This window comes from Phreatobacter sp. GW821-FHT04C01, assembly GCF_059420385.1.
Window position 1 is genome coordinate 455,835 of sequence record NZ_JBWKTP010000002.1, and the last position, 57,671, is coordinate 513,505.

Annotated in this window: 42 protein-coding genes, 1 tRNA gene and 3 pseudogenes (1 of these 46 only partly in view); 36 read left to right on the top strand and 10 right to left on the bottom strand. The window is 67.5% G+C overall.

Translation table 11 applies throughout. The annotated features are described in order from the left end of the window. Window positions 1-1,366, bottom strand: partial view of an autotransporter family protein gene (locus AC07WJ_RS09095; RefSeq protein ID WP_494934241.1) — the beginning only. 1,448 nt of this gene lie to the left of the window's left edge; the window shows 1,366 of its 2,814 coding nt (coding positions 1-1,366); its start codon is at window positions 1,364-1,366; its stop codon lies beyond the left edge, outside the window. 491 nt (window positions 1,367-1,857) lie between these two features. Here AC07WJ_RS09095 and ybgC point away from each other — a divergent pair, with 491 nt between their 5' ends. From ybgC to tolB, 6 genes are all read left to right on the top strand, one after another. After that, entirely contained in the window at window positions 1,858-2,310 is a 453-nt protein-coding gene (ybgC, locus tag AC07WJ_RS09100) for a tol-pal system-associated acyl-CoA thioesterase (protein WP_494934242.1), read from the top strand. A gap of 55 nt (window positions 2,311-2,365) precedes the next feature. Continuing rightward, the gene (locus AC07WJ_RS09105) at window positions 2,366-3,091 is read left to right on the top strand and encodes a TSUP family transporter (RefSeq protein WP_494934243.1); all 726 of its coding nucleotides are present in this window, start codon (window positions 2,366-2,368) and stop codon (window positions 3,089-3,091) included. Window positions 3,092-3,401: 310 nt separating this feature from the next. Continuing rightward, entirely contained in the window at window positions 3,402-4,142 is a 741-nt protein-coding gene (gene tolQ, locus AC07WJ_RS09110) for a protein TolQ (RefSeq protein ID WP_494934244.1), read from the top strand. Window positions 4,143-4,152: 10 nt separating this feature from the next. Beyond that, entirely contained in the window at window positions 4,153-4,605 is a 453-nt protein-coding gene (tolR, locus tag AC07WJ_RS09115; RefSeq protein ID WP_494934245.1) for a protein TolR, read from the top strand. A gap of 64 nt (window positions 4,606-4,669) precedes the next feature. Beyond that, on the top strand, window positions 4,670-5,842 hold the full coding sequence (gene tolA / locus AC07WJ_RS09120; protein WP_494934246.1) for a cell envelope integrity protein TolA: 1,173 nt from the start codon (window positions 4,670-4,672) through the stop codon (window positions 5,840-5,842). 64 nt (window positions 5,843-5,906) lie between these two features. After that, entirely contained in the window at window positions 5,907-7,229 is a 1,323-nt protein-coding gene (tolB, locus tag AC07WJ_RS09125) for a Tol-Pal system beta propeller repeat protein TolB (protein ID WP_494934247.1), read from the top strand. A 4-nt stretch (window positions 7,230-7,233) separates the two neighbouring features. Here tolB and AC07WJ_RS09130 read toward each other — a convergent pair whose 3' ends face one another. Both AC07WJ_RS09130 and AC07WJ_RS09135 read right to left on the bottom strand, forming a co-directional pair. Continuing rightward, entirely contained in the window at window positions 7,234-8,706 is a 1,473-nt protein-coding gene (locus AC07WJ_RS09130; protein ID WP_494934248.1) for a hypothetical protein, read from the bottom strand. Between the two features lie 98 nt (window positions 8,707-8,804). Then, window positions 8,805-10,250 (bottom strand): hypothetical protein, encoded by a 1,446-nt coding sequence (locus AC07WJ_RS09135; RefSeq protein ID WP_494934249.1) that lies wholly within the window; start codon window positions 10,248-10,250, stop codon window positions 8,805-8,807. 147 nt (window positions 10,251-10,397) lie between these two features. On the opposite strand from AC07WJ_RS09135, the gene AC07WJ_RS09140 reads away from it, so the two are divergent. Both AC07WJ_RS09140 and AC07WJ_RS09145 read left to right on the top strand, forming a co-directional pair. Beyond that, window positions 10,398-10,853, top strand: coding sequence for a MarR family winged helix-turn-helix transcriptional regulator (locus AC07WJ_RS09140; RefSeq protein ID WP_494934250.1), 456 nt, complete (start codon window positions 10,398-10,400; stop codon window positions 10,851-10,853). Between the two features lie 94 nt (window positions 10,854-10,947). Then, window positions 10,948-12,309 carry an MATE family efflux transporter gene (locus AC07WJ_RS09145; protein ID WP_494934251.1) on the top strand — a complete coding sequence of 454 codons (1,362 nt, stop codon included), beginning with the start codon at window positions 10,948-10,950 and terminating at the stop codon, window positions 12,307-12,309. 39 nt (window positions 12,310-12,348) lie between these two features. Here AC07WJ_RS09145 and AC07WJ_RS09150 read toward each other — a convergent pair whose 3' ends face one another. Together AC07WJ_RS09150 and AC07WJ_RS09155 are read right to left on the bottom strand one after the other, a co-directional pair. Beyond that, the gene (locus AC07WJ_RS09150) at window positions 12,349-14,496 is read right to left on the bottom strand and encodes an alpha/beta hydrolase domain-containing protein (RefSeq protein WP_494934252.1); all 2,148 of its coding nucleotides are present in this window, start codon (window positions 14,494-14,496) and stop codon (window positions 12,349-12,351) included. 100 nt (window positions 14,497-14,596) lie between these two features. After that, window positions 14,597-15,400, bottom strand: a complete 804-nt coding sequence (locus tag AC07WJ_RS09155) for an alpha/beta fold hydrolase (RefSeq protein WP_494934253.1) — start codon at window positions 15,398-15,400, stop codon at window positions 14,597-14,599. A gap of 102 nt (window positions 15,401-15,502) precedes the next feature. Between AC07WJ_RS09155 and AC07WJ_RS09160 the strand changes: the two genes are divergently transcribed. From AC07WJ_RS09160 to AC07WJ_RS09240, 17 genes are all read left to right on the top strand, one after another. Continuing rightward, on the top strand, window positions 15,503-15,973 hold the full coding sequence (locus AC07WJ_RS09160) for a MarR family winged helix-turn-helix transcriptional regulator (protein WP_494934254.1): 471 nt from the start codon (window positions 15,503-15,505) through the stop codon (window positions 15,971-15,973). Window positions 15,974-16,414: 441 nt separating this feature from the next. Next, window positions 16,415-16,915, top strand: a complete 501-nt coding sequence (gene pal, locus AC07WJ_RS09165) for a peptidoglycan-associated lipoprotein Pal (RefSeq protein ID WP_494934759.1) — start codon at window positions 16,415-16,417, stop codon at window positions 16,913-16,915. Between the two features lie 218 nt (window positions 16,916-17,133). Beyond that, window positions 17,134-18,156 (top strand): tol-pal system protein YbgF, encoded by a 1,023-nt coding sequence (gene ybgF, locus AC07WJ_RS09170; protein WP_494934255.1) that lies wholly within the window; start codon window positions 17,134-17,136, stop codon window positions 18,154-18,156. Beyond that, entirely contained in the window at window positions 18,143-19,180 is a 1,038-nt protein-coding gene (tilS, locus tag AC07WJ_RS09175; RefSeq protein ID WP_494934256.1) for a tRNA lysidine(34) synthetase TilS, read from the top strand. The genes ybgF and tilS overlap by 14 nt, the downstream gene beginning before the upstream one ends. A gap of 216 nt (window positions 19,181-19,396) precedes the next feature. Beyond that, window positions 19,397-21,316: an ATP-dependent zinc metalloprotease FtsH gene (gene ftsH, locus AC07WJ_RS09180; protein ID WP_494934257.1), complete on the top strand. Its 1,920-nt coding sequence runs from the start codon at window positions 19,397-19,399 to the stop codon at window positions 21,314-21,316. 84 nt (window positions 21,317-21,400) lie between these two features. Further along, on the top strand, window positions 21,401-22,519 hold the full coding sequence (locus AC07WJ_RS09185) for a mandelate racemase/muconate lactonizing enzyme family protein (RefSeq protein ID WP_494934258.1): 1,119 nt from the start codon (window positions 21,401-21,403) through the stop codon (window positions 22,517-22,519). A 275-nt stretch (window positions 22,520-22,794) separates the two neighbouring features. After that, a complete protein-coding gene (locus tag AC07WJ_RS09190; RefSeq protein ID WP_494934760.1) occupies window positions 22,795-25,632 on the top strand; it encodes an EAL domain-containing protein in 2,838 nt (945 codons plus the stop codon). Between the two features lie 356 nt (window positions 25,633-25,988). After that, window positions 25,989-26,999: an aldo/keto reductase gene (locus AC07WJ_RS09195; RefSeq protein ID WP_494934259.1), complete on the top strand. Its 1,011-nt coding sequence runs from the start codon at window positions 25,989-25,991 to the stop codon at window positions 26,997-26,999. Window positions 27,000-27,747: 748 nt separating this feature from the next. Beyond that, complete coding sequence (locus AC07WJ_RS09200) at window positions 27,748-27,990, top strand: DUF3297 family protein (RefSeq protein ID WP_494934260.1); 243 nt, start codon at window positions 27,748-27,750, stop codon at window positions 27,988-27,990. Between the two features lie 72 nt (window positions 27,991-28,062). Next, a complete protein-coding gene (locus AC07WJ_RS09205; RefSeq protein WP_494934261.1) occupies window positions 28,063-28,794 on the top strand; it encodes a phosphatase PAP2 family protein in 732 nt (243 codons plus the stop codon). 162 nt (window positions 28,795-28,956) lie between these two features. Then, window positions 28,957-30,303, top strand: a complete 1,347-nt coding sequence (gene glmM, locus AC07WJ_RS09210) for a phosphoglucosamine mutase (RefSeq protein WP_494934262.1) — start codon at window positions 28,957-28,959, stop codon at window positions 30,301-30,303. A gap of 202 nt (window positions 30,304-30,505) precedes the next feature. Continuing rightward, window positions 30,506-31,357: an outer membrane protein gene (locus AC07WJ_RS09215; protein ID WP_494934263.1), complete on the top strand. Its 852-nt coding sequence runs from the start codon at window positions 30,506-30,508 to the stop codon at window positions 31,355-31,357. Between the two features lie 221 nt (window positions 31,358-31,578). Continuing rightward, window positions 31,579-32,397 (top strand): outer membrane protein, encoded by an 819-nt coding sequence (locus AC07WJ_RS09220; RefSeq protein ID WP_494934264.1) that lies wholly within the window; start codon window positions 31,579-31,581, stop codon window positions 32,395-32,397. Between the two features lie 374 nt (window positions 32,398-32,771). Continuing rightward, on the top strand, window positions 32,772-34,307 hold the full coding sequence (locus AC07WJ_RS09225) for an ABC-F family ATP-binding cassette domain-containing protein (RefSeq protein WP_494934265.1): 1,536 nt from the start codon (window positions 32,772-32,774) through the stop codon (window positions 34,305-34,307). Between the two features lie 501 nt (window positions 34,308-34,808). After that, complete coding sequence (locus AC07WJ_RS09230; RefSeq protein WP_494934266.1) at window positions 34,809-35,984, top strand: phosphoserine transaminase; 1,176 nt, start codon at window positions 34,809-34,811, stop codon at window positions 35,982-35,984. Window positions 35,985-36,065: 81 nt separating this feature from the next. Continuing rightward, entirely contained in the window at window positions 36,066-37,652 is a 1,587-nt protein-coding gene (gene serA / locus AC07WJ_RS09235; protein WP_494934267.1) for a phosphoglycerate dehydrogenase, read from the top strand. Between the two features lie 151 nt (window positions 37,653-37,803). Then, window positions 37,804-38,382 (top strand): hypothetical protein, encoded by a 579-nt coding sequence (locus AC07WJ_RS09240; RefSeq protein WP_494934268.1) that lies wholly within the window; start codon window positions 37,804-37,806, stop codon window positions 38,380-38,382. A gap of 9 nt (window positions 38,383-38,391) precedes the next feature. Here the strand turns inward: AC07WJ_RS09240 and AC07WJ_RS09245 are convergent, their stop codons facing one another. Then, on the bottom strand, window positions 38,392-39,276 hold the full coding sequence (locus AC07WJ_RS09245) for a DMT family transporter (RefSeq protein ID WP_494934269.1): 885 nt from the start codon (window positions 39,274-39,276) through the stop codon (window positions 38,392-38,394). A gap of 292 nt (window positions 39,277-39,568) precedes the next feature. On the opposite strand from AC07WJ_RS09245, the gene AC07WJ_RS09250 reads away from it, so the two are divergent. The 8 genes and pseudogenes from AC07WJ_RS09250 to AC07WJ_RS09285 all read left to right on the top strand — a co-directional run bounded on the left by AC07WJ_RS09250 (window position 39,569) and on the right by AC07WJ_RS09285 (window position 49,600). Then, window positions 39,569-40,600: a substrate-binding domain-containing protein gene (locus tag AC07WJ_RS09250; protein ID WP_494934270.1), complete on the top strand. Its 1,032-nt coding sequence runs from the start codon at window positions 39,569-39,571 to the stop codon at window positions 40,598-40,600. 20 nt (window positions 40,601-40,620) lie between these two features. Next, window positions 40,621-42,000: a phosphate ABC transporter permease subunit PstC gene (gene pstC, locus AC07WJ_RS09255; RefSeq protein WP_494934271.1), complete on the top strand. Its 1,380-nt coding sequence runs from the start codon at window positions 40,621-40,623 to the stop codon at window positions 41,998-42,000. Beyond that, a pseudogene (locus tag AC07WJ_RS09260) lies at window positions 41,993-42,484 on the top strand (DUF3333 domain-containing protein); the annotation flags it as partial. The gene pstC and the pseudogene AC07WJ_RS09260, both read left to right, overlap by 8 nt. Before the next feature lie 636 nt (window positions 42,485-43,120). After that, window positions 43,121-43,831, top strand: a pseudogene (gene pstA, locus AC07WJ_RS09265) (phosphate ABC transporter permease PstA); the annotation flags it as partial. 31 nt (window positions 43,832-43,862) lie between these two features. Next, a complete protein-coding gene (gene pstB / locus AC07WJ_RS09270) occupies window positions 43,863-44,678 on the top strand; it encodes a phosphate ABC transporter ATP-binding protein PstB (RefSeq protein WP_494934272.1) in 816 nt (271 codons plus the stop codon). A 146-nt stretch (window positions 44,679-44,824) separates the two neighbouring features. Continuing rightward, a complete protein-coding gene (locus AC07WJ_RS09275; RefSeq protein ID WP_494934273.1) occupies window positions 44,825-46,477 on the top strand; it encodes a mucoidy inhibitor MuiA family protein in 1,653 nt (550 codons plus the stop codon). Window positions 46,478-46,636: 159 nt separating this feature from the next. Further along, window positions 46,637-47,926, top strand: coding sequence for an adenylosuccinate synthase (locus AC07WJ_RS09280; protein ID WP_494934274.1), 1,290 nt, complete (start codon window positions 46,637-46,639; stop codon window positions 47,924-47,926). Between the two features lie 48 nt (window positions 47,927-47,974). Then, window positions 47,975-49,600 carry a hypothetical protein gene (locus tag AC07WJ_RS09285; RefSeq protein ID WP_494934275.1) on the top strand — a complete coding sequence of 542 codons (1,626 nt, stop codon included), beginning with the start codon at window positions 47,975-47,977 and terminating at the stop codon, window positions 49,598-49,600. A gap of 81 nt (window positions 49,601-49,681) precedes the next feature. On the opposite strand, the gene rpoH is transcribed toward AC07WJ_RS09285, so the two are convergent. Further along, complete coding sequence (rpoH, locus tag AC07WJ_RS09290) at window positions 49,682-50,581, bottom strand: RNA polymerase sigma factor RpoH (RefSeq protein WP_494934761.1); 900 nt, start codon at window positions 50,579-50,581, stop codon at window positions 49,682-49,684. 318 nt (window positions 50,582-50,899) lie between these two features. Then, on the bottom strand, window positions 50,900-51,871 hold the full coding sequence (locus AC07WJ_RS09295) for an RluA family pseudouridine synthase (protein ID WP_494934762.1): 972 nt from the start codon (window positions 51,869-51,871) through the stop codon (window positions 50,900-50,902). A gap of 37 nt (window positions 51,872-51,908) precedes the next feature. On the opposite strand from AC07WJ_RS09295, the gene AC07WJ_RS09300 reads away from it, so the two are divergent. Beyond that, on the top strand, window positions 51,909-52,259 hold the full coding sequence (locus AC07WJ_RS09300) for a hypothetical protein (protein ID WP_494934276.1): 351 nt from the start codon (window positions 51,909-51,911) through the stop codon (window positions 52,257-52,259). Between the two features lie 130 nt (window positions 52,260-52,389). Continuing rightward, window positions 52,390-52,465, top strand: a tRNA-Glu gene (locus tag AC07WJ_RS09305). A 227-nt stretch (window positions 52,466-52,692) separates the two neighbouring features. Here the strand turns inward: AC07WJ_RS09305 and AC07WJ_RS09310 are convergent. After that, window positions 52,693-52,821 (bottom strand): annotated as a pseudogene (locus tag AC07WJ_RS09310) (MucR family transcriptional regulator); the annotation flags it as partial. Between the two features lie 310 nt (window positions 52,822-53,131). Here AC07WJ_RS09310 and AC07WJ_RS09315 point away from each other — a divergent pair. Next, window positions 53,132-53,545, top strand: coding sequence for a hypothetical protein (locus AC07WJ_RS09315; RefSeq protein WP_494934277.1), 414 nt, complete (start codon window positions 53,132-53,134; stop codon window positions 53,543-53,545). Window positions 53,546-53,655: 110 nt separating this feature from the next. Here the strand turns inward: AC07WJ_RS09315 and AC07WJ_RS09320 are convergent, their stop codons facing one another. After that, on the bottom strand, window positions 53,656-57,621 hold the full coding sequence (locus AC07WJ_RS09320; RefSeq protein ID WP_494934278.1) for an ATP-binding protein: 3,966 nt from the start codon (window positions 57,619-57,621) through the stop codon (window positions 53,656-53,658). Window positions 57,622-57,671 lie beyond the last annotated feature (50 nt).

Here is a 57,671-nt window from a genome sequence, read left to right on the forward strand (position 1 = left end):
TCACAGCCAGCGTGCCGGCCGACACCGTCGATGCGCCGGTAAAGCCGGAACTGTCTCCGGTCAGCGTCAGTTGGCCGAGGCCGAGCTTGTTGAACTGCGATGAACCGGAAAAACCCGTGCCGATGCCGATGTCGTACGCGTTGGTGTCGAACCAGGCGCCGCCGGTGGCCACAGGCAGGGTCGTGAAGCCGTTCAGGAAATTGGCTTCGTTTTGGTTCGCGCGCAAAATGCCGCCATTGAGGTCGAGGATGGCGGTGGTGCCGGCTCCCCTGGTCACCGAGCCGGTCTCGACGACGCCGCGCCCGCTGGCGTCACCGTTGAGATGAAGCGTTCCGCTGCTCATGCTGTCGATGGCGATGTAAACACCGTTCCCGGCGCTTGCGAAGCCGCCCTTGTCGACCGTCATCGTGCCGGCGCCGCCTCTGCCGATCTCGATGCGGTCGGTTGCAGTCAGGCTCGAGACGCTGCCAGTGCCGCTCGAGACATTGACCGTGCCGGTGCTCCCGCTCATGAAGCCAATATAGACTGTTGCGGCGCCGCCCCCGGTCGCACTGGTGGCCACCGCGGCGCCGTCCGCGATCGTGAGCGTGCCGTTGCCGGAAAAGCCTACATAGATATTGTTGGCCGCGTTCCAGGTCGAGGCATTGCCGTTGACGTGGCGGCCCGAGACAGTGACATCGCCCTGGCCGCCGGTCTCGAAGGCAATAACGGCCTGTCCACTGTTCACCACCCCGCCATCCAGGATGTTGAGCGTGCCTGTGCCGGCGCCGCCGACATAGATCTGGTTGGTATTGTTCCAGGTCGAGGCGTGGCCGTTGATGTCGCGGCCCGAGACGGTGATCGAACCCACTCCGCCGATACTGCTGCCGATGCTGGCCAAGGCGCTATTCGATACGCCGCCATCCTCGATGCGGAGCGAGCCTGTGCCGCTGTCGCCAATGATGATCTGACCGGTACTGGTCCAGGTCGAGGCATGGCCACCGCCGTCGTGGCCGGAGACCGTGACATTGCCCTGGCTGCCGGCCCCGCTGCCGACATAGCCGTCGGCATTGCTCACCCGGCCGCCATTTCCGATATTCAGCGTGCCGTTGCCGTCCTGGCCGACCACGAGATCGCCGCCATTGGTCCAGGTCGAGGCATTACCGCTGCCGTCGGTGCCCGTGACCGTGACCGTCCCATGGGCATTCAGGCCGATGAAGCCGGTGTTGTTGATGACCGTGCCGCCATTCCGGATGTCCAGCGTGCCGGTGCCGATATGACCGACAAGGAGATCGGCGCCGACCATCCAACTCGGGGTTTGAATGGTGCTTGCGTCCGGCGATAAATCGCCGCTGCCCGACACCGACTGCGCGGAGGCCGGCCGCATGCCGGCAATCGCCGTGACAAGCGTGACGATGGCCGTCGACAGAAGCAGAGATCGGCGATAGCTGCCGTCATGGGCGCCACGCTTGTCCGGCCTCACCATTCTGTGTTTCCCCCACCAATTCACGCCGATTGGCGAGGGCAGTCACGCGCCTGACTCTGCCATACGGAAGCGATGCACATCCGGCAAAAGCGCGAGCCAAAGGAGGAACCGACTTGCACTCATTGCAATGAACCGGACTATTAATGATCGGGGTTAATGGTTGGTTTCCCCAAGGAAGCACGAGAAGATGCGCGCGGCGTTGACCAGTCCTGCCTTCAGGCCTCTGGGCCTTGCCGAACCGGCGCGCCACGCGGCCCGGTTCCAACGGTTCGAGGGCGACAGAGACGAGCGCTGACCGGCCAAGGGGGGCGGCCGATATCAGGCCTCGCTTTCGCCAGATCATCTCTCTATGCGGCAGGCTCACGTTCCCAGACCAAATCCTGAGGTTCCGCATGATCAAGTCCCCGGCGCTCGCCGGCCATATCGAGGACGAAACCCACCATCTCTCCGTCCGCGTCTATTACGAAGACACGGATTTTTCCGGCGTCGTCTATCACGCGAGCTATCTGCGCTTCATGGAGCGCGGCCGGACCGACTTCCTGCGGCTGCTGGGCGTCGCGCAGGGCGATCTGTTCGACAAGGCGAAGGAGGAGGCTGGCGCCGGTTTCGCCTTCGTGGTGCGTTCGATGGGCATCGAGTTCCTGCGCCCGGCCAAGATCGACGATGTGCTGACCATCGAAACCCGCACGGTCGAGGTGAAGGGCGCGACGCTCAACCTCGCCCAGCGTGTGCTGCGCGGCGAGGAGGTGCTGGTCGAAGCGACCGTGCGTGTCGCCTTCGTCGCCGGCGGCCGGCCAATGCGCATCCCTGACGCGCTGAGAAGGGTCATGACGCCCAAGGCCTGATATGCGAGTGAGGGCGTCCCTGTTTTGGCCTCCTCACAGCAGATTCGTTCTCTTCATGTCGCTTCTGGGCTTCGGACCGGCCGAACTCGCCGCCATTTCCGCCATCATGGCGGTGGCGACCGTCATTCAGATGGCGGTCGGCGTCGGGCTGTCGCTGGTGATGATCCCGCTGCTCGCCATCGTTTCGCCGAGCTTGGTGCCGGGCCCGGCGATCGCCTCGGCTTTCGTGGTGATGGTGGCGATGGTGCGCGGCAACAGCCACCTGATCGACCGGGCCGAGATCGGCTGGGGCGCGGGCGGCCTGCTGGTCGGCACGGCGATCGGCGTGCTGGCGCTGCTGGCGATCGATCCGACCCACCTGCCGCGCCTGTTCGGCGGCCTGATCCTGCTGGCGGTCGGGCTGTCGCTGAGCGGCCTGCACATCGCGCTCAACGCCCGCAATATCGCGATCACCAGCGTGATTTCCGGCTTCATGGGCGGCATGTCGGGCATTCACGGGCCACTGATCGGCGTCGTTTATGCCGGCCAGAACCCGGCCAAGGTGCGCGCCACGCTCGGGCTCTACTGGATCGTCGCCTATGCCATGCTGATCGCCATGCATGTCGCCGCCGGCCGCTTTGGCCTGGCCGATCTCGGCCGCGCCGCGCTGCTGGTTCCCGGCATCCTCGTCGGCACCTGGCTTGCGCCCTACGCCGTCGCGCTGATGGATCGCGAGCGGATGCGCATCGGCCTTCTGGTCATTGCGGTGATCGGCGCGCTGGTGTTGCTGATCCGAGGTTAACGGCCCAGTGTTCGCCGCACTGACCCTGCATGGCAGTCGTGCGACCACCTTTTTGTGACAATGGCCCACTGCAATAACCTGTTGCAGTGCGGCAATAACCCAGTCTTAACCTTATCGAGGGCTTGGTAGTTTACCACGCGGATGTACAGACCGCGTCACGGTCAAGACACATTCGAGGGTCATTTCGCCCTCTTGGGACGGGAAAAAGCGCAAAATTCGTCGAGGCGCTCGCCGTTCCCGGTGCATTAACCGTGGCGTGGACTGTTCTGCGACCTCGAAGCCGGACCTGTCGCGAAAAGGATCGCCGCCTATGAATCCCGCCGATGTCGCCCAGACAGCTGCCGCCGCATCCCACGACGTCTCGCTCTGGGCCCTGTTCATCTCCGCCCACTGGGTGGTGAAACTGGTGATGCTCGGGCTGGTCTCGGCGTCGATCTGGGTCTGGGCGATCATTGTCGAGAAGATCATCCTGTTCCGCCGCACGCGCAACCAGATGGACCGCTTCGAGCAGGTGTTCTGGTCCGGCCAGTCGCTGGAAGAGCTCTACCGGACGCTGGCGCAGCGCCCGACCACGGCCATGGCGGCGCTGTTCGTGGCCGCCATGCGCGAGTGGAAACGCTCGCACGAAACCGCCTCGCGCTCCTTCGCCGGCCTGCAGCAGCGCATCGACCGGGTGATGAACGTCACCATTCAGCGCGAGGTCGAGCGTCTCGAAGCCCGCCTGATGGTATTGGCGACGGTGGCGTCCGCCGGCCCGTTCATCGGACTGTTCGGCACGGTCTGGGGCATCATGACCTCGTTCCAGGCGATCGCCGTGTCGAAGAACACCTCGCTCGCCGTCGTGGCGCCGGGCATCGCGGAAGCGCTGTTCGCCACCGCCATCGGCCTCGTCGCCGCCATTCCCGCCACCATCGCCTATAACAAGCTCGCCGGCGAGGTGAACAAGATCGCCAACCGGCTCGAGGGTTTCGCCGACGAATTCGCCGCCATCCTGTCGCGTCAGATCGACCAGCAGGGTGGACCGACCACTTACGACCAGCGCGCGGCCTGAGGAGACATCGATGGGTGCTCAAGTCGCAAGCGGCGGGGGTGGCCGCGGCAATAATGGCCGCCGGCGCCGGCGCGCCTTCGTGATGAACGAGATCAACATCACGCCGATGGTCGACGTGATGCTGGTGCTGATGATCATCTTCATGGTCGCCGCCCCGCTGATGACGGTCTCCGTGCCGCTGGACCTGCCGCAGGCCTCCGCCCGCGCGATCCAGCAGGACAAGCCGCCGATCACCGTGTCGGTGCGCCAGAACGGCGAGATCTATCTCGGCGACAACAAGGTCGAGCAGGCCCAGCTGATCGATCAGCTCAAGGCCCTGGCGCAGAACGGCCCCGAGGAACGTATCTTCGTGCGCGGCGATGCGGCGGTGAATTACCAGGCCATCATGGACGTGCTGTCGCAGATCAAGGGCGGCGGCTTCACCAAGGTCGCGCTGGTCGCGACCGAACGCGCGACGCGTTGACAGGACAGGCCGGGGTTTGAAGAGCGTGGCGCTGCACCCGCAAAAAGTCGGATACGGGATCTCGGTGGGCGGGCATGCGCTCCTGCTCGTCGCGGCCCTTGTCGGCTTTCTGAGCGCGCCGCAGAAGCCGGACGAAGGCGAAAGCGTGCCGGTCGAGATCGTTTCCGACACGCCGGCCCAGTCGACCCGCGGCCAGCGTGACGGCACGCCCCAGCCGACGCCGCAGCGCGTCGTCGACCGCCAGGCCCCCGAGGAGCGCCCGACCCCCGATCCGGCGGCCCTGCCGGTCGCCCGCGAGCGCGTCCAGAACGTGCAGCTGCCGCCGCCGCCGACCCCGCGTCCGCCGATGCCGCAGCCGCCGCAACCCGAACAGGCCGAGGCGCCGCCGCCGCCGGCAGCCCGTCCGCAGCAGCTCGCCGCGGTGCAGCCGGTGCCGCAGCCGACCCCGCGCCCGCCGCCGCCGGCGGTGGCCCCCGAGCAGCGCGAGGACCTCGACGCCAAGATGGCCGAGATCCAGGCGCAGCAGCGGCGCGAAGAGGAACAGCGCCGCCAGGAGCAGCGCCAGGCCGAACAGCGCCGGCGCGAGGAAGAACAGCGCCAGGCGGCGGCCCAGCGTGAGCGCGAGCAGCGCGAGGCGCGCGAGCGGACCGAACGCGAGGCCCGTGAAAAGGCCCAGCGCGAAGCCCGTGAACGGGCCCAGCGCGAGGCCCGCGAACGGGCTCAGCGCGAGGCGCGTGAGCGGGCCGAACGCGAGCGTCAGGAGCGGGCCAATGCCCGCCAGTTCGATCCGAATTCGATCGCGGCCCGGTTGAACACCAGCCCGACGCAGGAAAATGACCGCCGCCAGGCCGCCCGCACCGAGGCGACCGGCGCCAGCGCGCCGATGCGCACAGCCTCGCTCGGCACGGCCACCGGCGCCGCCGCGCGCATTTCGGGCCGCGAGATCGATGCCATCAGGGCCTGGGCCGAACGCTGCTGGGAGATTCCGATCTCGGCGCGCGAGGGCAACAGCCAGGCGGTGCGTGTCCGTGTGTCGTTCAATCCCGACGGCACCGTGACCGGCCGTCCGGAGGTGCAGAACCCGCGCGGCGATTCCAACTTCCAGGTGCTGGCCAATTCGGCGGTGCGCGCGGTGATGCGCTGCTCGGCCGAAGGCGGTGTCCGCTTGCCCCGTGAGCGCTACGACTCGTGGCGCGAAGTCGTGTTGAATTTCGATCCGAAGGAAATGATGCGCTGAGCATCCACCGTCACTGTCCTGTTCCAGGGCGACGCCATGCTCAGCGACTGACCGAGACCCCATGATGACCCTGCTTCTGAACCGCCGTAATGTCCTGTCCGCCGGTGCCGCTTTCGGTGCTTCCGGCCTCCTGCCGCCGCTTGCCCAGGCGCAGCAGAGCCAGCCGCCGGTGATCGATATCCGGCGCGGCCAGGTGCAGCCCTTTCCCATCGCCGTGCCGAATTTCGGCGGCGAGGGCGATATGGGCCGCAATATTTCCGGCGTGATCGAGAACAACCTGCGCCGCTCGGGTTTCTTCCGGATCATCGACCGCCAGAGCTATGCCAATGTGCAGGTCGATCCGGACCAGCCGCCGAATTTCCAGCGCTTCCAGGCGACGGGTGCCGCAGGCCTCGTCACCGGTCGCGCCGGGCGGGGCGCCGACGGGCGCTCGCGTGTCGAGTTCCGGCTCTGGGACGTCACCCAGGGCAGCCAGTTGCACGGCCAGCAATTCGCCACCCAGGAGGCCAACTGGCGGCGCATCGCCCATATCATCTCGGACCAGATCTTCGAGCGGGTGACCGGGGAAAAGGGCCATTTCGACACCCGCGTGGTGTTCGTCGACGAGACCGGGCCGAAGGACCGCCGCCAGAAGCGGCTCGCCATCATGGACCAGGACGGGGCCAATGTGCGCTACCTCACCCGTGGCGGCGACCTGGTGCTGACGCCGCGCTTCTCGCCGTCGAGCCAGGACATCACCTATATGGCTTATAATTCCGGCGAGCCGCGCGTCTTCCTGCTCAATATCGAGAGCGGCCAGCGCGAGCAGGTCGGCAATTTCCCGGGCATGAGCTTCTCGCCGCGCTTCTCGCCCGACGGCCAGCGCATCGTGCTGTCGCTGCAGCAGGGCGCGGGCTCGTCGATCTATTCGATGGACCTCCGCTCGAAGAACGCCGTGCGGCTGACCGACGGTTCGGCCATCGATACCGGCCCGTCGTTTTCGCCCGACGGACGGCAGATCGTCTTCGAAAGCGACCGCGGCGGCACCCAGCAGCTCTATGTCATGAGCTCGGGCGGCGGCGGCGCCAACCGCATCTCGTTCGGCGAAGGCCGCTATTCGACCCCGGTCTGGTCGCCGCGCGGCGACCTCATCGCCTTCACCCGCCAGGGCGGCGGCCAGTTCTCCATCGGCGTGATGAAGCCCGATGGCTCGGGCGAGCGCCTGCTCACCACCGGCTTCCACAACGAGGGCCCGACTTTCGCGCCCAACGGCCTGTTCGTCATGTTCTTCCGCGACCAGGGCGCCGGGCCGCAACTGTTCCAATCCGACATTTTCGCCCGCGCCGAAAACCGCGTGCCGACGCCGAGCTTCGGTTCCGACCCGGCCTGGGGCCCGACGCTGAGCTGAGGCGTCAGCGCGGCTCGAAGCGGTAGAGGGGCTGTTGGCCCAGCTGGCGCGATAGCAGGCCGGCGCATCGCCCGTCGAGCGATGCCAGCATGCGATAGGCGCGGTCTCGCCGGTACTCGGCAGAGGGCATCTGGCGCAGGGATCTCAGGGCGTCGCGGTAACGTCCGAGCGCGTCGAGCAGTTCGACTTCGGCCCGCTGGCCGGGTTGGGGCGCAGATTCTCCGGCGCGGACTATTTCAGCCACGGCAACCCAACCAACCCAGTCGAATTCCTGCGTCAACAAGTCCGGGCGAGTGGGCGGAATGTCGTCGTTGCCACGCAAGTAGGGAATGAGCGCGCGTCTCGCGATCGCGCTTTCCAAGACATCGAGCATTCGTTCCCCGCCAGGCCTCGGTGGTTGTAAATCGGCGGTCAGGGTTGAAGGCATTCCGGCGAGGATGGGCAAGGCATTGGCCCGGTCGACGACACGATCGAGGCTGCGGAAAACAAGGATGAGGATAGCGTCGTGGTCGTTGACCATGTCCCACTGGCGAGCGTCGAGCTCGGCAATGATGGGGTCAGCAAAATCGAACACACGACGGTCGGTTGCGTGATGCGTAAGGCCAAAGAGGAAGGGAAGCGTCAATGGCACGCGCCGGCTGAGATCAAGCAGACGAGTGCCCTCTCTCGAACCGGGGGCAGAATCATCGATAGCGTCGGCGGCGACACGAAGCGCAGGCGGAAGATCACGCCATATGGTTCGCCGAGGGTGGTCGAAATGGAACGGGTAGCTGCCGGTCCAGATTGCGCGAAACCGCTCTGTCAAAGCTTGCTGGTTCGCTGGTGCGCCGGGTGCGCGTCGGACCAACGCAAGCCAATCATCCGCAGTTGTCTTGCTGGCCAGCAAATATTCCGCCAGATCCCAAAGAGCTTCGGCTTCGGCCGCTCCTGCGATTTCGGTTTTTTTGCTGTCGCTCAAGTCCAGGAGTGCGTTCGCGACATATCGTTGAGCATCGCGCGCCTCGCGACGATTCCCTGATTGAACCGCTCGCCGTTTCATTTCACGGAAGAGCCACCGGCCGTTGTCGTCCAGGACCACAGCGCGCAGGACGGAAAGGCTGGTCGGGGCAGCGACGTCTAACGGATGCGCGCCACGAAGCAAGGTGGCGCGATCGGCCGGCCGGGCGAATGTGAGATGGAGAGCGTCGATGCCGTCCGGGGGGACCTGCCATTGGCGGATCCGATCAATCAATTGCCTGCCCCCCGCGTAGCTCAAGGCGCCATAGCGGATTTTCAGGAATGCGGCCTCGGTGGCGATCCTTCTCCGGTCGGGTTCGGGACTTGGTGCGGGCTCGACGAGCAAGTCGTCGGCGACCGCGACAATGTCGGCCGCCTGCGCGCAGCTCGCCGCATTGTCCGCACGGGCAACGGCTGCTTGCAGCAATGCCGCGCCCGTTGCCAGCACGATGAGCGGCAGTCGAAAGAGTTGAGACAGCATCGCGACTCGGGGCGAGTGATTGTCAGGTCGACGCTAGGTGCGGCTTGAATTTCGCGCAAGTTGCGTATCGAAGCTCCGTGCCGCCTCCGGGTTGAGTTTCAGCGCGGCTCGAAGCGGTAGACCGGTTCCTGCAGCGGCATCGGCGGCGACATCAGCTTGGCGCAGCGCTGGTCGAGCGCCAGCATCAGGGCATGGGCGCCGGCGCGGCCAGCCTCGCGGTCGCCGACATCACGCCAGGCCAGCACGGCTTCCGGATAACGGCCGGCCGCTTCCAGGAGATCGGCGGCGATCGATTGGCTGGCGTCGGGTATTGGCGCGCCTGACCGGAGCAATTGCGCCGCCCGCGACCAGGCCTCCCAGTCGAAACTCGTCGAGAGCGGCAGCGGCCGTTCCGGCAATGCGCGGCGGTCGCCGGCAAGATAGGGCCGCAGCGCCTGGCGGCCGACGATCCGCTCCAGCCGGGCCAAGGTCTTTTCATTCGGCACGCCGCCAAGGGAGCTCGCAAAACTGGAGAGCTGCGCGAGCGTCTGGGCGCGGCCGAGCACGCGGTCGATGCCGCTGAAGACGAGGATCTGCAAGGCATCGTCGTCCGTGGCGGGATCGATGCGGCCGGCGCGGATGTCGCGGACCAGCGGCTCGGCCACCTCGCTGCCGAGCGCGAGCGAGCCGGTCTGGTTGAGCAGAGTCATGAGGAATTGGGTGCGCGGCGCGAGGCGCACCAGGGTGGTGATGCTGTCGATCGGGTCGCTCGGCTGGCTCCGGCGGGCGTCCAGGGTGGCGGCCGCCTCGCGCAACTCCGGCGGCAACACGTCCTGGCGATAGGCGCGTGGGTTCAGCGTCGCGAAACCACGCCAGAGCGGCGCGAACAGCTCGGCAAGCCGCGCGGCGTCGCGCGGCGCGATCGGCGAGCGTTTCAAGGCGGCGAGCCAATCGGTGGGGTCGGGACCGGTGGCCAGCAGTTCCAGTCCGAGACGCCAGAAACCGGCGGCCTCGGCGCGCCCGGCGATGCGTTGCTTGGTCGCCTCGGGGAGGTCGGCCAGGCTGCGCGCCAGCTGGGTCTGCGTGGTATCGGCGAGGGTCAGCGTTTGCAGCGGCGCGGCGTTGCGCCTGACCGCCGCGAAAAAACGCTCGCCGTCATCGTCGAGCACGGCGGCGCGAAAGGCCGAAGCGGCGAGCATGGGATCGACCGAGGTTTCCTGTGGGCCATCCAGCAGGACCGCGCGCTCGGCCGGCCGGGCGTGGGCCAACCGCAACTCCTCGATCCGTTGCGGCGGTGTCGATCTGCGCCGCAGGCCGTCGATCAGCCCGACGGCTTCCTGATGGTTCAGGCCGGCATAGCGGATCTTCAGGAAGGCGGCGTCGGTGCTGGTGCGATCGCGCCAGAACCGACGCTCGATCCGGGGATCGACCAGCAGGAGGTCCGCGGCGGCAAGGATCGCGGGGCTGAAGCCACATGCCGGAACCGGCTGGCTCCAGGCAATGCCGGTTCCCGGCAGGACAAGGGCGAGAGCGAACAGGGCATGCCGAATGACTTTGTATGGCATGCGAGCCGGCTCCCCTGCTCGAGCATAGTGGCGAACAGCCTAAGTCGACCGCCCGCTCCGGCACAAGATACCGCCATGAGCGGGCCGCAGGGCCGGTCACCACCGCGATGTATTGTCGATGCCTGCATATGCAGGTAATTGTCGCGAATGAACGATCGGTCCGATCCGCCGCCTGCGACGATACCGCCCTCGGCCTGCACCGGCGCGCGCATCCGCAAGGTCGCGCGGATCGTCTCCCATATTTTCGACCAGCATCTCGAAGCCCATGGCCTGACGGTCTCGCAGTTCGGGCTGCTCGGCCAGCTCAAGGCCCATGACGGCGTCGGCATCGGCGCGCTCGCCGAGCGGATGGTGATGGACCCGACCAGCCTGACCCGCACGCTGCGCCCGCTGGAGCGCCAGGGTTTCGTCCGACTGGAACAGGACCCGCGCGACCGCCGCCATCGGCGCCTGCACCTGACGCCCGAGGGGCGCGCGGTGTTCGAGGCGGCAAGGCCGGCCTGGCTTGCCGGCCAGCGCCAGATCGACCAGGCGCTGGGCGGCACCGACGCGACGACGCTCAATGCATTGCTCGACCGCACTATCGACAGGCTGACCCGGTGACCGCGCCGGGCCGCCCGGAAGGCCGTCAAATACCTGCATATGCAGGTAAATTCGCCCCGTTTTCTCCGCTCCGCGCCGCAGACCTGGACACGCCATGACCCTTTCCGCCACCGCTCCGGTCAACCCGATTGTCAGCGCGCCGCTGCTCGCGACGATCGCCCGGCTGAGCCTGCCCAATATGCTGGCCATGGTGGCGACGGCCGCGGTGGCGGTCGCCGAGACGGTCTATGTCGGGCTGATCGGCACGGCGGCGCTGGCCGGCATGGCGCTGGTCTTTCCGATCGTCATGCTGCAGCAGATGATGTCGGCGGGCGCCATGGGCGGCGGCGTGTCGTCGGCGATCAGCCGGGCGCTCGGCGCCGGCGACGAGGCCAGAGCCCGCTCGCTCGCCTTCCACACCGTGGTGATCGCGCTGGTTCTCGGCCTTGCCATCTCGGTCCTCCTGTTCGTCTTCGGCCGGCCGATCTATTCGGCCCTCGGCGGCCATGGCGAAGCGCTCGAACAGGCATTGATCTATTCCAATGTCGTGTTTCTCGGCGCGCTGGCCATCTGGCTGTGCAATCTGCTGGCCTCGATCGTCAGGGGCGCCGGCAATATGCGGGTGCCGTCGACGACCCTGCTGGCGGTCGCGGCGCTGCAGGTGGTGATCGGCGGCGGCCTCGGGCTCGGGCTCGGACCGCTGCCGCGGCTCGGCATGTTCGGCATCGCGCTCGGCCAGGTCATCGCCTATGCCGTCGGGGCTTTCATCCTGTTCCGGTTCCTAAGGTCGGGGGCCTGCCGCATCGTGCTGCCGGTTTCCGGGGTCAGGCTGCGCGGCGACCATTTCGCCGACATTCTCAAGGTCGGCGCGCTCGCTTGCGTGTCGTCGTTCCAGTCGGTGCTGACCGTGCTGATCCTGACCAGGCTGGTGGCGCGTTTCGGCCATGAGGCGCTGGCCGGCTACGGCATCGGCACACGGCTCGAATTCATGTTGATCCCCTTCACCTTCGCGGTCGGGGTCTCCATGGTGCCAATGGTCGGCATGGCGATCGGCGCCGGCAAGCCGGAGCGCGCGCGCCGTGCCGCCTGGACCGGCGGCATGCTGGCTTTCGCCATTACCGCGAGTATCGGCCTTCTCGGCTGGCTGATGCCGACGGCCTGGGCGAGCCTGTTCACCGACAATCCACAGGTGCTGGCCGCGGCGCGCTCCTATCTGGTCTGGGCCGGCCCCAGCTATGGCTTCTATGGCCTGGGGCTCTGCCTCTATTTCGCCGCCCAGGGCGCGGGCCGTGTGCTCGGCCCGGTGCTGGCCGGCACGGCCCGGCTCGCCGTCGTCGGGCTCGGCGGCTGGTGGCTGGCCGCCACCGACCAGCCGCAATGGATGATGTTCGCGCTGATCGCCGCCTCGATGGTCGTCTATGGCCTGAGCACGGCCTATGCGATCCATATCACCCGTTGGGGGGGCCGGCCGGCCTGACGCGCCCGGTCGCGGCGGGCACGCCCCGTCGCTCGGGCATCAGGGGCCGAGGCGAATCCCCTCGGTTTCCGCACGCTTGACCAGCAGCGCCGCATCCGCGGGCAGAAGATAGCGCGCGGCGACCAGGCGATCGGCGGCAGCCTTCACGGTTGCCACATAGGCCTCCCGGCTTGGATAGCGCTCTTCGATCGAAGGGCGCGGATCGCCGATCTCCAGGCGCTCCTGGCGGGTCCGCGCGAAGGGAACGAACGAGCCGGCGAGCGAGCAGAAGCCGTCTTCGAAACGGTCCTTTCGCCCGAGATTCCAGCCGGTATAGGTGCCGATCGGCGCCTGCAGGAACAGCGAGCGTAGGCCGCCGACGTCATTGCCGTCGGCGTCGACCTGCGGCACCAGCAGTCCGTAGCCGGCGGCGCTCTGGCGCGGCGGCTCGACCGTGATGACGCCGCTGGTCTCGGCGGCGACGTAACCCGGGCCGTAGTCGAGCCGGAACAGCGGGTTGGTCACCCTTGTCATCCGGACCGCCGGACGCCGGACATTGCCATAGGCATTGGCCGGGATCGGCGGGAACAGGACCTGGTTCGGCGCGACCAGCGTGCCATCGGCGATGCGCGGTATGGCGCTGGCGGGCGGCGCCTTGTCCGCCGTGATCCAGTCGGTCAGCCCGGTCATCAGCGCACGCAAGGTCCAGATATGCGGATTGGGGTTCTGCTGCTGCTGGCAGACCCCGAAAGGCTCGGTCGTCGGCAAGGGCAGGCTGGCCGGCCCGTGCTGGGTCGAGGCCATGATGTAGGTGCGGACATTGGCGGGGTCCGCCACGTCGCGCCGGCCCATGGGATCGGTCAGGCCGAGCGATTGCCGGCCCTCCCACATTTCCAGGGCGGTGGCGACGTGGAAGATGCGCGGGCAGGTGCCGTCGGCCCGGCAGCGGTCGAGCAGGCCCTGGTTGCGGCCGGTGACGGGGTCGCGCTGGCGCGCATAGGTGAACGGGAAGTCATAGGCCGGGTAGAGGTGATCGATCTGCTCGCCCCAGGCCCGGCCGGCCTGCGAGAACCTGACATTGAGCGGCATCAGGCCTCCGCCGATATGGGGCAGGGCGCCATCGAAGGCGATGCGGCCCTGTTCGTCGCGGTTGAAGCCGAGATGAACGAAGGAGCGGATCATGCGGCCGGACTGGGAGGTGCCCATGACGATCGCCCGCTGACCGCGCCGGAAGACCGGATTGGCATTGCCGGCCTGGTCCTTGTCGCGATGCTTGAGGAAGGCGGCGAGGTCGCGGGTCGCGGCGAAGCCGAGACCGGTCACCAGGGGATCCCTGGCACGATAGATCAATTCGTAGAGGCGGCCGGGCTGGAAGCCGGCGGGCAGACAGATCTGTCGGTCGCCCGGCGTGACGGCGCCGGCCTCATTGCAGGCGCCGAAGCTCCAGTCGGCGTTCGGCACGGCCACCCGCGGATCCTGTTCCCTGGCGCGGATGGTGAGCGTCGGCAGGAAGCCGTCGGCAAAGGCGGTCCGGTTGTCGGCCGAGGCGGTCGGATAGCTCGTATGGGTCATGCCGGTGAACCAGCCGCTCGACAGGTTCAGCGTCTTCACCGGGGTCATGGTGGTCAGTTCGGCGCGCACCAGGCCGGTCAGCGGCGTGCCATCGGGGTTGCGTGCGGCCGGCACGGTCAGCGTCAGGCGGCCGTCGCCCGGCGCCACATCCGCCTGCCAGCCATACCAGACAAGGGTATAGCCGGCCTGCATCAGGAAGCCGTCGCCGGCATCGGTCAGGTTGTTGTGGTCGGCCTGGGTGCCGGCGAGGCCGTCGTTGAAGTTGCGCAGGATCAGCTTGCGGCCGCGGTTATGGGCTTCGAACAGCAGGATGTTGTTGCCGCGCTCCAGGCTGGCCGGTCGCAGAATGTGGATGTCGGTGACATATTCGACCATGCCGCGGCCATTGCGCGGGGCAAGGGCGATATCCTGGATCAGGGCATTCTGCGGCAGCCTCGGGTCGACCTCGCCATGGGCCTTGCCGGTGAGCCGGACATAGGCGCCGACCTCGCCGAAGCTCCGGCCGCCAAAGGCCGGTTCCTGTCTGGTGATCTCGATCCTGACGATGCGCGCCTCGGCCTCGCGCGACAGGCCGGCCCAGGTCAGGGCCGCGACGATGCAAAGGGACAGCAAATGTCCCATCTTCCGCGATGTCATGCCAGTTTCCCCCCTTATCGTGTTTGGGGCGAGACTAGAGGACGGGCGATGTCAGGTGCAATCGCGGCGGGACGCAGGCGTCCCTTCGCAATGACGATGCTCAATCCTGCGTCAGGGCGAGGATGACCTCGGCGACATCACGGGGATGGGTGTCGAGCATGCCATGGCCGGCACCCGCGATCGCGACGATGCGAGCGGCCGGCGCGAGTGCGCCGAGCGCGGTGGCGATGGCTGCCGCGACGGGCGCACCGGTGGTGCCATGGACGACGCGGAACGGCTTGTCGAAACCGCCGAGCGCGTCGCGCGCAAGGGTTTCGCTGAAGGACGAAACGACGTCCCGGGCGTTCTTGGCCGCCGCGGCGTCGAGATAAGTCTGGACCGGCGCCGGCAGCCGGCCGAACGCCCCGGGGCCGAACCAATAGTCGACCATGCCGGCGACCGCATTCTTCTCGCCGGCCGCGGCGCGCGCGGCATAGGCTGAGAAGAAGTGGTGGGCCTCGTCGAGCTGCTCCCGGTTGCCGTTCAATGCCAGGGCGCGAAAGAAGACGGGTTCGAACAGCGCAAGCCCGCGGACCCGGTCCGGCGCGGCGGCCGCCACATGCAGCGCGACATTGCCGCCATAGGAGTGACCGGCGAGCCAGACGGGTTGGTCGAGGCTTGCAACCAGTTCGCCGATGGCCTTGGCCATGGCAGCGGTTCCCCCGCCGGCCTCGCGTAACGGGTCGGAGGCGCCATAACCCGGCAGGTCGGGGGTCAGGACACGGAATTGACCGGTCAACAACGGCGCGACGCGGTTCCAGGCCCGGCCTTCCCCCGGCGACCCGTGCACCAGCAGCAGGGGCGGGCCGCCGCCGGCTTCCGGGACACTGAGGCTGCGGCCGTCGGACAAGGCGAATGCGGGCATGGCGGAGCGCCTCCAATGTCTTGGGCAGGCTCACCGGATGTTTCGGCGCCGCGCCTGCGATGAATATGCATGTATCTACAATTAGTGTAGATGCATAGGCCCATGACCCGTTCACGACAAGCTTCGAAATCGCTGCGCTCCGACGCGCGCATGGCGCTCGACACCTGCCCCGGCTGGACCAGCCGGCTGGCGGCGCGCCGGATCGGCCAGTTCCTCGAGCGCCGCATGGCGGATGCGGGCATGTCGCTGCCGCAGTTCTGGCTGATGGCGCAGATCGCCAGCATGCCGGATGACCGGCTCGCCGCCCTCGCCGGACGCATGGGGCTCGACCCGTCGAGCCTGTCGCGCAACCTGAAGGTCCTGGAGCGGCTCGGCTGGATCGAGATCGCCATGGCCGGCCAGGATCAGCGCCGGCGCATGGTCTGGCTGACGGAAACCGGTGCGCATGCGCTGGAGGCCGCGCTGCCGATCTGGCGGGCGGCTCATGATGCGCTCGGGCCGGAGCTTCCGGCCGATTTCGTTGCCCGGCTCGCGGCGGTCGCGGCCGCCTTGCCGGACGAAGAGCGGGCCTGATCTGACGCGGCAGGGCAGGCTGCGCCGTCCCTGGGCTGTTCGGCTTGTGGCAATCCTGCAACAGCCGGCGCAAAGCCAGGGCCGGGGCGGGTTTATCACCTCGGCGACACCCCGCTGCCACAGTCTGGTCACGCTGCGCCGCGATCTCGGTCCCGTCACGTCGCCGCTCCGTCGGCCCCGCGTGATCGGGCAGGCCTTCCATTAACCGATGGTTGACCATCCCGGCGAATGGTCGAGCAGTGCGGCGGACCTGCCTCACCGCTCGGCCATCCGTAAAAAACAAACGTCATTTCAGGATGTTAAAGATTCGTCCCGGCGTCGGTCCCGAAGCTTTCTTGTGCCGTTCGGCGCAAGCTTTCGGGGGCCCGGGAAGGTTCGATTAACCCCCATCCTGGTAAAGAAACGGCTACGTTTTTCGTTAAGGAGATCCCCATGCTGACCATGGCTCTCGGGCGCAACTTCAAGTTTGCCGCCCTCATGGCAATGGGCCTGGCGCTCGGCGCTTGCGCTCAAAATCCCACCAACGGCGCCGGCGGCGCGGGTGGTGCAGGCGGCATGGGTGCCGCAAGCCCCGGCAGCCCGCAGGACTTCGTCGTCAATGTCGGCGACCGCGTGTTCTTCGAGACGGATTCGTCCGAACTGACCACCCAGGCCCGTTCGACGCTCGACAAGCAGGCGACCTGGCTGCAGCAGTACAACCGCTATTCCTTCACCGTCGAAGGCCATGCCGACGAGCGCGGCACGCGGGAATACAACATCGCCCTCGGCGCCCGCCGCGCCCAGACGGTGCGCGACTATCTCGGCGCCCGCGGCATTTCCTCGGCGCGCATCCGCACGATTTCCTACGGCAAGGAACGCCCGGTCGCGGTTTGCGACGACATTTCCTGCTGGTCGCAGAACCGCCGCTCGGTGACCGTGCTCAACGGTGGCGCCGGCTCCTGACGCTTGCGTCATGGCAGGCCGGCGCGGCAAGCGGCGTCCCGTCCGGGTTTTTCCCGGGGGGTCTTGCCTGAGACTTGCCGGCAACGCCTGATGAAATAAGACGGCGCTCGTCTGACGAGCGCCGTTTTTGCTTGAATGGGGTCGAAATCTGGCCCAATTCGCACCTGCGAATAGCGGTCTGCGCGAGGGGCGCAAAATCCCAGGGAGAGAGAACGACGATGACGATCGGTCGGGCAGTCAGGGGCTGGGTCCGGTTCGAGATGTGGGCGGGGCTTGCCTTAGCGGCAGCTCTTGTCGTCGTGGCGAACAGCGGTGCGCGCGCGCAGTCCGGAGCCGATCTCCTGGATCGGATCCAGCGGCTGGAGGCGCAGATCCGCTCGCTCAACGGCCAGCTTGAACAGTCGCAATTCCGTATCCGTCAAATGGAAGATCAGGCACGCCGGAGCCAGGCCGACCTGGAATTCCGGCTCAACGAGCTGGAATCGCAGCGTGGCGGCGCCGCGCGGCCGAACCCTGCGCGGCCGCAGCAGCCGGCGCAGCCGCAGCGCCAGCAGCGCGGCGACGCCTTCGATCCCAATGCTCAGCAGGGCGCGGCCGGGACGCCGCGCGATCTCGGCGCCATGCCGCCCGGCGGCAACGCGGCCCAGCCGCGGGTCGGCAGCATCGCGCCCGGCGGCTCGACCGTGACCAATGGCGGCGGCGTGGCAACCGGCTCGGCAGCCGGTGCGGGTGCGTCCGACGGCGGACCGCAGCCGCTCGATCTCGGCCAGCTGTCCGGCCAGGCTGCGAGCGATCCCAGCCTCGACCCGCGCATGGCGGCGCGGCCACCGGGCACCGGCACCCAGCCGATCATCGCGTCCTCGCCGCGCGACGAATATGATCAGGCGCTGGCGCTGGTTCAGCGCCGCGAGTTCGAACAGGCGGAACTGGCGCTGCGCGGTTTCATCCAGGGCCATCCGCGCGACCGGCTGGTCGGCGACGCCACGCACCAGCTCGGCGAGACCATGTATCAGCGCCGGCAATATCGTGAGGCGGCCGAGCAGTTCCTGAAGGTGTCGACCGACTATCCGCGCATCAGCCGCGCGCCGGTGAGCCTGCTGCGCCTCGGCCAGTCCCTGAATGCGCTCGGCGAGCGCGAGGCGGCCTGCGCGGCCTATGCCGAATTCAATCGCAAATATCCGAGCGCCGGCCAGCAGACCAAGACCGCGGTCGCCAGCGAGCAGCGCCGTGCACGCTGCTGAGGCCGTCCCGGCGCGCGCCTTCGACCCCTCCGATCTCACCGACCTCTTCGATCGCTTCGCCGCTTACCCCGCGCTGGTGCTTGCCGTGTCGGGCGGCCCGGATTCCATGGGGCTGCTGGCCGCCCTCGCGCAGTGGCGGCGCGCGCGCGCCGATGGCCCCATGCTGCACGTGGCGACCGTCGACCATGCCCTCCGGCCGGAATCGGCTGACGAATGCCTGCAGGTGGAAGCCGCCGCGCGCCGTTTCGGCCTGCCCGCCGCGACGCTGGTCTGGCGGGGCGACAAGCCGAAGACCGGCTTGCAGCGCGAGGCGCGCGCCGCTCGCTACCGCCTGCTGCTGGCGGAGGCCAGGCGCGTCGGCGCCGGCGCCATCGTCACCGCCCATACCATTTCCGACCAGGCGGAGACGGTCCTGATGCGCTTTCTGCGCGGCTCCGGCCCGCTCGGCCTCAAGGCCATGGCCGAGGTGACCGAGCGCGACGGCATCGACATCGTCAGGCCGTTCCTGTGGGAAACCGGCGACCGGCTGAAGGCGACGGCGCTCGCCGCCGGGCTTCAGCCGATCGACGATCCCTCGAATATCGACGACCGGTTCACCCGGGCCAGGCTGCGCAAGCTGATCGCGGCGATGGCCGGGGAGGGGCTGGATATCGAGCGGCTGGCGACCTTTGCCGGCCGCATGCGGCTGTTGGACCAGGCGCTGCACCATCAGGCGGCGAAACTCGCCGAGGCGAGCCGCAGGCCTTCGATCGTACCGGGTACCCAGGTGTTCGAGGCGCAGGGCTGGCTCGCCGAGCCGATCGCGGCGGTGCAGATGCTGCTGTCGCAGGCGATCGAGGCGGGGGGCGACCGCGAGGTGGCCGAACGGCTCTCGGCGATCGAGGAGCTGTCGGCCGAGGTGCTCATCGCCCTGGCCGAAGGACGCGCCACCAAAACGACACTGCGCGGGGCCATGGTGGCGGTGAGCGCCGAGGGGCGTGTCATCGTGTCGCGCGAGCCGAAGCGCCGGACGGCGCATGAATAGGCTAGTGGCTATCGCCGCAGGACCTGCCGGACGGCAGGCAAAAATTGACAGTGCCGCGATCTCGTCCAAACGGAACGGCTCAGTTGCGCGGGTCGCTCCTTGGCAAGGCCCGCCGCTGAACCTACATTACGTATTCGAACGGGTTGGGCCACAGACAGTCGCAGAGGCGCGCCGCATCGGCGCAGGTGCGTGGCCGAGCCCTCGGGAAGGATCGCGATGAACTCGAATTTCCGTAACCTCGCCCTCTGGGTGATCATCGTCCTGCTTTTGCTGGCGTTGTTCACGCTGTTCCAGAGCCCGCAGCAACGGCAGGGTTCGTCCGACATGCCGTTCACGCAATTCCTCTCCGAGGTCGATGGAGGGCGCGTCCGCGACGTCACCATCCAGGGCCCCGAGGTCACCGGCCATTTCACCGATGGACGGACCTTCCAGACCTATGCGCCGCCCTATCCGGGGCTGACGCAGAAGCTGTTCGAGAAGGGCGTCCAGGTCCAGGCCCGCCCGCCGGGCGAGCAGGTGCCGTGGTTCGTGGCGCTCCTGGCCCAGTGGTTCCCGGTGCTGCTCTTGATCGGCCTGTGGATCTTCATGTCGCGCCAGATCCAGGGCGCCGGCGGCAAGGCCATGGGCTTCGGCAAGTCCAAGGCCAAGCTTCTGACCGAAGCCCATGGCCGGGTGACCTTCGACGACGTCGCGGGCATCGACGAGGCCAAGCAGGACCTGCAGGAGATCGTCGAATTCCTGCGTGACCCGCAGAAGTTCCAGCGCCTCGGCGGCCGCATTCCGCGCGGCGTGCTGCTGGTCGGCCCTCCCGGCACCGGCAAGACGCTGACCGCCAAGGCGGTGGCGGGCGAAGCCAATGTGCCGTTCTTCACCATTTCCGGCTCGGACTTCGTCGAGATGTTCGTCGGCGTCGGCGCCAGCCGCGTCCGCGACATGTTCGAGCAGGCCAAGAAGAACGCGCCCTGCATCATCTTCATCGATGAAATCGATGCGGTCGGCCGCCATCGCGGCGCCGGCCTCGGCGGCGGCAATGACGAGCGCGAGCAGACGCTGAACCAGCTGCTTGTCGAGATGGACGGCTTCGAGCCGAACGAGGGCATCATCATCATCGCGGCGACCAACCGCCCCGACGTGCTCGATCCCGCGCTGCTGCGTCCCGGCCGTTTCGATCGCCAGATCGTCGTGCCGAACCCGGATGTCAACGGCCGCGAGAAGATCCTCAAGGTTCATGCCCGCAAGGTGCCGCTGGCGCCCGACGTCGACCTGAAGATCATTGCCCGCGGCACGCCCGGCTTCTCCGGCGCCGACCTGATGAACCTGGTCAACGAGGCGGCCCTGCTGGCGGCCCGGCGCTCCAAGCGCATGGTCACCATGGCCGATCTCGAGGACGCCAAGGACAAGGTCATGATGGGCGCCGAGCGCCGGTCGATGGCCATGTCGGAAGAAGAGAAGAAGCTGACCGCCTATCACGAGGCCGGGCACGCGGTGGTCGGCCTGAACGTGGAAGCCGGCCTGCCGGTGCACAAGGCGACGATCATTCCGCGCGGCCGTGCGCTCGGCATGGTCAAGTTCCTGCCCGAGGGCGACCGCTATTCCATGAAGTACAAGGAATATACGTCGCATCTGGCGGTCGCCATGGGCGGACGCGTGGCGGAGGAGCTGACCTTCGGCAAGGCGAACGTCACCTCGGGCGCCGTCGGCGACATCGATCAGGCGACCAAGATGGCGCGCGCCATGGTCACCCGCATGGGCTTCTCCGACGAGCTCGGCATGGTGGCCTATGGCGACAACCAGGAAGAGGTCTTCCTGGGCATGTCGATGGGCCGGCAGCAGAGCATTTCGGAATCGACGGCGCAGAAGATCGACACCGAGGTCAAGCGCCTGGTTCAGGAAGGCTATGACGAGGCCAAGCGCATCCTGACCGAGAAGCACGACGAGTTCATCCGGGTGGCCGAGGCGCTGCTCGAATATGAGACGCTGTCGGGCGACGAGATCAAGGACCTGATCGCCGGCAAGCCGCCGGTGCGCGACGCCGAGCCGGACAAGAATTCGGGCCGCTCCTCGGCGGTGCCGACCGCCGGCAAGGGCCGCCGTCCGGCCAATGACGACGGGCTGGAGCCGCAGCCTTCGGCGTGAGGCCGGCCAATATGACTTGAGAACGACGGAGCGGCGGGACACAGTGCCCGCCGCTTTCGTTTTCAAGAGCCGGCTGCACACCCCATGACCATCGCCAAAGTCGAGCCGTTCATCCTGCACGTGCCAGTGACCGGCTCGAGCATTTCCGACAGCACCCATACCCTGTCGCATTGGGGGGCGGTCGGGGTGCGCATCACCACCAGCGACGGTTTCATCGGCACCGGCTTTACCGGCACCCATGCCGATCTCGCCGGCGACCGGCTGGTCACCGCCTGCATCGCCTCCTGCTACGCCGAACTGCTGATCGGCGAGGACGAGGCCGACATCACCCGGCTCTGGCAGAAGCTCGCCCGGCACCCGCCGATGCAGTGGATCGGCCGCGCCGGCATCAGCCATATCGCGCTCGGCGCCGTCGACATCGCGCTCTGGGACATCAAGGCGCAACGCGCCGAACAGCCGCTGTGGAAATTGCTCGGCGGCGCCACGACCGAGCGGCTGATGGCCTACAATACCGATATCGGCTGGCTTTCCATTCCCGACGACCAGTTGATATCAGGCGCCCGCCAGGCCATCGGCGAGGACGGCTTCCGCGGCATCAAGATCAAGGTCGGCTCGGCCGACATGGCGCGGGATCTCCGGCGCCTGCAGGCGGTGCGCCGGGCGATCGGGCCCGGCGTCATGCTGGCGGTCGACGGCAATGGCCGCTGGGACCTGCCGACCGCCATGCGTTTCTGCCGCGAGGCCGAGGGGCTCGACATCTTCTGGTTCGAGGAACCGCTCTGGTATGACGATATCGCCGGCCATGCCGCGCTCGCCCGGGCGAGCCGGATTCCGGTGGCGCTCGGCGAGCAGCTCTATACGGCCGAAGCCTTCTCGGAATTCATCGGCCGCGGCGCGGTGCATTTCGTCCAGCCCGACGTGACCCGGCTCGCCGGCATCACCGAATACATCCGGGTGGCCGAGATCGCCCATGCCGCCCGGCTGCCGGTGGTCGCCCATGCCGGCGACATGAGCCAGGTCCATGTCCATCTGGCTTACTGGCACCCGGCCAGCGCGATGCTGGAATATATCCCCTGGATCAAGGACTGTTTCGAAGAGCCGATCGCGGTGGTCGACGGCGACTTCCTGCGGCCGCTGCGTCCGGGCGCCGGCACGGCGGTCAAGCACGAGGCCTTCGCGCGTTTCGCCAAGCCCCTGGCGTGACCGACACTGGCGTGACCCCGCCCGGCGGTGCCCGCGTGCGCCAATCCCGCGTGCAATTCCCGGATTAAGCCGGGCAATTGCGGCCGCCGACCTTGCCTCGACCCGACCAGCCCGGCTAAGTCTTTGTCAACTCAAATGCCATGCGCCGCATTGGCGCCACAAGCGAGGCCCATGGCGTGACGCCCGTTCAATCCTTCGTCCCGGCTCCGGCGACCGTGCGCACGCTTCGTTCCGTTTTCCATCATCTTCTTGTCTGTCTCGTCCTGGTCTCCGGCATGATGCTGGCCGGCCCGCGCACTGCCTTTGCGCTCGACCCGGTGGCGGTGACGCTCGACCGTCCGGCGATCAATCTCGGCCGCGCCGTCGAATTCGTTCAGGGGGAAGGCGACCGGGTCAGCGTGCCGACCGCGCCGGGCGCCGACGGCATTACCCGGCGCATGGAGATCCGCCAGACCCAGACGACGTCGAGCCTGACCTGGGCGGTGTTCGCATTGTCGAACGCCACCGACGAACAGGTCGACCGGCTGATCGTCGTGCCGCATTACCGGCTGATCCGTTCCGGCCTGATCTGGCCGGATCTCGGTTCGCAGCGCATCGTGGCGCTGACGCCGAGCCAGGGGTTCCGCCCCGAGCGACAATCGGCCGTCGACCAGGACGTCTTCCTGGTGACGCTCGATCCGGGCACCACGGTGACCTTCGTCGCCGAACTGCGTGACCCGCGCCTGCCGCAGATCACGCTCTGGCAGCCCGACGCCTTCAAGGACCGCGAGAATTCCTTCACGCTCTATCGCGGCATCGTGCTCGGCATCGCCGGCCTGCTGGCGCTGTTCCTGACCATCCTGTTCGTGGTCAAGGGCTCGCTGATGTTCCCGGCGGCGGCCCTGCTCGCCTGGGCCGTGCTCGGCACGCTGGCGCTCGATTTCGGTTTCTGGACCAGGGTGATGGAGTTAGGACCAGAGGCGGTCCGGTTCTGGCGAGCGACGGCGGAGGCGATCCTCTCCGCCACCTTGATGATCTTCCTGTTCGCCTATCTCGATCTCAACCGATGGCATGTGCGCTATACCGTGCTGACCGCCATCTGGCTGGCCTTTGCCGGCGGGCTCGTGACGGTGGCCTGGTTCGATCCCTCGATCGCCGCCGGCATCGCCCGGCTCGGCATCGGCATCGTCACCATTCTCGGCACGGTCATCCTCGTCTATCTCGCCTTCCTGCGTTACGACCGGGCGATCAACCTGGTGCCGACCTGGATCCTGTTCATGATCTGGGGCGGCGCGGCGCTGCTGATGGTCACCGGCCGGCTCAACAACGAGATCGCCTCGCCGGCCTTGCTCGGCGCGCTGGTGCTGCTGGTCATGCTGATCGGTTTCACCGTGATGCAGCACGCCTTCGCCGGCGGCGGCGTGCCGCAGGCGCTGGTCTCCGACAGCGAGCGCAAGGCCCTGGCGCTGACCGGGTCGGGCGACATCATTTTCGATTGGGACGTCAGCGCCAACCGGATCTGGGTCAGCCCGGAGGCCGAGCAGCATCTGGGCCTCAGGCGCGGCGCGCTGGAAGGGGCCGCGACCAAATTCGTCGAGGCGATCCATCCCGGCGATCGCGACCGGGTGCGCTCGACGCTCGACACGGTGGTGGAACACCGGCGCGGCCGCCTGTTCGAGGAGTTCCGCATGCGCGCCGCCGACAACCACTTCGCCTGGTTCGCGCTGCGCGCCCGGCCGGTGGTCGGGTCTGACGGCGAGGTGGTGCGTCTTGTCGGCACGCTGACCGACGTCACCGAATACAAGACGGCGGAAGAGCGCCTGCTGCACGACGCCGTGCATGACAACCTGACCGGCCTGCCCAATCGGGAACTGTTCCTCGACCGGCTCGACGCGGCGCTGACCCAGTCGCGCACCGACGAGCAGCGCCGGCCGACGGTGCTGGTCTTCGACATCGACCGGTTCAAGCAGGTCAATGATTCCGTCGGCATGGCCGTTGGCGATTCCATCCTGCTCACGGTGTCGCGCCGGCTCGCCCGGCTCTTGAAACCGCAGGACACGCTGGCCCGCCTCAACGGTGACCAGTTCGGCATGATCCTGGTGTCGGAACGGGCGCCGGAGCGCATCACCGCCTTCGCCGAGACCATTCGCCGGACGCTGCGCGCGCCGATCGCCTTCGGCGACCGCGAGATCTTCCTGACCGGCTCGCTCGGCATCGCGCTGGCCGACGGCACCCAGCGCGGTCGCGAGGACCTGCTGAAGGATGCCGAGCTCGCCGCCTATCACGGCAAGCGGCTCGGCGGCGACCGGATCGAGGTGTTCAAGCCGGCGCTGCGGGCCCAGAAGACCGACCGGCTGGCGCTGGAAAGCGACCTGCGCCGGGCGCTGGAGCGCTCCGAGATCGCCATTGTCTACCAGCCGGTGGTGCGGCTCGCCGATCGCACGCTTGCCGGTTTCGAGGCGCTGGTGCGCTGGGACCATCCGCGCCTCGGCCGCCTGCCGCCGGGCGAATTCATCGCCATCGCCGAAGAGACCGGCCTGATCGTCGAGCTCGGCCTGTTCGTCCTCGACCGCACGGCCCGGCAATTGTTCCAGTGGCAGCAATTGATGCCGCTCGACCCGCCGCTGTTCGCCGCGGTCAATGTGTCGAGCCGGCAATTGCTGCGCCACGACCTCTTGCAGGACGTCAAGGGTGTGCTCGCCCGCGCGCCGGTCGCCCGCGGCTCGCTGAAGCTGGAACTCACCGAAAGCCTGGTGATGGAAAATCCGGAATATGCCGCGCAGATCCTGCAGCGCATCCGCGATCTCGGCGCCGGCCTGTCGCTCGACGATTTCGGCACCGGTTATTCCTCGCTGTCCTACCTGCAGCGCTTCCCGTTCGACACGATCAAGATCGACAAGAGCTTCGTGCGCGCCGACGGCCGCGGCATCCGGCCGGTCATGCTGCGCTCGATCATCGCGCTCGGCCACGACCTCGGCATGGACGTGGTGGCCGAGGGCGCCGAGGTCGATGCCGATGCGGTCGAGCTCTACCAGCTCGGCTGCGATTTCGCGCAAGGCTATGCCTTCGGCGAGCCGATGACCGCCGAACAGGCGACGCGGCTCCTGAAGGACGCGACGGTTCAGGCGGCGTAGGGCGGGCGAATGGTGAGTGGCGAATGGCGAGTGGGGCATGCTCGTTGCGCACTTCTCACTTGCCAAGACGACGTTCGATCCGACCTCGTCAAAAGCACAGTAAAATCAACCCTCTCCCAAAGGGAGAGGGTGGCGCCGTCAGGCGCCGGGTGAGGGGTCGTCCATTGCCGGAAGTGGCTCCACGCCCTAGGCTTGGTCTCTGAAATGCGCGTCGATCTTTGCCACTGTTCTCGACGCTCACGCCCCTCACCCGGCAGCTGACGCTGCCACCCTCTCCCTCTGGGAGAGGGTTGATCACTGTGCGTATCGCTGCATCCCCATTCGCCATCAGCTATCAGCCCAGCCAGGACCTCCGCATGGACACCCGCAATCTCGGCCGTTCCGGCCTGAAAGTTTCGTCGATCTGCCTGGGCACCATGATGTTCGGCGGCCCGACCGAGGAAAAGGACGCCGTCCGGATCATCGGCCGGGCCAAGGAGGCAGGGGTCAATTTCATCGACACCGCCAATGTCTATACCGAGGGCCGTTCGGAGGAGATCACCGGCCGCGCCATCAAGAAGGACCGGGACAGCTGGGTGCTGGCGACCAAGCTCGGCAATCCTACCGGGCCTGGCGCCAATGATCGCGGCCTGTCGCGGCTGCACATGTTCCAGGCGGTCGAGGCGAGCCTGAAGCGGCTCGGCACCGATGTCATCGACATCTATTACATCCACAAGGAAGACCACACGACGCCGCTCGACGAGACGGTAAGGGCGCTCGGCGACCTGGTCCGGCAGGGCAAGATCCGCCACTACGGCGTGTCCAATCACCGCTCCTGGCGGATCGCCGAGATCTGCAACCTCGCCGACCGGCTGGGCATCGACCGCCCGGTGGTCAGCCAGCCCTATTACAATGCCATGAACCGCATGCCCGAGGTCGAGCATCTGCCGGCCTGCGGCTTCTACGGCCTCGGCGTGGTGCCCTATTCGCCGCTGGCGCGCGGCATCCTGAGCGGCAAATACGACCCCAAGGCGCCACCGCCGGAAGGCTCGCGGGCCGGCCGTTCGGACGCCCGCATGCTGCAGACCGAGTGGCGCAAGGAATCGCTGGTCATCGCCCAGAAGCTGAAGACCCATGCCGAGAAGCGCGGCATCACGCCCGGCCAGTTCGCCACCGCCTGGGTGCTGAACAACCGCTTCGTTACCGCCGCCATTGCCGGGCCGCGCACACTTGCTCAGTTCGACGATTATCTCGGGGCGCCGGGCTATGGCTTCACCAAGGCCGACGAGGACCTGGTCAACCGGCTGGTGCCGGCCGGCCACCCCTCCACCCCCGGCTATACCGACCCAGCCTATCCGCTGGAGGGACGGGTGCCCAGATCCGGTTGAGATCGACCGCCCCGCGTCCGAGGACAAACCGGTCCGCAAAGGTCCGCGCCGGCGTCAGGCCAGTGCGACCGGCCGCGCCGCCAGCCGGTCGATCGGCACATGGAAATGGCGGCCCGGCATGGAAAGCCGGGCCGCGGGCCCTCGGTGACGGCCGGTTTCGGTCATCAGACCCAGCGGCAAACGCGCTCGCCCCAGCGGTTGATCCAGCAACGGCGATAGCCGCCACCCCAGCCGCCGCCCCAGCCAGGCCCGCGCCAGCCCGGCCCACGCCAGCCACCACCGCGGCGCCAACCGCCGCCGCCGCCATGCCAGCCGCCGCCGCGTCCGCGGCCGCCGCCATGTCCACGACCGCCGCCGCCGCCGCGTCCACCGCCGTGGCCGTGGCGCTGCATCTCCAGCGGCTCACCGGTCGGCGCCAAGGCGGCGCGCACCGCGTCGAGGCCAGCCGTGCGGGGGAGGTCAGGTGCAGCCTCCGCTGCCGAAATGCCCAGGGGGGATAGGGCCGTTAGCCCACCGGCCAGCGCTATCAGGAACGTTCTGCGATGCATGGTCGCGTCTCCTCGTTCTGTCGGTCATCCCCCGATACGGTAACGTCGAGATCATAGCACGGTTCCCCAGGGGCAGCACGGTCCCGTGCCGCCAGGGCGGCGCGGGATGGCGCAGCGGGACGGCGAACATCATTGGCATGGGCGCCGTCAGGGGCTATCTGTCCGCGCATCACTCCTTTGTTCCGGCCGAGACCGATCCGATGACCGATACCCCTCCCGACCGCCTGTCGACCAATCCGGACAGCCCCTATTACGACGAGGCCGTGCTGGAGCGCGATGTCGGCATCCGCTTCAAGGGCGTCGAGAAAACCAATGTCGAGGAATATTGCGTCAGCGAAGGCTGGGTGCGGGTGACCGCCGGTGCCGCCAAGGACCGTCGCGGCAATCCGATCACCATCAAGCTCGCCGGCCCGGTCGAGCCCTATTTCCGCAAGAGCGAATGATCTTGGCCGTCGCGGCTGCGCCTGGACATGCGTCCGCCGGCCCCGGCCGGCCGGCGCGGCATCGCGTCTGACATGGCTTCCCTTCGGTTGCCGCGCTGGTCGACGATCCGGCAACTGGTCAAGGACGAGCTCGGGCTGGTCCTGGCGCTGGCGGTTGCCGCCGGCGGGCTGCTCGGCTTTCTGAGCCTCGCCGATCTGGTCGTCGAAGGCGAGACGGCCGCCTTCGACCGCGCCGTGCTGCTGGCCTTTCGCCAGCCGGGCGACCTCTCGGTCGGGATCGGGCCGGCCTGGCTGCCGACCATGATGCGCGACATCACCGCGCTCGGCGGGGTCGCGGTGCTCGGCCTCATCGTGCTGTTCGCCTTCAGCTATCTCGTCCTGGTGCGCAAGCGCGCCGCCGCCATGTTTCTGCTGGTCGCGGTGCTCGGCGGCCTGCTGCTCAGCAATGTCCTCAAGCTGGTCTTCGACCGGCATCGGCCGGACCTGGTGCCGAACGCGCCGGTCGAATTGTCGGCGAGCTTCCCGAGCGGCCACGCCATGCTGTCGGCGGTGACTTATCTCACGCTCGGCGCGCTGCTGACACGCGTCGAGGCCGACCGCCGCGCCGCGAGCTTCTTTCCGGTCGTCGCTGTCATCCTGACCGTCCTGGTCGGCATCAGCCGGGTCTATATCGGCGTCCATTGGCCGACCGACGTGCTCGCCGGATGGTCGTTGGGGGCGGCCTGGGCGATGCTGTGCTGGATGGTGGCGCTGTGGCTGCAGCGTCGCGGCCGGCTCGAGCCGCGGGTCGATGGCCAGGGCTGAGGCTTGCGGCCGGCGTCCGTCTGTCACAGTCACTTACCAAGATTGAACCGGGCGTTTCGACAATCTGCGGTCAGGACGCCTATAAGGATGCGCGTTCGAGGCGACTGAAGCGGTCGACTCGCGTATGATTTGACCACCTCGCGACAAGAGATCTTCCAAGCCATGGCCCGCAAATATTTCGGTACCGACGGCATTCGCGGCCGCGCCAACGCCTTTCCGGTCACGCCCGAATTCGCCATGAAGATCGGCCAGGCCGCGGGCATCGCCTTCCAGCGTGGCGCCCATCGGCACCGGGTGATGATCGGCAAGGATACGCGCCTGTCGGGCTATATGCTCGAATATGCACTGGTTGCGGGCTTTACCTCGGTCGGCATGGACGTGCTGCTGGTCGGTCCGATGCCGACGCCGGCGGTGGCCATGCTGACGCGTTCGATGCGCGCCGACCTCGGTGTGATGATCTCGGCCTCGCACAATCCGTTCGACGACAACGGCATCAAGCTGTTCGCGCCCGATGGCTACAAGCTGTCCGACGAGGTCGAGCATACGATCGAGGACCTGCTCGACCAGGATCTGACGCGCCGGCTCGCCGGCTCGCGCCTGCTCGGCCGCGCCAAGCGCATCGACGACGCCCAGGCCCGCTATATCGAATTCGCCAAGCGGACGCTGCCGCGCAACCTCTCGCTCGACGGCCTGCGCATCGTGATCGATTGCGCCAATGGCGCCGGATACAAGGTGGCGCCGGCGGCGCTCTGGGAACTCGGCGCCGACGTCGTGACCATCGGCAACGATCCCGACGGCTTCAACATCAATGACGAATGCGGCTCGACCCATCCCGAGGCGCTGGTGGCCAAGGTCAAGGAAGTGCGCGCCGATATCGGCATCGCGCTCGACGGCGACGCCGACCGCGTCATGATCGTCGACGAAAAGGGCCAGATCGTCGACGGCGACCAGTTGATGGCGGTCGTCGCCCAGTCCTGGCTGGAGGACGGACGGCTGTCGGCGCCGGGCATCGTCGCCACCGTCATGTCCAATCTCGGCCTGGAGCGCTTCCTGGCCGGGCTTGGTCTCAATCTCGCCCGCACCCCGGTCGGCGACCGCTACGTGCTGGAACATATGCGCGAGCACGGCTTCAACGTCGGTGGCGAGCAGTCCGGCCACATCATCCTGTCGGATTATTCGACCACGGGCGACGGCCTGGTGGCGGCGCTGCAGGTGCTGGCCGTGGTCAAGAAGATGGGCCGCTCGGTCTCCGAGGTCTGCCACCTGTTCGAGCCGTTGCCGCAGATCCTGAAGAATGTCCGGTTCAAGGGCGGCAAGCCGCTGGAGAACTCGGCCGTCACCACGGCGATCGACGATGCCAAGGCGCGGCTCGGCAATAACGGCCGGCTGGTGATCCGCCCGTCCGGCACCGAGCCGGTGATCCGCGTCATGGCCGAGGGCGACGATCGCGACCTGGTCGAGACCGTGGTCGACCAGATCGTCGACGCGGTGACCAAGGCGGCCGCCTGAGGCGGTCCAGCCGGGGCAGGGGGCTTCGGTCTCCGCCCGATCGCCGGGCCGCGGCCTTGCCGTCGCCGCATCGACTTGCCGTTCGGTAACCTTAAGCCTTAGGGTTAAGTCTCGTTTAAATCTTTCCTGCGATCTTCCCGAGCGTTGGTCATTTGGCCCGCGCCTTTGTTGCATGGGCGGGCTATCGCGAAGGATCCCCCTCATGCGTCGCCTTCTCCGTCCAGCGCTCGCCGGCGTCGCCCTGATGACGTTGGTCACGGGCGCCCGGGCCGCGGATTATTCGCCGGTCCTGGTCGCGCCGCCGGTCGGCGTCGCGATGCCCGACAATGGCGGCTGGTACCTGCGCGGCGATATCGGCGTCGGCGCCACTTCGGCGCGCCGCTGGGCCTATAATCCCAATCCGTTCTGGGGCATCACCGGCGGTACCTACGAGCATTCGACCTCGTCGGCCTTCTTCTTCGGCGCCGGCATTGGTTATGCCTTCAACTCATGGTTGCGCGCCGACATCACCGCGGAATACCGGGTGGGCGCGCGCTTCCGCGGCCGCGACGAGCTGATCGCCGGGCCGCCGAACCCGCCCAATGTGACGGGCTACCAGAACAATTTGCGCGCCAACATGTCGTCCTTCGTGACCATGGTGAACGGCTATATCGACCTCGGCACCTGGTCGAGCATCACGCCCTTCATCGGCGCCGGTGTCGGCGTCGCCTACAACATGCTCGGCACGACGACGGATACCGGCCTGCAATTGTTCAACAATGCCGCGCCCTCGGCGACGGCGGGAACGATCTCCGGCGCCTCGCGCACCAATTTCGCCTGGGCGCTGATGGCTGGCGTCGCCTGGGACCTGTCGGCCCAGATGAAAGTCGAACTCGGCTATCGCTACATGAATCTCGGCTCGTTCCAGTCCGGCGCGCCGTGCCCGACCACCTGCGGCACGGCGATCCGCAATTACGAGATCCGCCAGGTCACCTCGCACGATATCCGGCTCGGCCTGCGTTATGCCTTCGGCGCGCCGCCGGTCGCCGCTGCGCCGATCGTCGCGCGCTACTGAACCGATCGTCCTTTGCGATGCGAACGGCGCGGGCCTCGGCCCGCGCCGTTTTTTTTGTGCGCCGGTCCCGGAGCGCCGGGCGAGCACCGGGCGATCCGCGCTGGTTAATTTTTAACCTTAAAGGCTCCTTAACTCGGCTTTGCCAAGCTTGTCGGCGATATCGCGTCGGCCCGCAGCGAAGGGGCCGCATCTGGTCGCATCGCGTTCAAGGGTTGTCCGACATGAAACGCCTGGCCTTGGCCCTGATCGCTGTGAGCTACGTCGCCACGGCAGGCGGAAGCGCAGACGCGGCGGATCTCGCCGGCCGCGCGCCGCTCGCGCCGCCCATGCTCGCCGAGGATTTCTCCTCCGGCTGGTATATTCGCGGCGATTTTTCGGCGAGCCTGTTCCGGCGGCCGGCGCTCGGCGCCGCCAATACCAGCTATTTCGCACCCGGCCAGTGGGTCGATCTCAACGGCACGCGCGCCGGGGCGGCCTTTGGCGGCGGCCTCGGCGTCGGCTTCAAATACAAGTGGTTCCGGCTGGACACGACGCTCGACATTCGCTCGGCGGCCCGGCTCTCGGGCATGGCGCCGCCGAACGGCGACTGGAATGATCCCGGACCGCTGCCGGTGCCGGCGCGCACCGAACGTTTCGCCGTCACCAGCCAGACCGCGCTGATCAATGCCTATGCCGATATCGGCAGCTGGAGCGGTATCACGCCCTATGTCGGCCTGGGCCTCGGTGTGGCCCGGCTCAGCGCCGCGAGCTACAGTTCGACGCCGGTGCCCGCCGCGGCGGCGCTCGGCGAACTGGCGGTGACACCGGCCTTGACCAGCGCGACCAAGTGGAACCTGGCGGTTGCCGCCATGGCCGGCGTGAGCTTCGACATCACCCCGCAGACCAAGCTCGATATCGGCTATCGCTACCTGCATATGGGCTCGTTGCGCTTCGCCGACAGCGCCGGCGGCAGCTATCGCGCCGGTCCGGTCGCCGCCCATGAAATCCGCATCGGGCTGCGCTACATGTTCGGCGACGGGCTCGGGCCGACCGGGCCGTGACCGGCAGGGCTGTGCAGGCGTGATTGCCTGCGGCGGCGCGTAACGGTATCATCAAAGTTCAGGTCGTCGAGAAAGGGGGGGCTGCGTGATCACGTTCTTTCGTCACCATCGTCAGCGCGGCCCCGTCCAGGCCCTGCGGGTTTTCCTGCAGGGCTGACCAGAGACGGTCCCTGATCCCATCTCTTCCTGGTCTGCCCGCGGGGGTCACGCAGCGCCGAGCCTGAAGGCTCGAGGCGTCTGCTTTTTTCCCTTCTCCGAGCCGAACCGTCCTGGCGGCGCGTCCCGCGCCAGCCCGGACCGCATCTCCTTCCGAAAGGCCCATGGGGCCCGGGAGCGATGCGGGTGGTGGCTCGGACGGACCAGAGCCAAAGACGATGACACTGATCAATCTGCGCAATCTCGGCGCCACCTTGGGCGTGCCGCTCTTTTCCAATCTCAATCTGACCGTCGCGACGGGCGACCGCATCGGTGTGGTCGCCGCCAACGGCCGGGGCAAGTCCACGCTCCTGCGCGCCATTGCCGGTGAGCTCGAGCCGACGGCGGGGGACATCACCCGGGCACGGGGCTTGCGCGTCGGCTATGTCGCGCAAGATATCCCGGCCGGCCTGCTGGAGACGCCATTCCATGAGGCCGTGCGCCAGGCCCTACCGGCTTCCGAAGCCGAAGCCGAGGCCGGGGCCTGGCGTGCCGATGTCGTGCTGGATTCCCTTGATGTTCCGGAGCCGCTGCGCATATTGCCGCTGCACCGCCTGAGCGGTGGCTGGCAAAGGCTCGTCATGCTCGCCCGTGCCTGGGTCACCGACCCGGATGTCCTGCTGCTGGACGAGCCGACCAACCATCTCGATCTCGCCAGGATCGGCCAGCTGGAAGATTGGCTGAACGGACTGCCGCGCGACGTGCCCGTGGTCATGGCCAGTCATGATCGGGCTTTCCTGGATGCGACCACCAACCGGACGCTGTTCCTGCGGCCCGAGGCCTCGCAGGTGTTCTCGTTGCCCTATTCGCGGGCGCGCGCGGCGGTCGACGAGATCGATGCCGCGCAGGAAAATCGCTATCAGCGCGACATGAAGGTGGCTCAGCAACTGCGCCGCCAGGCGGCCAAGCTGAACAATATCGCCATCAATTCGGGCAGCGACCTGCTGACGGTGAAGACCAAGCAACTCAAGCAGAAGGCCGCGCGTCTCGAAGATGTCGCGCGGCCCGGCCATCAGGAGCGATCGGCCGGGACCATCCGGCTGGCCAATCGCGGCACCCATGCCAAGGTCCTGGTCACGCTCGACGATGCGCGCATCGAAACGCCTGACGGCAAGCTGCTGTTCAGGACCGGCAAGCAGTGGATCTGTCAGGGCGACCGTATCGTCCTGCTGGGCCGCAACGGGGTCGGCAAGTCGCGCTTCGTCCATCTGCTCAGAACGGCGATCCGCGCGCCCGACGTCTCGACCCAGGAGGTCAAGGCGACGCCTTCGCTGGTGCTGGGATATAGCGATCAGGGCCTCAGCGAACTCGCCGATGCCGATACGCCGGCCGGCGTGATCAGCCGGAGGTTCGAGGTCGGCGACCAGCGGGCGCGTGCCGTTCTGGCCGGCGCGGGCCTCGGCATCGACCTGCAAAGCCGGCCGATCGGCAAGCTTTCGGGCGGACAGAAGGCGCGGCTGGCCATGCTGGTGCTGCGGCTGACCAATCCCAATTTCTACCTGCTCGACGAGCCGACCAATCATCTCGATATCGAGGGCCAGGAGGCGCTGGAACAAGAGCTCTCGGCGAATCAGGCGAGCTGCCTGCTGGTGTCGCATGACCGGAGCTTCGTTCGGGCCGCCGGCAACCGGTTCTGGCTGATCGAGAACCGGCGCATGGTCGAACTCGAGGGCCCCGACGACTTCTTCGCCTCGGTGGCGGCGAGGCGGGCGTGACAGGGGCTGTCGAAATCGGGTGCCGGTGATGGGTGGAGCGGGGGCGTTCACAAGCGTCTCTCAAAGGGGCCGAATTCGCTGCCCTGCAAGACCTCGCACCGGAACCACCACCTCCATTTCTCCCCGGCGGGGAGAGGTCGGCGCGTCAGCGCCGGGAGAGGGGGAAGCGAGCTTTCAGAATATAGCCTCTGACGCGCTTCGCATGGTGACTTCTCGTCGAGCGCCCCGCCCCCTCTCCCGGCCTTCGGCCGACCTCTCCCCGCTGGGGAGAGGTGAGGATGGTGGTTCCCGTGCGCGATCTCGAAGGCGGGAAAATTGGTTTCGCAGCGCCGAAAGCCAGGAATTGTCACGATGTGCGCGACCGTCAGGCCGGCCGTCACGGTCTTGTGGCCTAAGCATTAGCCCTTCGCGGCTTGACCTGACTGATCGCCGGTCCTATTGCCACAGGTGGGACATCCCTCCCCAACGAGGGACGTCCATCTGTGAGGATGGAGATCCAGAATGGCGAAGACCGCCCCGACCGCGCGCCCGCGCGTGCCTAACTTTTCGTCCGGCCCCTGCGCCAAGCGCCCCGGCTGGTCCCTCAAAGCTCTCGGCGATGCATCGCTCGGTCGCTCGCACCGCGCCAAGGTCGGCAAGGCCAAGCTGAAGCTTGCCATCGACCTCACCCGCGAGGTGCTGCAGGTGCCGGCGGATTACCGCATCGGCATCGTGCCGGCCTCCGATACCGGCGCCGTCGAGATGGTGCTCTGGTCGATGCTCGGCGCCCGCGGCGTCGACATGGTGTCGTGGGAAAGCTTCGGTGACGGTTGGGTCACCGATGTGGTCAAGCAGCTGAAGCTTGCCGATGTCCGCACCATCACCGCCGGCTACGGCGAATTGCCGAACCTCAACAAGATCGACACCAAGACCCGCGACGTGGTGTTCACCTGGAACGGCACGACCTCGGGCGTGCGCGTGCCGAACGGCGACTGGATCGCCGGCGACCGCGAAGGCCTGACCATTTGCGACGCCACCTCGGCGGCCTTCGCCCAGCGTCTCGACTGGCCGAAGCTCGATGTCGTCACCTTCTCCTGGCAGAAGGTGCTGGGTGGCGAAGCCGCCCACGGCATGCTGATCCTCAGCCCGCGCGCGGTCGAGCGCCTGGAAACCTACAAGCCGTCCTGGCCGCTGCCGAAGATCTTCCGCATGACCAAGGGCGGCAAGCTGATCGAGGGCATTTTCGAGGGCGAGACGATCAACACGCCGTCCATGCTCTGCGTCGAGGACTATATCGACGCGCTGAAATGGGGCCAGAAGGTCGGCGGTCTCGACGGGCTGGTGAAGCGCGCCGATGCCAATGCCCGGGTCATCGCCAAATTCGTCAAGGAAAACGACTGGATCGATTTCCTGGCGGTCAAGCCGAAGACCCGCTCCAATACGTCGGTCTGCCTGAAGTTCACCGACCCGGCGGTGACGGCGCTGCCGGCAGAGGCCCAGGCGGCCTTCGCCAAGGGCGTCGTCGCGACGCTGGAGAAGGAAGGCGTCGGCCTCGATCTCGGCCATTATCGCGACGCGCCTCCCGGCCTGCGCATCTGGTGCGGCGCCACCGTCCAGTCGCGCGATCTGAAGGCGCTGATGCCCTGGATCGAATGGGCTTTCGAGGCCGAGAAGGCCAAGCTCAAGAAGGCGGCCTGAGGCCGGTCTTTCTTCAGCCCTCTCGCGTCTCGCGCGAGAGGGCTTCATTTCCTTTTCAACCGCTGACCGGAGCCCACCAGCATGGCCCCTCGCGTACTCATTTCCGATGCCCTTTCACCGGCCGCCGTCCAGATCTTCAGGGATCGCGGCATCGAGGTCGACTTCCAGCCGGCGCTCGGCAAGGACAAGGACAAGCTCGCCGCCATCATCGGCGACTATGACGGCCTGGCGATCCGCTCGGCCTCCAAGGTGACCCCGGCGATCCTCGCCAACGGGGCCAGGCTCAAGGTGATCGGCCGCGCCGGCATCGGTGTCGACAATGTCGATATCCCGGCGGCGACCGCCAAGGGCATCATCGTGATGAACACGCCCTTCGGCAATTCGATCACGACCGCCGAACATGCCGTCGCCATGATGTTCGCCATCGCCCGCCAGATCCCCGACGCCGACCGGACCACCCAGGCCGGCAAGTGGGAAAAGAACAAATATATGGGCGTCGAGCTGACCTCGAAGACGCTCGGCATCATCGGCTGCGGCAATATCGGCTCGATCGTCGCCGACCGGGCGCTCGGCCTGAAGATGAAGGTGATCGCCTTCGATCCCTATCTGTCGCCGGAACGCGCCGTCTCGATCGGCGTCGAGAAGGTCGACCTCGAAGACCTGCTGCGGCGCGCCGATTTCATCACGCTGCATGTGCCGATGACCGCGCAGACCCGCAACGTGCTGTCGCGCGAGGCGATCGCCAAGACCAAGAAGGGCGTGCGCATCATCAATTGCGCGCGCGGCGGGCTGGTCGACGAGGTGGCGCTGCGCGAGGCGCTCGAATCCGGCCATGTCGCGGGCGCCGCCTTCGACGTGTTCTCCGAGGAGCCGGCGACCACCAATCCGCTGTTCGGCCATCCCAACGTGATCTGCACGCCGCATCTGGGCGCCGCCACCAATGAAGCGCAGGAGAATGTCGCCCTGCAGGTGGCCGAGCAGATGTCCGACTATCTCCTGTCGGGCGCCATCACCAATGCGGTGAACTTCCCGTCGATCTCGGCGGAAGAGGCGCCGAAACTCAGGCCCTTCGTGGCGCTCGCGGAAAAGCTCGGTTCCTTCCTCGGCCAGCTCACCGAAGCGCCGATCAAGGGCATCCGGATCGAATTCGAAGGGGCGGTTGCCGACCTGAACGTCCGGCCGCTGACGGCCGCCGCAGTGACCGGCGTGCTCCGGCCGTTCCTCTCCGACATCAACATGGTCAATGCGGTCGGCATCGCCACCGACAAGGGCATCACCGTCGACGAGGTGAAACGCGAGGCGCCCGGCAACCTGGAGAGCCGCATCATGATCACGGTGGAGGCGGAGGACATGCCGCGCCACGCCGCCGGCACGGTGCTCGCCGACGGCAAGCCGCGCATCGTCGAGATCCGCCATATCGCCATGGACGCGGAATTCGCCCCGCACATGCTTTATGTCCGCAACGACGACAAGCCGGGCTTCATCGGCCAGTTCGGCATGCTGCTCGGCAATGCCGGGGTCAATATCGCGACCTTTAATCTCGGCCGCGACAAGCCCGGCGGCGACGCCATCTGCTTCGTCGCGGTGGACGAGAAGGTGTCCGACGACCTGCTCGCCAAGATCCATGAGATCCCCCATGTGAAGCGGGCGCGCCGCCTGGTGTTCTGAGCCGGCTCCGGCCGGCGGCCACCATCGAGCCGATCACGGCCGGCCCGCTCAGGCGGACCGGCCGTGACGATACTGTGTGGCGGCATCCCCGCCCGATTTCCCGGCGCCTGCGAAGGCTCTAGACTGCCGACTCGTTTTCCTGGGGTGGTCCATGTCCGCGCTTCCGCGTCTCGCGCTCGGCTTCGTCGTCGGCGCCTTGTCGGTTCTTGTCTTCGATCAGCCGACCAGCTTCGCATTGAACCAATTGGGGCTGACGCAGCTGCCGGTCTATTCGCTGCGCGCCGTGGCGCCGCTCGGCCTGCCGCAGATCGTCAATCAATGTTTCTGGGGCGGGCTCTGGGGCATTCTCTTCGTGATCCTGTGGGATCGCACCGGCTTTCAGTCGCGCGGCCATCTGGTGGCGGTCGTCTTCGGCATTTTTATCGGCGCCCTGGTGTGGGGGGCCACCTCGCTCGTCTTCGGCGATTTCCGGGCCATTGCCATTGGCGTGCTGTCGGGCGCGCTCGTCGCCGGGTTGATTGTCCTGTTCGGGGCGGGCGTGCTGTTCGGCCTCATATTCGGCGTGACCGGGCCTGCCATGGTCAATTGGGTGGTTTTGCCGGTCATCCGCAGCCAGGCGCTGTTCGGCGGCCGGATCGCGGTCACGGCGATCATCGCGGCCATGTTCGGCATGGGCATGGCGGTGCTGCTGGCACTGCTTGCGCGTTTCGCCGGGGGCGGCCGGAATTGAGCGCTGCCGTCAACGCCTCCTGCTTTCGGCGACCGCGATGCCGCTGAGCACCAGCGCCAGCGCCGCGGCGTGGTACCAGGCGAAGATCTCGCCGAGGATCAAGGGCCCGAGGATCGCCGACCAGACCGGCACCAGGTTGACCCATAGACCGGCCCGGCCCGGGCCGATCATCTCGACCGCGCGCATGAACAGGAGCTGGGCGACGAAGCCGGGCAGGATCGCCACATAGGCGATGATCGCGAGCGCCTTGGCGTCGGGCCAAAGCGCCGCGCCGCTGGCGATCTCGGCGGCCAACAGCGGCAGCGACGAGACCAGGGCGACGGCCGACAGGCTGAGAAAGAACGGCTGCGGGGAGATCCTCGGCCGCTCCTGCAAGGCCACCGCATAAACGGCGTAGCCGAGGCAGGCGATCAGCATCAGCAGGTCGCCGAAATTGAACGCCAGGCTGAGCAGATGTTCCGGGTGGCCACGGGTCGCCAGCAGCAGGATGCCGAGCAGCGTGACGGCAATGCCGATCAGCTGCAGGCCGGTGATCCGGGTGCGGTAGGCAAGCAAGGTGCCGATCAGCACCATGACCGGAATCGAACCCTGGATGATGCCGATATTCACCGCGGTGGTGTATTGGCCGGAGAGATAGAACAGGGCATTGAAGCCGGTAAAGCCGATGATCCCCATCAGGATCAGCCAGCCGGCATTGGCCTTGATTTCAGGCCATTCCTGCCGGAAGGCGCGGCCGGCGAGGGCGGTCATGATCAAGAGCGTGAAGATCCAGCGCAAGGCCGTCAGCATCATCGGCGAGACGTGCCCCACCGCCATGCGGCTCGCCACCGCATTGCCGCCCCAGATCAGGGTGGTGGCGGCGAGAATGAGATAGGGATTGTTGGAGAGGCGCATGCGCTGCCGGATTCCCGCGGTGCGTGCAGACTATAGACGGCCGAGGGGAGGCCTGTCAGGCACGGCGGATGCATTCGAGCGATGCGCGGCTCCCGGTCCCGTCACGCGCATCGGGCCAGCCGTGCGACGATGTCCGGGCTTGCATCGTAATCCATTGGAAAATATGGATAAGATCGTTCATCGTTCTGTCATTTCCTGGTCATAGAAGGGGCGCCCCGCGGCTTGCCCCGCGCGGCCGGGGCGGAAGCCGCCAGGACAAAGTCCGGAAAGCCCCGCAAGCCAGGAGCATCACGTGAAATTCGCCGCTGTGATCTCCGCGACGGCCCTGGTGATCGGCGGCATGGTCGCCGCGTCCGGCCCGGCCGGGGCCCAGGGCCGCGATCGTATCCAGATCACCGGCTCGTCGACGGTGTTCCCGTTCACCGCGGCGGTCGCCGAACGCTTCGGCCAGAAGGGCGGCAGGGCGCCGATCGTCGAAGCGACCGGCACGGGCGGCGGCATGCGGCTGTTCTGCGGCGGGGTCGGCACCCATACGCCCGACATCGCGAACGCCTCGCGCCGCATCACGCCGTCGGAATTCGCCGCCTGCCGGCGCAACGGCGTGACGCCGGTCGAGATAAAGGTCGGCTTCGACGGCATCGTCATCGCCAATTCCAGGGCGGTGCCGGCCCTGCAGGTGACGCTTGAGCAGCTCTACCTGGCGCTGGCCGCCGAGGTGCCGGATGGCCAGGGGCAACTCGGCGCCAATCCGTACCGCCTTTGGTCGGACATCTCGCCGAGCCTGCCGGCCCGCAAGATCGAGGTGCTCGGTCCGCCGCCGACCTCCGGCACCCGCGATGCCTTGAACGAGCTCGGCCTGCTCGAAGGCTGCCGGCAGACGCAACGTCGCCTGAATGTGGCGATCGACCCGCACGCCTGCCAGCAGGTGCGTGCCGACGGGGCCTATGTCGAAGCCGGCGAGAACGACAACATCATCGTCCAGAGGCTCAGGGCCAATCCCGGCTCGTTCGGTATTTTCGGCTTTTCCTTTCTCGAGGAGAACCAGGACAGGATCCAGGCCGCCCGCGTCGACGGGGTCGCGGCGGGGGTCGAGGCCATCGCGGCCGGCCGCTATCCGCTCGCCCGGTCGCTGTTCATCTATGTCAAGCGCGACCATATCGGCGTGATCCCGGGCCTGCAGGATTTCGTCGACGAATATGTTTCGGACGCCGCCATGGGCGAGGACGGCTATCTCGAGCGCAAGGGCCTCGTGCCCCTGCAGCGCGTCGATCGCGAGGCGGTTGCCCGCGGCGCCCGGGGCGCTGCCGGCATGGCCGGCCTCTAGACGGCAGGCGGGCGGCGGCGATGTTTCCAACCCTGTTCGGCTTGCTCCTGGCGATCGGCATCATTTGCCTGCCGCTCGGGCGCAGGCGGTCGGCGGCGCTCGCCGGCGCCGACTATGCCGCGATGCATTCGCGCCCCGGCTATCACGGCTGGTGGCTCGCCCTGATGACCGCCGGCCCGCCCTTCGCGGTCCTGATGTTCTGGTCGCTCATCGGTCCCCGGGTGGTGCGGGCCTTGCTGTTCACCGAATTCGCCACGGAGACCGCGGCGTTCAGCCGTGCCCAGCGCGACGGCTTCTGGCGCGATGTCCAGGCCATCGCCCATGACGGCACGGCGGTCCTGCGCGACGGCTTGCGCGAACAGGCGGCGGTGGTCTTCGGGACGCTGGATCAGATCTCGGTCACGGCGATGATCGTCGTGATGCTGGTGGCGGGGGCCATCGGCTTCATGATCGCCTGGCGGGCGATCGCCCCGACATTCCGCGCACGCCACCGGGTCGAAGCAGCGGTCAGGCTGTTTCTCCTGGCCTCGGCGGCGCTCGCCATCCTGACCAGCATCGGCATCGTGCTGTCGCTGGTGGTCGAATCCCTGCGCTTCTTCGCCATGGTCAACCCGATCGATTTCCTGTTCGGGCTGACCTGGACGCCGCAGCAAATGGCCTTCCGCGCCGATCAGGTCGGCGGCACCGCGGCATTCGGTCTGGTTCCGCTCATCGCCGGCACGCTGCTGATCACGCTGATCGCCATTGCAGTGGCCGCTCCGATCGGCATCTTCGCCGCGATCTATCTCTCGGACTATGCCTCGGCGCCGGTGCGCGCGGTCGGCAAGCCGATGCTGGAGATCCTCGCCGGCATTCCGACCGTGGTCTACGGCTTCTTCGCCGCCCTGACGGTGGCGCCGTTCATTCGCGACAGCGGCCAGAGCCTCGGCCTCGACGTCGCCTCGGAAAGCGCGCTGGCCGCCGGCCTGGTCATGGGGATCATGATCGTGCCCTTCGTGTCTTCGCTGTCGGACGATGTTCTCAACGCCGTGCCGCAATCGCTGCGCGACGGCTCGATGGGGCTCGGCGCGACAAAATCGGAAACGATCCGCAAGGTGGTGCTGCCGGCAGCCCTGCCGGGCATCGTCTCGGCCCTGGTGCTGGCGATCTCGCGCGCCATCGGCGAAACCATGATCGTGGTCATGGCGGCCGGCATGGCGGCCAGGCTGACGCTCAATCCGCTGGAGGCGGTCACCACCGTTACCGTGCAGATCGGCGCGCTTCTGACCGGCGACCAGGAGTTCGACAGTCCCAAGACGCTGGCCGCCTTCGCGCTTGGCCTGGCGCTGTTCGCGATCACCCTGGCGCTCAATCTCGTCGCGCTCCGGGTCGTCAGGAAATACCGTGAGCAGTATGACTGACATCGCGTCGTCCCGGATCGTCACCGAACTGCATACCGATGCCGCGGCGCTCAGGCGCCTGAAGGCGCGCTATCGTCGCGAGTTCGTGTTTCAGGCGATGGGTGTCGGCGCGCTGCTGCTTGCCGGCGGCTTCCTGGTCCTGTTCCTGGCCACCATCGTCGTCCAGGCGATTCCGGCCTTCAGCCAGTCCTATGTGAAACTCGATGTCGTGCTGAGGCAGGACGAGTTCAATCCGCAGAGCCTCACCGGGGAGGCGCTGACGCGCGCGATCAATGCCGGCAATTTCGACGCGGTGGTCAATGGCGCCTTGCGGGCCCATTTTCCTCACGTAGCCGAGCGGGCCGAGCGCCGTGCGCTGGCCAATATCGTGTCGTCGGGCGCGGCCTCGATCCTGCGCCGGCAGGTGCTGGCGGATCCCGCCATGATCGGCGCGCGGCAGGAGATCGTCCTGCCACTCGACGATATGGCGGACCTCTACCTGAAGGGACGGATCACGGCGCTCGAGGTGATCAAGGGGGAAGGCGAGCTCAGGCTTTCCGGCGATCGCGGCAGTGTCCGGCTGACCACGACGGCGGCGAATTTCGGGGCGGCGCTCGCCGCCGCCAAGGCGCAGCGCGTCGCGGCGGCCGACGACCTGAAGCGTGAACTCGCCGGCCAGGAACGCGTGGCCGCCGGGCTCGAACAGGACCTCGCCGGCCTCGATGCGCGTCTCGCCGGTGCTGCGGCGACCGCCCAGGCCCGGATTCAGGGACGCATCGCCGAAGAACGCCGGCAGCTTGCCGCGACCCGGGATGCGATCGCCGGCTTGCGCCAGCGCCTGGCGGAAAGCGAAGTCCGCATCGCCCATGCGGCGACGCGCGAGATGCTGGACAGCGGGGTTTCGAGCTTTCTCGTCCGCGCCAATGGCGGCCTGGTGAAGCTCGACGAGGTCGAGGCCACAGGCGCCGCGGGCCAGATCATCCTGCCGCCACGCTCGCTCGAACCGGCCCCGGGCGGCCAGTGGGAGATCGTCCGGGTGGTCGTGCCGGAAGCGAGCCGGCGCATCGGCGACCGGGAGATCGCCTATCTGGAGGCGTTGCGGCAGGCCGGCCTGGTCGAACGGCGGATCGCCTGGGAGTTCTTCACCGGTGGCGCATCGCGTGAGCCGGAACTGGCCGGGGTCGGGGTCGCGATCATCGGCTCGTTCCTCACTCTCGCCATCACCCTGGCGCTGTGTTTCCCCATTGGCGTCGCGGCGGCCGTCTATCTCGAGGAGTTCGCGCCGCGGAACCGGCTCACCGAGATCATCGAGGTCAATATCAACAACCTGGCCGCCGTGCCGTCGATCATCTACGGCCTGCTCGGCCTCGCGGTCTTTCTCAACATTTTCGGAATGCCGCGCTCGGCGCCGGTTGTCGGCGGCCTGGTGCTGGCCCTGATGACGCTGCCGATCATCATTATCGCCGCGCGCGCCGCCATTCGGGCGGTGCCGCCTTCGGTCAAGGAAGCGGCTCTCGGCGTCGGCGCCTCGCACCAGCAGGCGGTGTTCCACCATGTCCTGCCGCTGGCCATGCCGGGCATCCTGACCGGAACCATTCTCGGCATGGCGCATGCGCTGGGCGAGACCGCGCCGCTGCTGATGATCGGCATGGTCGCCTTCGTGGTCGACCTGCCCGGCGGCATTTTCGACGCGACAACGCTGCTGCCGGTACAGATCTTCATGTGGGCCGATTTCCCGGAGCAGGCCTTCCGGCACAAGACCGCCGCGGCGATCCTGGTGCTGCTGGTGTTTCTCATCGCGATGAACGCGCTCGCCGTGTTCCTGCGCAAGTCGTTCGAGCGTCGCTGGTGATCAGCGCGAAGCCTTCCTGAGGGTGAAGTCGATGGGGTCGGTTGCCAAATTCGAGATCGCGGCCACGGCTGCCGGCGTTGCGCCGGCGGCCCGGCCGAAGATCACCGGCCGGAACGTCAATGTCTTCTATGGCGACAAACATGCCATCAAGGACATCAATGTCGATATTCCCGAGCGCTCGGTCATGGCCTTCATCGGTCCGTCGGGCTGCGGCAAGTCGACCTTCCTGCGCTGCCTGAACCGAATGAACGACACGATCCCGATCTGCCGGGTCAGCGGCGACATCCGTATCGACGACCGCGATATCAACGACAAGTCACTGGACGTCGTGCAGTTGCGCGCGCGCGTCGGCATGGTGTTCCAGAAGCCGAACCCGTTTCCCAAGTCGATCTACGAGAATGTCGCCTATGGGCCGCGCATCCATGGCCTGGTCAGGACCCGTTCGGCCCTCGATCAGGTGGTGGAGACGGCGCTGAAGAAAGCCGGCCTGTGGAACGAGGTGAAGGACCGGCTCGGGGATTCCGGCACCGGCCTGTCGGGCGGCCAGCAGCAGCGCCTGTGCATTGCCCGTGCGATCGCCGTCAGTCCCGAGGTGATCCTGATGGACGAGCCGTGCTCGGCGCTGGATCCGATCGCCACCGCCCGGATCGAAGAGCTGATCGACGAGCTGAAGCAGAACTTCACCATCGTCATCGTCACGCACTCGATGCAGCAGGCCGCGCGCGTCTCCGAGCGGACCGCCTTTTTCCACCTGGGGGTTCTCGTCGAGGAAGGCGCGACCGACCAGATTTTCACCAATCCGCGCGACAGGCGGACCCGGGACTATATCACCGGCCGCTTCGGCTGATCCGGGAGCTGACCTGGCGCGGCAGCTTTGCCGTTGAAAAACAAGCGCAATGTCTGCCGGCTCGGACCGGCGAGCGCCGTGCTTCCGCCGCCAGCCGGTCATATTCCTCGGGGTAATTTCGGCGCTCCAAAGCGAGGAGCGCCCCGATGTTTCCGCAACGCACCGTTGCCCTGTCCATGCTGTTCCTGTTGCCGTCGATGGCGGCCGGCGCCGCCGAATTCGATCTCACGTCGCGTGTGGAGGCGGTCACCGTCTTTCCCGACGGCGCCAGCATCACCCGGCGCTTCACGGTCGAGGTGCCGGCGGGCGAGCATGTCCTGGTGCTGGGCGACCTGCCGCCGAGCGCCGACCCAGGTTCGCTCCGGGTCGCCGGCACCGGCGAGGGCCGGCTGGTCGTCGGCTCGGTCGACGCGCGCCAGCCGCGCGCCTTCGAGCGGACCGATCCGGAGCGGGTGCAGAAGCTGGAGGCGCTGCGCGACGAGCGCCTGTCGCTGGACGACCGGATCGGCGCCGAGCGGTTGCGCAAGCGCGCCGCCGAAGCCCTGGTCGCCGGCTCGACCCTTGCCGGCGGCGAGCGCGGGCTGAATGTCGGCGAGGCGCGCCAGGCTTTCGTCGCCGCCGTCGAGGAGACCAATGCCGCCGACCGGGCGATTCGCCAGGCCGAGCAGCGCCAGCGCGCGCTCGACCGCGAGATCGCGACCATCGAGGCGGCGCTGCGTCAGCAGCCGCCGCAGCGCCTCGAGGCGCGTATCGCGGTCGAGGCCGGCGCTGCCTATCGCGGCGACCTGACGGTGACTTATGCGGTACGCGGCGCCCGCTGGGCGCCGGTCTATGATGCGCGGCTGGCCACAGCAGGCGCCAAGCCGGCGCTGGAACTGGTTCGGCGGGCTGAAATCCGCCAGGAAACCGGCGAGGACTGGTCGAATGTCGCGCTCACCGTTTCCACCGTCCGGGTGGCGCGCGGTGGTGCCGCGCCACAGCTGGCGTCGCTGATCATCCGGTTCAACGAGCCGCCCGTGGGACGGTCGAGCGATGCCCTGGGTGGGGCCGAAACGCGCAGCTATGCCGCCGCGCCCAGGCCCGCGCCTATCAGCCCGCCCACGGTTGCCCAGGAGTCGGCGCGGATGCGGGTGCAGGAAGCCGAGGCGGTGGTCGACACCGGCGGTTTCCAGGCGAGCTTCGTCATTCCCGGGCGCACCACCATCGCCTCGGGCGAGGGCGCGCGCGCCCTGCGCATCGCTTCGACGACGATCGAGCCGCAGCTCATTTCCCGGGCGGTGCCGAGCGTCGACCCGACCGCCTTCCTCGAAGCCCGGTTCAAATATGCCGACGAGACGCCGCTGATGCCGGGCCGGGTGTCGCTCTATCGCGACGGCGTCTTTGCCGGCCGGACCCAGGTCGCGGCGGCAACCCGTGACGACACGGTCAATCTCGGCTTCGGCCCGGACGACCTGGTCCGGATCGAGCACCATGTGGTGCGCCGCACCGACGGTTCGGCGGGAATCATCTCGTCGGCGCGCACGGAAGAGCGCGAATTCCGCATCGTCGCTCGCAACGGCGCGCAGAGCCCGCGCCAGGTGGTCATCGAAGACCGCCTGCCGGTGACCGAAGCCCAGGACATCACCGTCGAGGCCTTGTCGGCCATGACCGCGCCGACCACGCGCGACGTCAAGGGCCGGCGCGGAATCGTCGAGTGGGCCTTCGACCTGGCGCCCGGCGCATCGCGCGAGATTCGGCACGGCTGGCGGCTGCGCTGGCCGGCCGACAAGGTGCTGGCCCCGGTCCAGGGCCGTTCCTGAGCCGAAAACTCTGTGGGAAACGCTGGAAAGGAGCCCCTGCGTCCGGCGGACTTGCCACCTTTGTCATGATCCTTTATCCGCACAGTGCAAGGACCCCGGCCATCGCGATGAGCGCGCGGTCGGGGTTTGCCTTGCCACGAACAGGTCAGGATAGAGACCATGGCAAACGTGGTGGTCGTCGGTTCCCAGTGGGGCGACGAGGGCAAAGGCAAGATCGTCGACTGGTTGTCGAACCAGGCCGATGCGGTGGTTCGCTTTCAGGGCGGCCACAATGCCGGACATACGCTGGTCATCGACGGCGTCACCTATAAATTGTCGCTGCTGCCGTCGGGGATCGTCCGCGGCAAGCTTTCGGTGATCGGCAATGGCGTGGTCATCGACCCGCATGCCTTGATCGCCGAGATCGAGCGGGTGTCGGCGCAGGGCGTTTCGATCACGCCGGAGACGCTCCGGGTGGCCGAGAATGCCTGCCTGATCCTGTCGCTGCACCGCGAGCTCGACCTGCATCGCGAATCGGCCAATACCGCCGGCACCAAGATCGGCACGACCGGCCGCGGCATCGGCCCGGCCTATGAGGACAAGGTCGGCCGGCGCGCCATCCGCATGACCGATCTCGCCGATCTGAGCGCGCTGATGCCGAAGATCGAGCGGCTCCTGACCCACCACAACGCGCTGCGTCGCGGCCTCCGGCTGGCCGAGATCGAGCCGCAGGCGATCTATGACGAACTGGCTGAGGTCGCGCCCAAGGTGCTGCCCTATGTCGAGCCGGTGTTCGACCTGCTCTACAACGAGAAGCGCGCCGGCAAGCGGATCCTGTTCGAGGGCGCGCAGGGCGCGCTGCTCGATATCGACCACGGCACCTATCCCTTCGTGACCTCGTCCAACACGGTGGCCGGCCAGGCCGCCGCCGGTTCGGGCATGGGGCCGGGCGCGGTCAATTACGTGCTGGGCATCACCAAGGCCTATACCACGCGGGTCGGCGGCGGCCCGTTCCCGACCGAACTCGAGGACGAGAACGGCCGGATCATGGGCGAGCGTGGCCGTGAATTCGGCGTCGTCACCGGCCGCAAGCGCCGTTGCGGCTGGTTCGACGCGGTTCTGGTTCGCCAGGCGGTCAAGACCAGCGGCATCGATGGCATCGCGCTGACCAAGCTGGATATTCTCGACGTGTTCGAGGAAATCCAGGTTTGCGTGGCTTATGAGCTGGATGGCAAGCGGATCGACCTGCTGCCGGCCAGCCAGGAGGCCCAGGCCAGGATCAAGCCGATCTACGAGACGATCGAGGGCTGGCCGTCGGGCACCGCCGGCGCCCGCTCCTGGGGCGAGCTGCCGGCCCAGGCGATCAAATACGTGCGCCGCATCGAGGAATTGATCGGTTGCCCGGTTGCCCTACTATCAACCAGCCCGGAGCGCGACGACACGATTCTCGTACGCAATCCGTTCGAGTAGAGTGTCAGGGGGACGGTGTCCCCAGGGGAGGCGACAGAGCTCAGCGCAATGGCCGATTACACGCCCTTGATCTCCCGGGCCGTCACGGCTTTGACGGAGAACACCGGCGAGGCGCGCCGCGCGGTCTATGACCGTGCGCGGGCGGCCTTGATCGCCCAATTGCGCGGCATGGACCCGCCGCTCGCGGAAGAGCACATCACCCGCGAGCGGCTGTCGCTCGAGGACGCGATCCGCAAGGTCGAGGCCGACAGCACCGCCGAGACGCTCGATGCCATGATGGAGCGCGAGCTCGCCGGCATTGCCGCCGCGGTCGCGACCGTCAGGACCGAACCGGTTTCGGTCGATGGCGCCCGGGCGGTCAGTGACGCCGCCCATGAGGCCGAGGCGCTCGGTGACGCGGCGGCCAATGCCAAGCGCGCCGCGCAGGATCAACTGGTCGCGTCGGATGTGCCCGAGCCGGCGCCGCAGCGGCTCGAGCCGACGGTGGAGTTCGGCCATGGCGGCACGACCGAACCGGCCGAGGCCAAGACCGGCGCCTCGTCGCTGGATGACGGCCCACGCGAGCCGTCGCTGGCGCCGATCCGGCCGCGGGTTTCGGTGCTGGGCGCCGATGACGAGGTCGAACCGGGCCGCAAGGGACGCGGCGGGCTGATCGCGGCGGGCCTGGTGCTGCTGATCCTGGCGGCGGCCGGCGGTGTCGGCTGGTATTTCGCCACGCAACCGGCACGTCAACAGCCGCAGGTCGCGGCGCAACGTCCGCCCGTGCCCGTGGCGCCGTCGCCACCGGCGGCGGAGGGCGAACGACCGAAGATCACCGACCGGGTCGGCGGCGAAACGCCGGCGCCTGTCGCGCCGCGGCCGGCCGAGCCGGCCCCGGCACCTGTGCCGGTCCCGGAAGCGGCTCCGCCGCCGGTCGCGACGCCGGCACCGGCCGAGCCGCCCGCCGCGGCGCCGGAGCCGCCGGTCGCAGCGCCCGCGCCGCCGGCCGCGCCGCCCGCGCCGGATACCGCTGCCGCGCCGCCGGTCCAAGTGCCGGCCTCGCCATCTCCGGCGCCGGCTGCATCGTCTCCGACGCCTGCCGTTCCGGCTCCGGCGGCACCGGCGCCTGCCGCGCCTCCGTCATCGCTCGCGGTCGCCCAGCGCGCCGCCCTGTTCGAGGAAACGCCGGGCAATCAGGCCGGCACGCTCATGCAGGGCTCGGTCGTCTGGCGCACCCAGACGGTGAGCGTCGGCCGCGGCCAGCCGCCGGATCTGGTGCTGATGGGCGAGGTGACCATTCCCGAGCGGCGTATGACGGTGACGCTGACGATCCGGCGCAATCTCGACGAGACCTTGCCGGCCACCCACACGATCGAAGTGGTCTTCGCCTTGCCGCGCGACTTCCAGTTCGGCGGCGTCGCCGAAGTACCGGGCGTGCTGATGAAGCCGTCCGAGCAGGCGCGCGGCGTGCCGCTGGTCGGCCAGGCGGTGCGGGTGACCAACGGCTTCTTCTTCATCGGCTTGTCGGCGGCGCTGGACACGGACAAGGCCAGCAATATCGAGGCGCTGCGCTCGCGCGCCTTCATCGACATTCCCATGCGCTACGACAGCGGCCGCCGCGCCATTCTGACCATCGAGAAGGGGGTGGCGGGCGACCGTGCCTTCGAGGAGGCCTTGTCGGCCTGGGGTCAGTAGCCGCCGGCGGTGTCTGAACAAAAAAAGGGGAGGTCCGCAAGGACCTCCCCTTTGTTATTTCCCGCCGGCGGGCCGGGCTGGTCAGTGGGCGGCGATTGCCGCCGGAGCGCCCTCGAGCGCCCGCATCGACTTCACCACGGCATCCTGCACCTTCTCGAAGGCCCGCACCTCGATCTGGCGGACCCGCTCGCGCGACACGCCGAAGCGCTCGGCGAGCTCCTCAAGGGTGATCGGATCGTCCTTCAGCCGGCGTTCCTCGAAGATGATGCGCTCGCGCTCATTGAGCACGGTCAACGCCTTCATCAGCGCGCTGCGCCGGTTGTCGCTTTCCTCGCTCGCGGCGAGCACGTTCTCCTGGCTGTCGCTGTCGTCAGCCAGCCAATCCTGCCACTCGCCGTCGCCGTCCTCGCGCAGCGGCGCGTTCAGCGAGGCATCGCCGCCGAGGCGGCGGTTCATGTCGATGACGTCCTGCTCCTCGACACCCAGCTTGGTGGCGATGATCTTGACCTGGTCGGGACGGAGATCGCCGTCCTCCAGCGCCGAGATCGAGCTCTTCGCCTTGCGCAGGTTGAAGAACAGCTTCTTCTGGTTCGCGGTCGTGCCCATTTTCACGAGCGACCAGGAGCGCAGGATATACTCTTGAATCGAGGCCTTGATCCACCACATGGCGTAGGTGGCGAGACGGAAACCCTTGTCGGGCTCGAACCGCTTCACCGCCTGCATGAGGCCGACATTGCCTTCGGACACGACTTCACCGATCGGCAGGCCGTAGCCGCGATAGCCCATCGCGATCTTGGCGACGAGGCGAAGGTGGGACGTGACGAGTTTATGTGCTGCCTTGCTGTCGCCGTGTTCGCGCCAGCTCTTGGCGAGCATGTATTCCTCTTGCGGCTGCAGCATCGGAAACTTGCGGATCTGGTCGAGGTAACGCGACAGACCCGCTTCCGCGGAGAGGATGGGAAGAGAAGCAGCGTAAGCCATATAGCTCTCCTTATCTCGGCCCCCGGACCATCCGGCGAGCCCGGATCGCCTGCCCCAAGGCCCAGGCAACCCGTAGAGCACGACTGCGAAACGCCAGCCGTGACCCCTGATATATGTACTCAACATGATGGCGGAAGGGTGACTTTGCGACCCTTTTGAGCGCCATAATCCGCGATGCTTCTTTGCATAAATGCATGGGAAGCCCCCGGATCTCCTCCTTTATACGCTGCACCTGCGAAATCGGACAATCACATCGCCGCACGTTCCCGTGAGCGTCGCGAATCGCATGCAATCCAGGCCGCCGGCCGCTTTGCCGCCTCAGGCGGGTCCGCCCAGCGCATCGACAAGGTGTCGCATGTCGGCGGGCAGCGCACTCTCGAAATGCAAGACCTCGCCGGTTGCCGGATGGGCAAAGCCGAGCACGGCCGCATGCAGCGCCTGGCGGCCGAGCCGGTCGAGCGCCGAGCGTGCGGCCTCGGGCAGCTTGGCGATCTTGGTCTTGAAACCCTTGGCATAGGTCTCGTCGCCGAGCAGCGGAAAGCCGAGATGCGCCATGTGGACACGGATCTGGTGGGTGCGTCCGGTTTCCAGCCGGCAGGATACCTCGGTCACCAGTCCGTCCAGAAATGACGCGGCGACGCCGACATGGGTGATCGCCTCGCGACCGCCCTGGCGCACCGCGATGCGCTCGCGGTTGCGCGGGTCGCGGTCGAGCGGCTGGTCGATGGTGAAGGCGTCGGGTTTCGGCCGGCCCCAGACCAGCGCCACATAGGCGCGCTCCAGCGGCCCCGACCGGCCATGGTCGGCGAATTGCCGGCTCAGCGCCACATGGGCGCGGTCGGTCTTGGCCACGACCATCAGGCCTGTCGTGTCCTTGTCCAGGCGATGGACGATGCCCGGGCGCCGGACGCCGCCGATGCCCGACAGGCTCGAACCGCAATGGGCGATCAGCGCATTGACCAGGGTGCCGGTCCAGTGGCCGGCGGCCGGATGGACGACGAGGCCGGCCGGCTTGTCGATCACGATCAGATCGTCGTCCTCGAAGACGACGTCGAGCGGGATCGCCTCGCCCAGCGGGGTCGGGTCTTCCGGCTCTGGAAGCGCCAGCCGCACCTGATCGCCTTGATTGACCCTTTGGCCGGCATCCGTCATGGTCCGGCCGCTCAGCGTGACGTGCCCCGCCTCGATCAGCGCCTTCAGGCGCGACCGGCTCAGCGAGGGTACGTGGCGCGCCAAAAGCCGGTCGATCCGCTCGCGCGCCTCGTCCGCTCCCACCACGAAATCCTGCATCTCGTCCGCCACGCCCGAAACTCCTTCAGATTGCGCGATGAACAACACTTCCTCCGATCCCGATGTCAACGACCCCGCGAGCGAAGCCGTCGTCGCCAAGATCCGCCGCATCTCCATCATCTCCTCGATCATCATGATCGCCGGCGTCGGCACGGTGCTGGCCGTGATCGCCTATCGGCTGATGGGCGGGCAGGGGCCGTCGGGCCCGGTCAAGCTCGGCGCCATCGATCCGCAGGGCGCCAGGGTGGTCTCGGCGATCGCCGCCGACGGCCAACTGACGGTGACCTATGACCAGAGCGGTGTGCCGGTCATCGTCGTCTACGAGCTGAAATCGCTCAAGGAAGTGCACCGGATCACGGTCGGCGGGCCGCAGGTGCCGCGGCCCTGACCGGGCGGGCCGGCCGGCGCAAGGCGCGCATCGGGAAATCGCCGGGAAAACGCCCGGCCCTTTCGACTGCGTTCTTGACCGGGCCGGTCCTTTCCGCTTATGAAGCGCGCTCCGCAGCGAATGCGGCCGCGCTCCCTTCGTCTAGCGGTCTAGGACGTCGCCCTCTCACGGCGAAAACAGGGGTTCGAGTCCCCTAGGGAGCGCCAAACAATTTCAACATCTCAGCTGTCGTGCCACTCCGAGATTGGGCCCTTTGCCTGATTTTGTCTGATATGCGTGGGGACATGCGGTGAGACGCGAGGAGACAGATCCTCCTCCCAATCGATCTCAGAACGAAAATGTGCCACGGCACTGATATCGCGCTTCGAATCCCGAGGCTTGGCGGCAGCGAACTCAGTCCCTCTTTCGGTCCTTCGCCGCAGGCTGGGCGGGGCTACTGGCTTCCGTACCTTTGCAAGCGAGCGGTTGCTTTCCTGCGCTGCCGACCAAAGCCCGAGGACTTGGCCAAGGCGGAGCGCACGGCCGCATAATTCGGCGCGACCATCGGGTCGTCGGCCGGCAAGATCTGCTCGCTCACTGGTCGTCCCGACCAGGTCATTATTTCACTCTCATGCGCTGTGATTTTGAGCCTCTCATGCTTGGACGCCAAGCCGAGAGGGACAACGGGTCGTCATGGCCTGCCGCGCCGACGGCTCGCAATCCGGCATTTGTCGGACGGATGCAGGCTCCGACCGCTGAAGTCGATGCCCCAGCGACGCTGGCGAGCGGGTTTGTCCTGACAGAAATTGACGCAGGGTTATGGCAGTGAAGGCGTTTCATGGCGACGGACGGGACATGACACAGATCGAGCCCGGACAGACAAAGGAGCCAGAATGAGGACCGTGTTTGGACTTGTGCTCGCGGCGGCTTTCGCAAGCTCCACGCTGGCGCTTGCGCAAGCGCCGCAGAACCGGACTGCGCCACGCGCGCTGCAAACAGAATTCGACGGTTTCATCACCAGGTTTCGGGCGGCCTTGACGGCAAATGATTCAGCCGCCGTCGCGCGTATGACCCAACTGCCTTTCGAACACGGAGCCTCGTATCCCGACGCGGCGACATTCCGTGCAAGGGCCTACCCGGCCATTTTCACCGCCGCAGTTCGCGCCTGCATCCAGCGTGAGAGAGGCGTCTATGATCGCGACGGAGAAAACAACGATAGCTACTTCATTTTCTGCGGTCAGAAAATTTTCATCTTCACCAAGACCCCGTCGGGATTCCTGTTCAAGGACATTGGCGCAAACGACTAGCTGGGTGCCGAAGCGATACGCTTGCTTCGGCAAAGATCTCCTGATCGACGACGATCACTCAGCAATTTCCCGATGATGCGCGTCACTTGATTATCCTGCCGGTGTCATCGCTACCGCAGCTGGCGCATCTGGGCATTGGCGCTGTCCGGCCAGAATTGCATGTCCATGTCGCGGTACAGGGTGGTCGCGGCGGCAAGTTCGTCGCGGGCCGGATCCGGCTGGCTCGAGCCTAAATAGAGCCGGCCGAGGCCATGGTGGCAACGCGCGACAAGCGGGCGCATGCCGAGTTCCGCCGCGAGCGCGAGCGCCTGGCGGTAATAGCCTTCGGCCTGTGCCGGCGCGTTCTCGTCGACCGAGGCTTCGCCGAGCAGGTAAAGGGCGGTCGCCTCGCCGGTGCGCTGGCCGCTTTCGCGCGCCAAGGCCAGTGCCCGCCCGGCGAGATCCAGCGCGTCCGCCCACCGGCCGGCGCGGACATAGGCTTCGCCCAGTTGGGGCATGAAAAGCGACTGGGCGAACCGATGCCCCATCTTTTCGAAAACGCCCAGGGCCTGCTCGAGCAACGGGGGCCCATCGGCGGTTCGTCCGAGCAGCGCATAGGCGTAGCCGAGGCTGCCCGAATTGCCCGCGACAAGGAAGGGCAGGTTCCAGGTCCGCGCCACCGAGAGACCGTGCTCCAGCAGGCCGACGGCGCGGCTCAGTTCGCCCTTGGTCACCAGGAGGTCGGCGAGGCACCAGCTGGCTATGCCGCGGCTGTAGGGATGGTCGACCGCATCGGCGAGGCGGATGGCTTGCTCGCCATGAACGATGCCACGCTCGAATTCGCCCCGGTCGGCGTAAATGCGGGTCAGAAAGGCGCGGGCACTGACCCCGGGAAATCCGGCGAGGAAAAACTTCTCGAGGCTCAGCTCATCGCCGAGCATCCGCAAGACGCCCAGAAAATGCTCCTCGGCCTGCCGGTAGTCCAGCGTCGAAAAGCAGGCCAATCCGAGAAAGAGCGAGGCCGCGACCTGCAGCGGGACATCGCCGAGGGATTGGGCGAGACCCTGCGCCTTCCGGCCGAACGCGACGGCATCCGCTGGATCTCCGCTCAAATTGAGCGTCTGGCACATATGAATGTAGAACTGGCAGAGCCGGCTCTGATCGTCGAGCCGCCTGGCCAGGCCTTCGGCCTCGCGAAGATGGCCGATGATGCGCTGGAATTGCCCGAGCGGAAACAGCGATGTCTTCAGGTCGAAGCGCAGGTCGACGGCCTGTTCCAGGGCCTCCCTGATGTCGGGCAAAGCCTCCGGAGCGCGCAGCGCGCGCTCGAAAAATCCGGCCGCCTCGCGGTTGGCAAAGCGCGCCTGCGCCAGGCGCCCCGCCTTGATCCAATAGCCCATCGCGTCACCGGCAAGGCCTGCCTCGGTGAAATGATGCGCGACAATCTCGGGCTGATTTTCGGCGAGGGCCGCGAACCGCCCGACCAGCGCCTCGGCAATGCCCGCATGCAATTGCCGCCGCCGGCTCTTGAGCATCGTGGCGTAGGCCGCATCCTGGATCAGCGCGTGCCTGAAGGAATAGCGCGCGTCCGGAGGCGCCCCGTGGCGCGCGATGAGGCCGGAGGCCGCAAGCCGCACGAGCGCGTCATCGAGCTCCACGGGCGTCGCGGTCGATACCGCGGCGATCAGAGCGTGGGAGAATTCCCGCCCGATGGCCGCACCGATCATGGCCACGTCCTTCGCCTCGCCGAGCAGGTCGAGGCGCGCCACGAGCGAGGCCTGCAACGTGGTGGGAATGGCGCGTGGCGGCAATGGTCCGTCGGCGACGTAGCTGTCGGCCGTCTCGCGCAGATGCCCGCTGTCGAGCAGGGTGCGCGTCAGTTCCTCGATAAACAGCGGCACGCCGTCGGTTCGCGCGAGGATCTGCTCGACGATGTCGTCGGGCAATGACTTGTTCCGGGCGACCCCGCCGACGATGCCGGCGCTGTCGTGCTGGCCAAGACGACTCAAGGGCAACATCGTCACATGCGGCTGGCCAACCCACATGGGCTGAAACTCGGGACGCGCGGTCACGATCAACAGGACCGGCAGCCTGGCGGCACGGGCGATCATCCGCTCGAGCAGATCGAGCGACGTCGGATCGATCCAGTGCGCGTCTTCGAACAGGATCAGGACCGGTCCCCGCGACGCGGCGCTCTCGAGCTGGTCGAGAAGCGCCGCCAGCACCATCTCCCGCTTCTGTTGCGGATCGGCCGCGGATGCCGGGTAGCGCCCCTCGTGGGACAGTCCCAGCAATTCGGCGACCAGCATCATGTCGCGCGGCAGGTTCGCCGATGCCGGCCTGAGCAGCGCTTCGAGCCGGTCGAGCCTCGCACTGGCGCCGCTGCCGGGTTCGAAGCCGGCCTCGTGCTCGATCTGAGCCCTGAACGGATAGAGCGCGCTATGGGCGTGATGGGGCGAACAGAAATAGCGGAAGCATGCGTCAGGCTTGCCGCCGAGCTCGGCCAGCAGGCTCTCGACGATGCGTGACTTGCCGATGCCGGGCTCGCCCGAGAGGATCACGACACGCCCGGTGCCGAGCCTGGCCTGCTCCCAACGGCGCGAGAGGAGCTCGATCTCTTCCTGCCGGCCGACGAGCGGGTAGGAGGCATCTCCACGGCGCGCATCGAAACGGCTCATCGCGACCGCCTCGCCCCGCACCTGCCACGCCTCCAGGGGATGCGGCAGCCCTTTGACCGCGACGCCGGGCAGGGCGCGACAGTCGAACATCCGCCCCACCAGCTGCCGCGTGCCGGCGGCAATGACGACCTCGCCCGGCTCGGCACCGGCCTGCAGCCATTCCGCCAGGTTCGGCGTCTCGCCGATGGCGACGTGCTGCTGGGTGTTGCCTTTGCCCGGCCTCCCGTCGACGACGACGAGGCCGGTGGCAATGCCGGCGCTGGCCTGGAGCCTCGTGCCGTGAACCGCTTCCTGCAGGCGGATCGCGTCCAGAATGGCAAGGCCGGCGCGCACCGCCCGCTCGGCGTCATGCTCATGGGAGGCCGGGTAGCCGAAATAGACGAGCGCGCCATTGCCCTGGTACTGGGCGACAAATCCCTGAAATCGCGCCGCCATCTCGGCGACCACCTTGTGAAAGGCTATGGTTCGCTCATGCATGTCCTCGGGGTCGAGGCTTGCCGGCTGGAGCGCCGGACCGATCACGTTGCAAGCCATGATCGTCAACTGGCGCTGTTCGAGCCCGCCCGCGCCGTCCCTTGCCGGGGGCAAGGCATCGTCGTCCCGCGCCGCGCCGGTCACGGCTTTCGCTTCGAAGACCCGGTCCGGATGGGTGCCAGGCGCAGCCGCCGGCGGGATGCCGGGCGGCTTTGCGCCGCGAAGCTCGGCGACAAGCGACTGGGTGACCGCATCGGGCTCGGTGCTGAGCTCACGCCGGAGCAGCGCAACGAGATCCTGGTAATGCCTGAGCGCCTCGGCCTTGCGGCCGGCCGTGGCCAGGGCCTGGACGATCAACCGGTGGGCGTCCTCGCGCAGGCCATTCACCGCGATGGCCCGATTGGCGCTTCTGAGGGCGGACTGGATGTTGCCCGACCGCAGCTCCTGCTCGCCGAGCCCGATCATCGCGTCGACCGCCATGTCTTCCAGCCGCCCCCGCTCGGCGGCGCGCCAGTCCGACCACGCGTCTTCGGCGATGTTCAAGTCGGCCAGCAATGGATCCCGGTAGAGATCGGCGGCAGCCGCGAGCGACGCGTGGCTTTCCTCGGCGAACAAGGCCTTGAAGCGGACAGCATCGCAATCGACGATGCCGGTTGCCAGCCTGACGTCGTCGTCGCTGTTGACGAGAGCGTCCTGGCCCAAGATCCGGCGCAGCCGAAACAGCGCCTGGCGCAGGTTCTGCCGGGCCTGGGTCTCGAAATGCGAGCCCCAGAGCAGGTTCGCCAGCTTCTCGCGCGGCTGCGGTTCGGGCGCCGTGCAGGCCAGATAGGCCAACAGCGCCGCCAGTTTCTTGCTCGGCAAGTGGACGATGCCAGTCCCGGCCGTCAACTCGAAGCGCCCGAGCAGCGAGAGACGGAATTTGGGGAGTTCTGCGCTGTCTCTCATTCCGCTAGCGATATTCTCAGACGATCGTCACTCGATCGGTACCTTACATG

Excerpts from the sequence above, each read along its gene's own strand:
- AC07WJ_RS09130 (WP_494934248.1), bottom strand. The coding sequence starts at position 8,706 with ATGCTGTCTCAACTCTTTCGACTGCCGCTCATCGTGCTGGCAACGGGC.
- AC07WJ_RS09155 (WP_494934253.1), bottom strand. The coding sequence starts at position 15,400 with ATGCCCGCATTCGCCTTGTCCGACGGCCGCAGCCTCAGTGTCCCGGAA.
- AC07WJ_RS09280 (WP_494934274.1), top strand. The coding sequence starts at position 46,637 with ATGGCAAACGTGGTGGTCGTCGGTTCCCAGTGGGGCGACGAGGGCAAA.
- ftsH (WP_494934257.1), top strand. The coding sequence starts at position 19,397 with ATGAACTCGAATTTCCGTAACCTCGCCCTCTGGGTGATCATCGTCCTG.
- ybgC (WP_494934242.1), top strand. The coding sequence starts at position 1,858 with ATGATCAAGTCCCCGGCGCTCGCCGGCCATATCGAGGACGAAACCCAC.
- AC07WJ_RS09295 (WP_494934762.1), bottom strand. The coding sequence starts at position 51,871 with ATGCAGGATTTCGTGGTGGGAGCGGACGAGGCGCGCGAGCGGATCGAC.
- AC07WJ_RS09195 (WP_494934259.1), top strand. The coding sequence starts at position 25,989 with ATGGACACCCGCAATCTCGGCCGTTCCGGCCTGAAAGTTTCGTCGATC.
- AC07WJ_RS09190 (WP_494934760.1), top strand. The coding sequence starts at position 22,795 with ATGATGCTGGCCGGCCCGCGCACTGCCTTTGCGCTCGACCCGGTGGCG.
- AC07WJ_RS09205 (WP_494934261.1), top strand. The coding sequence starts at position 28,063 with ATGGCTTCCCTTCGGTTGCCGCGCTGGTCGACGATCCGGCAACTGGTC.
- pstB (WP_494934272.1), top strand. The coding sequence starts at position 43,863 with ATGGGGTCGGTTGCCAAATTCGAGATCGCGGCCACGGCTGCCGGCGTT.
- AC07WJ_RS09150 (WP_494934252.1), bottom strand. The coding sequence starts at position 14,496 with ATGACATCGCGGAAGATGGGACATTTGCTGTCCCTTTGCATCGTCGCG.
- AC07WJ_RS09200 (WP_494934260.1), top strand. The coding sequence starts at position 27,748 with ATGACCGATACCCCTCCCGACCGCCTGTCGACCAATCCGGACAGCCCC.
- AC07WJ_RS09300 (WP_494934276.1), top strand. The coding sequence starts at position 51,909 with ATGAACAACACTTCCTCCGATCCCGATGTCAACGACCCCGCGAGCGAA.
- ybgF (WP_494934255.1), top strand. The coding sequence starts at position 17,134 with ATGACGATCGGTCGGGCAGTCAGGGGCTGGGTCCGGTTCGAGATGTGG.
- AC07WJ_RS09320 (WP_494934278.1), bottom strand. The coding sequence starts at position 57,621 with ATGAGAGACAGCGCAGAACTCCCCAAATTCCGTCTCTCGCTGCTCGGG.
- tolQ (WP_494934244.1), top strand. The coding sequence starts at position 3,402 with ATGAATCCCGCCGATGTCGCCCAGACAGCTGCCGCCGCATCCCACGAC.
- AC07WJ_RS09285 (WP_494934275.1), top strand. The coding sequence starts at position 47,975 with ATGGCCGATTACACGCCCTTGATCTCCCGGGCCGTCACGGCTTTGACG.
- AC07WJ_RS09135 (WP_494934249.1), bottom strand. The coding sequence starts at position 10,250 with ATGCCATACAAAGTCATTCGGCATGCCCTGTTCGCTCTCGCCCTTGTC.
- AC07WJ_RS09220 (WP_494934264.1), top strand. The coding sequence starts at position 31,579 with ATGAAACGCCTGGCCTTGGCCCTGATCGCTGTGAGCTACGTCGCCACG.
- AC07WJ_RS09225 (WP_494934265.1), top strand. The coding sequence starts at position 32,772 with ATGACACTGATCAATCTGCGCAATCTCGGCGCCACCTTGGGCGTGCCG.
- AC07WJ_RS09230 (WP_494934266.1), top strand. The coding sequence starts at position 34,809 with ATGGCGAAGACCGCCCCGACCGCGCGCCCGCGCGTGCCTAACTTTTCG.
- AC07WJ_RS09215 (WP_494934263.1), top strand. The coding sequence starts at position 30,506 with ATGCGTCGCCTTCTCCGTCCAGCGCTCGCCGGCGTCGCCCTGATGACG.
- pal (WP_494934759.1), top strand. The coding sequence starts at position 16,415 with ATGGCTCTCGGGCGCAACTTCAAGTTTGCCGCCCTCATGGCAATGGGC.
- AC07WJ_RS09160 (WP_494934254.1), top strand. The coding sequence starts at position 15,503 with ATGACCCGTTCACGACAAGCTTCGAAATCGCTGCGCTCCGACGCGCGC.
- AC07WJ_RS09245 (WP_494934269.1), bottom strand. The coding sequence starts at position 39,276 with ATGCGCCTCTCCAACAATCCCTATCTCATTCTCGCCGCCACCACCCTG.
- AC07WJ_RS09185 (WP_494934258.1), top strand. The coding sequence starts at position 21,401 with ATGACCATCGCCAAAGTCGAGCCGTTCATCCTGCACGTGCCAGTGACC.
- tolR (WP_494934245.1), top strand. The coding sequence starts at position 4,153 with ATGGGTGCTCAAGTCGCAAGCGGCGGGGGTGGCCGCGGCAATAATGGC.
- tolB (WP_494934247.1), top strand. The coding sequence starts at position 5,907 with ATGACCCTGCTTCTGAACCGCCGTAATGTCCTGTCCGCCGGTGCCGCT.
- AC07WJ_RS09240 (WP_494934268.1), top strand. The coding sequence starts at position 37,804 with ATGTCCGCGCTTCCGCGTCTCGCGCTCGGCTTCGTCGTCGGCGCCTTG.
- AC07WJ_RS09275 (WP_494934273.1), top strand. The coding sequence starts at position 44,825 with ATGTTTCCGCAACGCACCGTTGCCCTGTCCATGCTGTTCCTGTTGCCG.
- AC07WJ_RS09105 (WP_494934243.1), top strand. The coding sequence starts at position 2,366 with ATGTCGCTTCTGGGCTTCGGACCGGCCGAACTCGCCGCCATTTCCGCC.
- AC07WJ_RS09140 (WP_494934250.1), top strand. The coding sequence starts at position 10,398 with ATGAACGATCGGTCCGATCCGCCGCCTGCGACGATACCGCCCTCGGCC.
- glmM (WP_494934262.1), top strand. The coding sequence starts at position 28,957 with ATGGCCCGCAAATATTTCGGTACCGACGGCATTCGCGGCCGCGCCAAC.
- serA (WP_494934267.1), top strand. The coding sequence starts at position 36,066 with ATGGCCCCTCGCGTACTCATTTCCGATGCCCTTTCACCGGCCGCCGTC.
- AC07WJ_RS09145 (WP_494934251.1), top strand. The coding sequence starts at position 10,948 with ATGACCCTTTCCGCCACCGCTCCGGTCAACCCGATTGTCAGCGCGCCG.
- pstC (WP_494934271.1), top strand. The coding sequence starts at position 40,621 with ATGTTTCCAACCCTGTTCGGCTTGCTCCTGGCGATCGGCATCATTTGC.
- AC07WJ_RS09315 (WP_494934277.1), top strand. The coding sequence starts at position 53,132 with ATGAGGACCGTGTTTGGACTTGTGCTCGCGGCGGCTTTCGCAAGCTCC.
- rpoH (WP_494934761.1), bottom strand. The coding sequence starts at position 50,581 with ATGGCTTACGCTGCTTCTCTTCCCATCCTCTCCGCGGAAGCGGGTCTG.